This is a genomic window from Lacrimispora sp. 38-1, from assembly GCF_049890855.1.
Classification (GTDB): Bacteria; Bacillota; Clostridia; order Lachnospirales; family Lachnospiraceae; genus Lacrimispora.
In genome coordinates, this window is sequence record NZ_JBANEW010000043.1 from 57,672 (window position 1) to 115,342 (window position 57,671).

The window sequence follows — 57,671 nt, forward strand, 5'->3', positions numbered from 1 at the left end:
CCGGTTTGGGATTGTTTTCAGCTTTGTTAAATGGACAGAAAGTTGGACAAGAAGTTCTCACTCCTTATTACAGCAATTATCATGATGAAGTTCAGTATTTGACCTATGATATTACCGGGAATCTAAAAGAAGAAAACAAACTGGACGTTTCGCTTGGAAACGGCTGGTATAAAGGCCGTTTCGGGCTTAGAGAGCGAAAAGAAAATTTTGGAAGCAAATTCCTTATGATTGCCGAGGTCCGTGTGGTATATGAAGACGGAACGGTCGAAACAATCGGTACAGATGAAAGCTGGTTTTACAAAGGTTCTGATACACAGGCCAGTGATATTTATGATGGGGAAATTATCAACCATTTATTGTGGGAGGGGAAAGAAAACAGTAGTGAAACAGCAGTTTTTACTTCGGCAGAAGGAACGCTTGTTGCCAGATACTCTCTTCCGGTTTTAGAGATGGAAGAACTCGCAGTAAAAGAGGTCATTCATACACCAGCAGGGGAGACTGTGCTTGATTTCGGACAGAACTTTGCGGGTTATGTTGCGTTTATATGCAGACAGCCAAAAGGAACAGAAATTATACTTGATTTCGGAGAAATCCTGCAGCACGATAATTTCTACAATGAAAATTACCGTTCAGCAAAATCGCAGTTTACCTATATTTCAGATGGAAAAGAAAGAATTGTGAAACCTCAGTTTACGTTCTTTGGTTTCCGTTATGTAAGAGTAACCGGGTGGGAAGGCGAACTAAAAGCAGAGGCCTTTACAGGGAAAGTTCTTTATTCACAGATGGAGATAACCGGACATATTGAAACAGACCACAAGGGAGTCAATCAATTATTTTCCAACACAATGTGGGGACAGAAATCAAACTCCATTGACTTTCCGACAGACTGTCCGCAAAGAGATGAACGGCTTGGCTGGACGGGAGATGCGCAGGTGTTTTCCGGTACAGCAAGTTATAATATGGATACGGCTGCATTTTATAATAAGTTCATTCATGATCTTCGGACAGAACAGAAGAAATTAGATGGCATTCTGCCTGGGGTGATTCCGGTGTTTGAACCGAATGCTGCAATCTTTTCCAGTATCTGGGGAGATATCGCGACCTTTCTTCCAACCGTCCTCTATGAGCACTTTGGTGATAAGTCCGCGTTAAAAGTATACTATCCAATGATGAAAGACTGGGTTGATAAGATTACAAAGGAAGATAAAAAAAGAGGTCAGAAATATTTATTTGATTATGGCAATCAGCTTGGTGACTGGCTGGCACTTGACGGGCGGACAGAGCAGAGCATGAAAGGAGGAACCGATGACTATTATATTGCCTCCTGCTATTATGCAATGTCTGTTGCAAAGACTGCCGATGCGGCCAGGATATTGGGATATACAGAGGATGAGGCGATTTACCGTGATTTGCATGAAAATATCAGTAAGGCAGTCATCAAAGAATACTTTTCAGTGACAGGAAGACTTTGCATCGATACACAAACCGGTTATATTGTTGCTCTTTACAGTGGGATTTATAAAGATAAAAACAAAATTATTGAAGGTTTGAAAAGCAGATTATACAAAGACTGTTACAAGATTAAAGGTGGATTTGTTGGAGCGCCAATCATGTGCCGTGTGATGGCAGAAAATGGATTAGAAGAGGAAGCGTTTTATTTTCTGCTCCAGGAGGGCTATCCGGGCTGGATGCACTGCATCAATCTGGGAGCAACTACAATCTGGGAAAGATGGAATTCCGTACTTGACAATGGGCTCATAAGTGGTGTCTTGATGAATTCGTTAAACCACTATTCATTCGGGTCAATCGTAGAATACTTATACCGCGATGTTGCAGGTCTTAAGGCAATAGAACCGGGTTTTAAGAAGGTATTGATCACACCTCTTATGAACCAGAAGCTTAAGTTTATGAATACCAGCTATGAGTCTCCATATGGAACCTATCGCGTTGAGTGGGAAATTAAGAAAGAAGGAAATGTACATGTACACGTAGAAGTTCCATTTGGCTGTAGTGCCGTAATTGGCTTACCATTTTATGAAGGGGAGGTAGATGAAGTGACGGCTGGAACATATGAATATGATTATAAGCCTGCCACAGATCTACGCTTGCTATATACAAGAAAAACACTTTTTAAAGATATGATGCAGAATCCGAAAGCGCTGGAAGTGATTGACCGTATATCACCGCTCTTACAGCATTTCCTCGGAAGCGGAGATGAAGAATTTTTAAATGAAAGTCTTGCGACCTTAGAGGGAATGTCATTTCTTGGTTTCTCTCCTGACATGATTGAAAATCTGGCGATGGAATTAACAAAATTAGCTGAGGAGTAAAAATGACAGATTACTATAAAACAGAAAAAATAAATGAGAATATGACGGCTATTTTTAGCCGCAGCGGCGAGATTATGTATTTGATTGAAGGCACAGACCGTGCTGCGCTGGTTGATACCTGTCTTGGAGTTAAAGGTTTAAGAAAATTAGTAGAAGAACTTACCCAGAAACCGATTACTGTTCTTCTGACACATGGTCACTTAGATCATGCGCTTGGGGCACCGGAATTTGATGATGTGTATATGAATTCGAAAGACAACGAAGTATATAAACAACATAGTCCATTAGCAGAAAGAAAAGGTTATATCGCAGCAAATATCGGGGGCATGGAAGAATGGCTGCAAAATGATGATAATTTTGTGCCGGTAACAGATCCGGATTTTAAGGAGTTATGGGATGGCGCAATATTTGACCTTGGCGGTATTACAGTAGAAGTATATGAACTTGCCGGACACACAAAAGGTACCATGGTTCTTTTGATTGCGGAAAAAGAAATACTGATTACCGGTGATGCATGTAATACAGCAACTTTCCTTTTTGATGATAACTCTTTGACGGTAGATGAATACCGTAAAAATTTATTACGAGTAGAGAATTTAATTGCAGGACGTTATGAACGATGCTATTTCATGCATCATGAAATGGTGGCATCAAGAAATCTGCTTGAAAATGTGATTGCGGTATGTGATGATATCTTGATTGGAAATACAGACAATCAGGAATTTCCGTTCAGAGGAACGGTCAATTATGTTGCAAAAGCAGCGGACCGTCAGTTTAAACGGGCAGATGGCGGCGAAGGCAATGTTATATTTAATAAAAAGAAAATTTTCAGGGAAGGCTAGACTATGAATTATTTATCGATAGATGTGGGAGGCACATTTACAAAATATGCAATCATAACAGAGGAGTGCAGGATTGTTGAAAAGAATAAATCTCCGACTGTGACAGAGCCATTGGAAGATTTTATAGCCTCTCTGGTTAATATTTATAAAAAGTATGAAGGACATGTGGAGGGAATTGCCCTCAGCATGGCTGGAATCATTGACAGTGAGACGGGGTTTATGTATACTGGTGGAAATTTAACTTGTATAACGAACTTAAATATCGTTGAGGTTTTAGAAAAGCGTTGTGGTATTCATGTAACCGTAGAGAATGATGCCAAATGTGCAGCACTGGCAGAGGTTTGGAAAGGTTCACTGATGGATTGCAATGATGCGGTTGTCATCGTATGTGGAACTGGAGTTGGCGGCGCAATTATTCACGATCGAAAAGTTCTGAGAGGAATTCATAATATGACTGGGGAGTTCAGTTATATTATGACAGAAGCAGAGCCTGAGTATTCTTTGGACCACACACTTGCGGGAAATACCGGAATTAGAAGTTTGATTAAGTTTGTATCAAGTCATACAGGGGTCACAGAAGATGAATTAGATGGAGAAAAAGCATTTTCAATGGCGAACTGCGGAGATGAAAAGGCACTTGCCGGCATTCGTGAATATGTTAGGCATCTTGCGATACAGATTAATAATTATCAGTTTATTTTAGACCCTGAAAAGATTGTCATTGGTGGAGGAATCAGCGTACAGCCGTTATTCTTACAGATGATTAGAGAGGAAATAAAGAAAATTAATGCAGTTTATCCATGGGATCTTCCAATCCCAGATGTGGAAGTCTGTAAATTCTTTAACGATGCGAATTTAATTGGCTCTGTTTATGTACATATCAAATCGAAAGAACGTAAGATTGATGTGGATAAGCTGAATGAATTGCTGGATCTGGTGAAAGACAGAAGAGAAGGGCAGTATTTGATGGAATTGTTAGGACAATAAAAGGATTGTCCAGAGCATTACAGGGCTAATTTCATAAATGTTTTAAATATCATCACCACCCCCCACTGCCTTCCTGCAGAGGGGGGTGTTACTTTGTGAACAGTAAAAATACAAATTAATAAAACTCAAACAAAACAGAAACAATAAAGAAATAATGAATGATTATTATATGCACAACAAAGGAAAAAATCATAGCTCAATGGAGGAATATTCATATGAAAGCAGCAGGAAAAAATATTGTAGTAACCGGTGGTGGAAATGGTGTGGGAAGAGAGCTGGTTCTGCAGCTTCTTGAACAGGGAGCAACTGTTTTTGCAGCAGATATTAATCTGTCTGCATTGAATGAAACTTTAAGAATTTCAGGAAATAATAAAAAGCTATTTATCTATGCAGTTGATATATCTGATAAGGAAGCCGTCAATGCATTTGCAGAAAAGGTAATTGAACAGCATAAAAAAGTTGATGGAATCATTAATAATGCGGGAATCATACAGCCGTTTATTTGTCTGAATGAATTGGAGATGGATCGTATTGAAAGGGTAATGAATATTAATTACTATGGGACGCTATATATGGTAAAGGCATTTTTGCCTTATCTGCTGAAACGTCCGGAAGCACATATTGTAAATGTATCCAGTATGGGAGGTTTTTTACCTGTGCCGGGACAAAGTGTCTACGGAGCTTCGAAAGCAGCGGTTAAACTACTATCCGAGGGGCTTTCCTCAGAACTGGCTGATACAAATGTAAAGGTTTCAGTTGTGATTCCTGGTGGTATTGCTACAGATATAAAAAAGAATTCTGATATAGCATATAGCGTATCCACCGAAAGCAGTAAATCAAATATGGTACTGACGCCGAAAAAGGCAGCAGAACTCATTATTAAAGCCATGGAAAAAAAGAAACTGCGTTCCTACATCGGAAAAGATTGTATGACAATGAACCTGCTATATAAGCTGAATTCAACATTTGCCATGAAAATGATTATTAAAGTTATGAGTGCAAATAAGCATTGATTACAAATATAAAAGGCAGGAACACAGGAGGAAAAGACAATATGAAGAATATATGTGTAATTACAGGCGGTGGCAGTGGAATGGGACTTGCAACTGCCAAATGGATGGGGAAGGACCATTCCGTTATTATCTGTGGAAGAAGCGTAAATAAGCTGGAAAATGCAGTTTCAGAGTTGCAGGCAGAAGGAATTGAAGCAGAAGCCTATGCCTGTGATGTATCAGATTATAATAGTGTAGTACAATTAGCTAACCATGCAAAAGAAAAAGGAAAGGTTTCAGCAGTCATTCATGCAGCTGGTATGTCACCTCATATGGGAGATGCACAAAAAATAATGGAAGCAAATGCTTTAGGGACAATTAATGTTAATAATGCATTTTACGGGGTATTGGAGGAAGGTTCCTGCATTATCGATGTGTCTTCTATGTCTGCCTATTTAACTCCGAAGATTATTATGCCTGTAGGTTTGTATAAATATAGTGTTATCAATCCGGAGCTTTTTATGAAAAAAATGATGAAGCGCATAAACCTGTTTCCTGAGAAAGTAAGATCCGGTGTTTCCTATGGCGTTTCAAAGCATTTTGTGATTTGGTTTGCAAAGCAGGATGCAGCAAGATTTGGAGAAAAGGGAGTAAGAGTTCTTTCTGTCTCCCCTGGGAACTTTGAAACACCGATGGGAGAATTGGAAAAAGAAGAAGCAGATGCATATTCAAAGTATTGTGCAATTAAAAGATTTGGACATGTGGATGAAATTGCAAGTCTTTTTGCATACTGTGCAGGGAAAGATGCAGGTTATCTGACAGGAGTTGATATCCTGTGTGATGGTGGGCTTGTAGCTTCTGGTGTTAATCCGCTTAAAAGACATTAATTTTAGAAAATAGTGAAGTCTTAAGGGGAATAGGCATAGCCAATGACAGGGTGGATAGGAGAGAAAACAGTGATTCACATATTAATAGTAGAGGACGATGCAGATTTAAATAAGATAGTTTGTACGTATTTAAATGACAGTGGTTTTCAGACCAAAGGCTGTCTGAATGTAAACGATGCCTATGACGAAATGTATAATAACATATATGAATTGATAATTTCTGATATTATGATGCCGGTAATTGACGGATTTGAATTTGCTAGAACGGTACGTCAGATTAACCCGACAATCCCTATTCTGTTTATGTCAGCAAAGGATGATCTTCCCTCTAAGCAGAAGGGATTTCAACTTGGCATCGATGATTATATGGTAAAGCCGATCGAATTGGCTGAATTGCTGCTTCGTGTACGGGCACTCCTTCGCCGTGCAAATATGGAAAAGGATAGGAAACTAACAATAGGAAATCTTACTCTTGATGCAGATGCTGTGAGTGCTGCAATAAATGAGGAAGAAATACCAGTAACGACAAGAGAATTTAATATTATATATAAATTGCTTTCCCACCCAAAAAAAACATTTTCAAGGGTGCAGCTTATGGATGAATTCTGGGGAATTGACACTGATACGAGCCTGCGTGCGGTAGATGTTTATGTGACAAAGCTAAGAGATAAGTTTTCGGATTGTGATGGATTTGAAATTGTGACAGTAAGAGGAATTGGATACAAGGCGGTGTTGTTATGAAAAAGAATGAAAAGAAGGCATTTAAAAGAAGGCAGCTAATTAATAGGATATTTATATTTATTCCGGCCTTATTCTTTTTTGCTTTTATTACGACCGTTCAATTCTTTATTTTGGGTAATTATCTGGATTACAAAAATATAACAAAGGTTCATATTACTATGATTATTTTGTTCTGGCTACTATGCTCGTTTGTTTTTACCTATGTCACATACCGTCAGATTAACCAATGGTATGATAAACCAATGAAGGCTTTTGCAAAAGCGACAAATCGGGTAGCAAACGGAGATTTTTCCGTGTATGTGGAACCATTACATTCTGCGGATAAGATGGACTATCTGGACTATATGTTTCTTGATTTTAATAAGATGGTAGATGAGCTTGGCAGTATTGAAACATTGAAAACGGATTTTATCTCCAATGTATCCCATGAGATAAAAACGCCCATTGCAGTGATACAGAATTATGCGGAATACCTGCAAAAGGGGAATATTACAGAAAACCAGAGAATCGAATATGCGAAAACTATTGAAGATACTTCTAAACGTCTGGCTAATCTGATTACTAATATTTTGAAATTGAATAAGCTTGAGAACCAAAGGATAAAGCCGGAAGTACAGAGGTATGATATCTGCCGGCAGCTTAGCGAATGTGCCCTCCAATTTGAGAAAATATGGGAAAATAAGAATATAGAATTTGAGGCAGATCTGGAAGACCGGGCAATCATATATGCTGATAAAAGTCTTATGGAATTAGTCTGGAATAATCTGATATCCAATGCGTTAAAGTTTACGCAAAGCGGTGGGAAGGTCACATTAAAACAGACTTCCACAGAAGACTCTATTATTGTAGCTGTTTGTGATACAGGCTGTGGAATGAGTGAAAATACCATTAAACATATTTTTGATAAATTTTACCAGGGGGATTCCTCCCATTCGAAAGAAGGAAATGGATTGGGGCTTGCGCTGACCTTAAGGATATTGGAATTGCATGATAGCACAATAGATGTAATCAGTATGCCAGATCAAGGAACAACTTTTAAGGCTACGATACCAGTCATTATTTCGGAGTATATGAAAGAGGAAAGTGATGATGGAAGCTATATTTATGAATGAAAATAAAAAAGAAGGTCATAAATTTGGGGGGTACGAATATAAGCAGGTGGTTACAAATTCAAATAAGGTTTCGTTCCTTATAGACGGATATAAGAATTTTGGCTGGACAGTAGATGAAAATATAAGTTCTGATGTATCTGCTAATATATCCAATACTCGTGCAAATGTTATACTGCGGTTAAAGAGAAACCGGAAGATTATGAATAGGATGGAACTTACAAGGCTCCAGAAAAACTTTGAATTTTGTTTAAAGGATATAGATCATCTTGAAAGATCGAAAACATCAGAAGCCACCATGTATGCGCTTATTACAGGAATTGTCGGATCAGCATTCATGGCAGGTTCTGTTTTTGCGGTTACGGCGGAACCACCCAGAATTGCGCTTTGTATCATTATGGCGATTCCTGCCGCTGCAGGATGGATATTTCCATATTTTATATATAATTATATTTTAAGTAAAAGAACAGAAAAGGTCAATTTATTAATTGAAGAAAAGCAGGATGAGATTTTTGAAATTTGCGAGAGAGGCAATAAGCTATTACATTAACAAAGCGCAAATTTATTTCAGGTAAATAAATTAATATCAATATTTTATCATGGAATAATAGACCTTATTGAAACAGAGGGGAGGAATCATGGACTATAGATTGTGGGATGTTCTGGATATTTTATCAGAAACAGAATATAGGACTTCAAAGTATATTGGGGAAGTATTGGGGATTAGTGAAAAAACAGTCAGAACAAGAATAAAGGAATTAGAAGAAGAAATCTCTGCTTACGGAGCAATAATCATATCAAAACCCAGATACGGATATTGCCTGGAAATAACAGAACTGGATTTTTGGGAAGAGTATAAACGCAAAAGGTATGAAGATAACTCAGCAGTCCCTGTTGACTCGAATGAACGGATTGAATATATGCTGGCTTTATTGCTTAGCCGGACAGAATACATGAAAATAGAGGAATTGTGCGAATTTTTGTATGTGTCCGGCAAGACTTTATCAAATGAATTGAGGCACGTGGAATATATTCTGGAATGTTTCGAACTGAAACTATGGCGTAAGCCTTATTATGGTATTCGGGTGGAGGGAAAAGAATTTAATAAGCGATGCTGCATACTTCAAAATTTTTATCTTTCTCAAAGGACATTCTGGGGAATATTGGTAAAGCGGGAAGAAGAAACTGCTGCTATAGCAGGAATTCTGTTGGAATTAGCAGAAGAATACGAGATTCGATTTACAGAGACAGCATTTCAGAATACGGTACTTTACGTCTACTTAAGCATTTCAAGAATGAAGAAAGGCTTATTTATTACAGATGTAATTTTGCCGGAGTCAGCAGGTGATGTGGAGTATGAGGTGAAAATCTCAAAAAAAATATACGAGATGTTAAAACCTTCAGAACTGACCATCCCTGAAACCGAGATTTACTTTACCGGAGTATTTATTGCCGGGAAACGAATATTGGAGATAGAAAAAAATTATACAGCAAATGTGGTTGCCTCAGAGAAGATAGACTGCTTGATTTCCAAAATCCTGGAGGAAATATTTCTCACTTATAATATTGAACTAAGGGATGATTTGAATCTGAGGATTATGCTGATACAGCACCTGATTCCCATGGAGATTCGCCTGAAATATGGAATACCGATGGAAAATGTACAGGTAAAAGGAGTGAAGGAAAAATATATACTGGCTTATTCTATGGGGCAGCTTGCATCGATCCTGTTGTCTGAGTATTATCAAAAAGTGATTCAGGAGGATGAAATCTCTTGTATTGCCATGTATTTTGCTATGGCTCTGGAAGAAAAGAAAATGCAGCAAAAACGTAAAAACAATATTCTGCTTGTATGTATCAGTGGCAAAGCCAGTTCCCGGATGCTGATGTACCGATTCCAGAAAGAATTTGGCGATTATATTAATTCTCTGAAGATATGTGGGATGCATGAACTGGAACGAGTGGATTTCAAGCAAATAGATTTTATTTTTACTACTGTCCCCATCTATAAAAAAGTATCAGTGCCCATTATGGAAATCCATGATTTTCTGGAGAGCAGCGAAATCATGTCAATCAAGCGGTTTCTTCAGGTAGGGGATATGCAGTTTTTGAATAAATTTTACAGGAAAGAACTTTTTTTCTCCAACGTGCCGGGGAGCAGCCGGGAAGAAGTCATACATGAAATATGCGTCAGGATGTCCCGTGTAACAGAACTTCCTGAAGGATTTGAGGAATCCGTTCTGCAGAGAGAGGCATTTGGTCCTACGGATTTTGGAAATTTAACAGCCATCCCCCATCCGTGCAGAATTATGACAAAAGAAACTCTGGTTGCGGTGGCAGTACTGCAAGATGAAATTAAATGGTCCTCTCATATGGTGCGGGTTGTAGTTTTGACTTCCTTAAAAGAAGAAAAGGATGAGGATACTCAGAAGTTTTATGAAATTACAGCAAAATTTCTTTCTGACAGGGAAGCGGTGAGGAGTCTGATAGAGGCCCCGGATTTTGATGGTTTCGAGAAAAAAATTACCGCATTGAAACGGTAAATGGTGAGGTGGAGGTTATACGCTGTTTTATTTATTATTATGATGTAACAAGCAGGAACTGCATCATAATAGATTTGGAGGGAAGGTTCAATGAGGAATATTGTATTACTATGTAATATGGGAATGTCCACCAGCCTGATGGTAAATAAAATGAAAGCGGCAGCAAAAGAAGACGGGTATGAATGCGAGATATCAGCTTATGCGTTACAGCAGGCAGAGGAAATTGTTACAATTGCGGATATTCTGTTGATTGGCCCTCAGATTGCTTTTGAAATTCCACGTCTAAAGGAAATTTATCCGGACAAGAAAATCGAAGCAATTGAAATGATGGACTATGGGAGGATGGACGGAAAGAAGGTATTACATCATGTAAAGGAAGTTCTTGGTGATTGAGGGGAGGAAAAATCATGCCAGATAAAAAGAATGCGTTTACACAAACATTCCAGATGAAATTAAGCCGTTTTGCTTCTGCTATGGGCAATAATATTTATATAGTAGCTATTCGGGATGCCATGCTGGCTTATGTTCCGTTTACATTTATAGCATCCATTTTCCTGATTTTGGCGTTCTTTCCATTGGAAGGATTCAACCAGCTGGTATCGTCGGTTCTCCGCTGTGAAGCTGCTGTATGGCAGGGGAAGCTTTTATATGTATATAATTCAAGCATTGCAATTGGCGGTCTGTTGGTGGCTATTACCATTTCCCATTCCATTGCAGGTAAGATGAAGCTTAACCAGCTTCAGGTGACTCTTACTGCTTTAGTAAATTATCTGATTCTGACACCTAATGTCATGTCAGATGCAGGCAATGCAATTTCACTGACTTCTGTCAGTGCACAGGCAATGTTCTGTGCAATTTTAACCGGATTGTTCACAGCTAAAATTTATCAGATCATAGATAGAAAAGGTATTAAAATTAAGATGCCGGAATCTGTACCACCAGCGGTATCGGCGCCTTTTGAATCCCTGATTCCATCCCTGATCGCAATTATCATATTCTGGGCACTCAGACTGATTACGGATGCATTGGGGACAGATGCAGTATCCATGATTAATAATACACTTGGCCTGCCGCTTGTTATAGTTGGCGGTTCCGTATTTGGTGTGGCATTTGCTAAAATATTTGAACAGCTTCTGTGGTTTTTTGGTCTGCATGGCGGTTCCATTGTATCGGGGGTTATGACCCCTATCCTGCAGGTATTGGAGGATCAGAACAAAAATCTTTCCATGGCAGGAGATCTGCCGGTTAATATTATCAGTAATAGCTTTTTTACTCATTTTGCAGGGATCGGAGTGGTTGGCGGCGTAATTGCAGCTCTGATTATAGCCAGAAGCCGACAGTATCGGGAAATTTCAAAAATTGCTATTGTTCCTTATTTTTTTGGTGTGGGAGAACCGGCTCTGTTTGGGTTCCCAATGATGCTGAATTTTGATCTGGTTGTTCCATTCCTGCTCTCCAACGCGGTATCAGCTATTGTTGCGTACATAGCATTTGCAGTTGGATTAGTACCAATTACGACCGGTCTGGTCCAGCTTCCGTGGACGACACCAATCATTATAAGTGGTTTCCTGGTAACGGGAAGTATACGAGGCGCTATTTTACAATTAGTTCTATTAGTATTAGTAACTTTAATATGGATGCCATTCATTAAAATAGCGGATAAGAAAAATCTGGATTTGGAGAGGGAAGTTTAATTAGAATTGACATTTAAAAGACGTACAGAAGGAGCTTGATAAAATGAGTGAGGAAAATGTTACAAAGATATTGCAAATGATCAGCGCAGCGGGCACGTCAAGAACAAAATATGTGGAGGCTATCAGAGCTTCTAAGTTATCTGATTATGATAAAGCAGAGGCTTTAATGAGAGAAGGAGGAGAATGTTTTAAAATAGCACATGAGGTGCATTCCGAATTTCTTACCTCAGCTTCAGCAGATCTGGCTGCGACAGGTTGCAATGCGGATATCAATTTAATTCTTATTCATGGGGAAGATCAGATGATGTGTGCGGAGACATTCCGTCTGGTAGCTGAGGAACTGATTGATGTGTATAAAAACATGAGAAGTCAGGGATAACAGTATGATTGAATATGCAAATTGGATTTGGACTGGTGAATGGGGACTTGAATTTGACAGGGTCCCCACTGCAGTCCTTTTTCGTAAAAGAATTCACCTGGATACGAATGTTGAATCCGCAGTGATCAGGATATCCGCTGATTCAAGGTATAAACTTTACATTAATGGGAGGTTTGTGGAAGCGGGGCCAAGCAAAGGCGATGCTCAAATATGGTTTTATGATGAGATATCCATTGGCCAATATTTGAAAAAAGGGCAGAATGTATTGGCGGTAATTGTGCTGCGTTTTCCAATAAAACCAACAGAAGGTAATCAAAGCATTATCTGCACCAATTTACCAGGTCTGTTTCTGCAGGGGAGTATTAGAGACAGCAGGGGAAAAGAGTATGTTATTTCTGCTGATGGTGATTGGAAATGCCGGATTGACAAAAGGACACGTTTCATTTCTGAGGCGGCTGGATTTGCGCGGCTGCATTTTTACGAACAGGTAAATGAAACTGAAGAAATGTGGAAATGGAAAGAAATTCAATATGATGAGAGCAGTTGGCAATCTGCGTGCCCTTATCCTAAGTCTCAAATTCGTGATGCAGTAAGCCCGGGGAATTTAAATCCGAGGACGATTCCCTTTATGAGAAGAAAAAAAGGACGATTCCAGAGTCTGATTGCACTGCGTCAATCCCAGTCATTAGAAAATGTGTGGAACCGGATGCTATCCGGAATGGGAGAGGTATATATTCCCCCTCATTCGGAAGATGTAGTGGAAATTGATGCAGGAGAAGAAATGACAGGTTACCTCCATCTTATACTGGAGCAGGGAAAAGGGGCTTTTATACGGTTGCTGCAAGCGGAATCCTATATCCAGCCGGACGCACCAAGACAGGGAAACATTCCATTAAAAACTGACAGGGCGGATGCGGTCAGAGGCGTATTGGAAGGCTATGTGGATGACTATTATCCAGTGGGGAGCGGAGATAAAGAGAATCCGGAGGAATATGAACCATTCTGGTTCAGGACGTTCCGTTTCATTCGGCTTTGTATTACCACCGGCGACGAACCTTTGATAATCAGGGATTTCTATTTTGAGGAGACGGGATATCCTCTGGATGTCAAGTCATGGGTCCAGACCTCAGATTCTACTCTGACAGATATATGGGATATCAGTGCCCGCACATTGAAACGCTGTATGCATGAGACGTATATGGATTGTCCTTTCTATGAGCAATTGCAGTATGCAATGGATTCTCGTTCTCAGATACTGTTTACTTATGCTGTCTCCATGGATGATAAACTGGCCAGAAAGTGTATGGATGATTTTAAACGGTCTCAAAGATATGATGGCCTGATATGCAGTGCATATCCCAATACCAGGCCAAATGTAATTCCTGGTTTCTCAATTTTTTATATCTGTATGCTTTATGATCATATGATGTATTTTGGAGATAAGGAGTTGATCCGGTATCATATGCCTTCCGTGGAGCAGGTACTTTATTTTTATGAAGTAAACAGAACAATAAATGGCTGTGTTGGGAAAATCGGAGGTATTTACCATCAGGAAAAATTCTGGTCGTTCATTGATTGGGCACCCGAATGGAAGGCAGGTGTGCCAAATGCAGCAGAATCCGGTGCGCTTACCATGGAGAGTCTTTTATACTTGATGGGGCTTATGAAAGCGGCAGAGTTGGCTGAATATATTGGGAAAACAGAGCTGAGAGATGAGTATAAGCAGATTGCTGAGTCTGTGCGGCAGGCGATTCGGGATTTCTGTATGAGTCCGGAAGGGTGGATCCAGGATGGACCCGGTTATCCAGAATACAGCCAGCACTGCCAGGTGTTTGGAATCCTTACAGGGGTTCTGGATGCGGAAACAGGACGGAGTAATATCTTGGAGACATTAAAAAACCGTCAATCATATGCCCAGTGCACAGTTTCAATGGCATTTTATTTGTTCCGTGCTCTGGAGATAGTGGGGCTGTACGAGGAAACAGAAAAATGCTGGGATATATGGAGATATATGATTGCCAGCCACATGACCACGGTTGCCGAATCAGACGAGTATCCGCGAAGTGAATGCCATGCATGGGGAGCACTGGCACTTTATGAGTTACCTGCAATCGTGCTTGGTGTTCGTCCGGCAGCAGCTGGTTTCGAAAAGATCTTAATCCGCCCGGTTCCTGGAAATCTTATGTGGGCGAGAGGAGAGGTTGTCACTCCCAAAGGCACGATATATGTGGGGTGGGAGCGGGAGAAAACAAAAAAAATGCAGATTACAGTTACAGCAGAGGAAGCCGTAATGCCATTTATTGTGAAAGATAGTGGAATAAAATATATTTCAGGGAATGGCGCATGTAGAAATGGTGATATTGATGTCACGCAAAGATAAATAAATTATCCCATATGGCTTAAAATCAAAGGTTTTCAGATTGTCGGTAATAATAACCGACTTCTGGAAACCTTTGATTTTTAATCCGATTAAGAAACATAATTAATAAAACTGAAACAATTTATAAACAAATTTTAAATAAGGAAAATACATACTAGGTTGGTAAAACAGATTAAAATATATCAGTGAGAGGATATTAAACTTATGGTAAAACAAGAAAAGGTAAAATCAAAAAGGGTAAAGAAGAGTATTCGTAACCAGATTATCGCAACCGCTTTGTGTCCTCTGGTTATTATGTCGACGGCTGTTTCTATTTTATCATTAAAAGGATATGATCCAATGTTGGTTGCTAATACAATTGCTGCTATATTGTTTGTTGGTACCGCTCAGTTGCTTTATGTTGCACATGGTATTGTAAAGCCTATTCGAAAAGCAGAAGAGTACTTAATGCAGATAGCAGACGGAAATCTGGATATAATGATTGATAAAAAAATGGAGAACCGGCAGGATGAGATTGGATTTATGGCGCAAGCATTGAATGCTTTGAGCGTTAAACTGAAAAACTCCATATTTAACATTAAAGATGTTTCTGAAAAGCTGGTCAATTCAGAGAAGGTACTTGAACAGATGGTTGGGGATGTAAATGAAGTTACCGGACATATTAAATTATCTGCACAGAGCGTATCGCATGATGCAAAAAAACAGAATGGCGATATGAATGAGGCCTCTATACATATAAATGAGATAAGTGACCTGATTGGGAATATTGCAAGAAGTGTTCAGCATTTGGAAGAAACATCAGGCAGAATGAAAGAAGATGGGAATTGGTCGATTGGACTAATGGTAGATCTTGATGAATCAAACCAAAGAACAAATTATGCGATTGAGCGGATTAATAAACAGGTACATTTAACGTATGATGCTTCTGTCCAGATTAATACAGTAATTCAGATGATAACAACGATTGCAAAGCAGACCTTGATGCTTGCACTGAATGCCAGTATAGAGGCGGCAAGAGCAGGCGAACATGGCAGGGGCTTTTCCGTTGTTGCACAAGAAATTGGTAAGCTGGCAACCCAGTCCAGTGAATCAGCAAAGAAGATTGATGAAATCATTGGGAATCTTTCATCTGAATCTGGAAAAATGCTGCAAATCATGGATGAAGTATTGGCAGATGTAGAAAAACAAAAAGAAAAGCTGGTGGAAACGCAAATTCATTTTGGAAAAGTAAATGATGGAATTGAAGAGTCATTGAAGGAAATAGTGGAAATAGGAGAACAGACTCAAATCTGTGATGTTGCAAAAGATAAGATTACAAAGCATATCGAAGCATTAAAGAATATATCAGAAGAAAATGTATATGCCACAGAACAGGTGCAAAACTCTGTATACGGATTAAACCAAAATATCAGTGAAATTGAATCAACAGCAGAATTGTTAAAAGATTATGCTAATACGCTGGAAAATCAGGTACAGTATTTTTCCGTAAAATAAATAAAATTCCTATTACATATATGTAACTTCTAAACTGACTGCGAAAGAACTATGGCTGCTGCTTCAGAAAATGTGATATTCTGTAAATGAAAAGATTGGGAATATAAGCTGAGCAGCTTTAAAGAGAGGATTGCAAAGTATTAAAAGATATATTATATACAATTACATAGAAAAAAGCACGAGGGAAGGGATTCTGTAGTGGAATCCTTTCCTTTTTGTTTTTCCCAGATTGAGCCAGCTCTTACGAGTACGGAAAACAGGGAGAATTATTATAAAAAAATATTTTGCGAAGGAGAAAACAAAATGAAAGTAATGGTATTGTAGCCGGAAGACATAACGGTAATTCAGAAATCTTAGTGAAAGAGGCATTATCAGCATGTGAAGCAGAAGGTGCAGAATGTACACTGATCAATCTTATTGATTATAATATTCTTCCATGCACCGGCTGTGAATTCTGTACTATGAGAATGGGTGATGTAGGAATGGGGAAGGCCGATACGTATGAAGGCTGTGTATTAAAGAATAAAGATGATATGGGTTTGATTAAGTTTGTATCAAATCATACAGGCTCACAGAGGCTGAATTAGATGGAGAAAAGGCATTTTCGATGGCGAACTGCGGAGATGAAAAGGCACTTGCCGGAATTCGTGAATATGTCAGGCATCTTGCGATACAGATTAATAATTATAAGTTTATTCTAGATCCGGAAAAGATTGTCATTGGTGGCGGAATCAGCGTACAGCCGTTATTCTTACAGATGATTAAAGAGGAAATAAAGAAAATTAATACAGTTTATCCATGGGATCTTCCAATCGCAGATGTGGAAGTCTGTAAATTCTTTAACGATGCGAATTTAATCGGGGCTGTATATGTACATATCAAATTCAAAGAACGTAAGATTGATGTGGATAAGTTAAATGAATTTCTGGATCTGGTGAAAGACAGAAGAGAAGGGCAGTATTTGATGGAACTGTTACTCTGATGGACAGCAATTTCTGAAATTGACATAATATTAACATATTTACGTATACCTTTATAATTGATATAATATTTTATGTAAATGCTGTTTCCTACCATTAAATCTTTATTTATTATAACAAAATTATTTATTTGCATATTGAAACTTCAGGAGCAATCTGGTTTGACAGAACTTATCTCAGATTCTCATTATAAAGAGCCTATATAAAGCCTGAGATAAAATAGAGAAAAATTTAGGGAGGAATTATGAAAGAAAATTATTTTGCTGATTATCACGTACATTCCTATTATAGCGACGATTCAGACTGTCTGATGGAAAATATGATAAAGCGCGGGATTAACCTTGGTTTAAATGAGATCGCATTTACAGAGCATGTGGATTACGGGGTTAAAACAGACTTAAATTGCGATTATAAAGCATATTTTACAGAAATTGAAAAAATGAAAGAAAAGTATGGTAAAGATATTATCATAAAAGCAGGTATAGAATTTGGAGTACAAAAGCATACATTACTGCAGTTTGAGAGAGACTATGATACTTATCAATTTGATTTTATTATTTTAAGTAATCACCAGATCGACAATAAAGAATTCTGGAATTATGAATATCAGGAAGGAAAACCGCAGGAAGAATATCAGAAAAACTACTATCAGGCTATCCTGGATGTGGTGAAAAATTATAAAAAGTATTCAGTCCTTGGTCATTTGGATATGATTAAACGCTATGACAAATATGGTGATTTTCCAGATGAAAAAATAATGGAATATGTGGAACTGATTTTAAGACAGGTAATAGCTGATGGTAAAGGCATAGAATTAAATACTTCAAGTTTTAAGTACGGGTTAAAAGACTTAATGCCTTCTAAAAATATATTAAATAAGTACTTTGAATTAGGTGGAACTATTCTTACAATAGGATCAGATACACATGAGACGGAACATCTTGGTGATCATATTGAAGAAGTCAAAGATGTCTTAAAGGAAATTGGATTTAAACAATTCTGTACCTTTGAAAAAATGCAGCCAATTTTTCATCAATTGTAGAAGGAGAAGAAATCATGAACCAGAGAGAACGAATGTTAGCAGGATTACCATATAAAGCATGGCTGGATGGATTAGAGGAAGAAAGATTTGCGTGTAAGCAGAAAATTTATGATTTTAATCAACTTTCACCGAAATTGAATGAATCAGTACCTGAAATGTTAAAAAAGATTATAGGTAAGACTGGAGAAAACATATGGATTGAAGCGCCATTTCATTGTGATTATGGATGGAATATAGAAGTAGGGGAGAATTTCTTCGCGAATTATAATCTGACCATTCTGGATGTGGCCAAAGTTACAATAGGAAAAAATGCCCAGATTGCTCCTAATGTATCAATTTATACAGCAGGACACCCAATACATCCGGATACGAGGAATACAGGTTATGAGTATGGTATTCCAATTACTATTGGAGATAATGTCTGGATCGGAGGTAATGTTGTAATTCTTCCTGGTGTTACAATAGGGAATAATGTAGTTATCGGTGCAGGGAGCGTAGTGGCTAAGGATATACCAGACAATAAAATTGCAATGGGCAACCCATGTAAAATAGTGAGAGAAATTACAGAAGAAGACAGAACATATTATTTCAAAAAAAATGAATTTGATGTACCGATAGAATAGTTTCTGTAGATATTAACTATGGAAGAATTAAAATTCGAAACCTGTAGACATTTAAACATTTACACTTGTAGAAATTGAAAAGCTATAGTATAATAGAAAAAGAACATACGTTTGATTAAGGCGAAAGAGTTAATATGAGATAACATTCGTATAATGACATTTTAAAATATGATTGGAGTGAGATATGGAATTTAAACAAGTTATTGATAAAAGAAGAACTATTAGAGAATTTTCAAATGAAATAGTCCCTAATGGAATAATAATTGAATCTCTTGAAGCAGGACTTAAGGCACCGAGTTATAACCATTTAAAACAATGGGATTTTATTATGGTAAGGGACTCCAAGATAAGATTAGCCTTAACTCAGACCGAAGAAATGGTCGAAGAACTGTCTTCAGATTTATTACAGGCATTTGAAAACCATGATAGTTTAGCAAAAGCAATGTATCTGGATGCTATTCCAAAACAGAAGCGAATGATCTTAACTGCACCGGAACTATTGGTAGTAGTTTATAAGCCAAAGACACTTGTAAAAGACAGTAATAGAATCTATGACTTGAATTGTCTGGCGTCGGTATGGTGCTGTATTGAGAATATATTATTAAGCTTGGCTGAGCATGAAGTTCTAGGTGTTACATTCATTCCTAAGAATACTGATAAAGTAAAAGACATACTGGCTGTACCAGATGAATTAGAAGTGGCGGCAATAATTCCCTTTGGTTATAAAGCTGAAGATAGTAAAATTATAGAGCAAAAAGAAATAGATTTAAAAACAAGAATACATATTAATGTCTGGTAAGGCACGTAAATTTATAATTAGAGCATATGTAGAAAATTATGTTATATGGGAATGATTTATTAATGAGATTGTAGAACAGCATATCAGAATGTGGCAGAAAATGAATTGCCGCTGGCAGAAAGTCTGAAAGACACCATTGCACGGGTTATTCCCTAATTTGAGAAGCAGAAACCAGGGGAAGAAAATTGTTTGAAAATACGAGGTTTACAAGATGGAAAAGCTGCAGAAATAGATTCCAATAAACGGAAGACATTAAAATAATTACCGATGAAATATGGTCGGAACGGCTCTTAATTAACTTAATTTCTGCCGTTCTGGCCTTTTCTTTATCTATAAATATTGTTTTGATAAACATTTATCTGGGAAATGGGGTATATTAAAGTTTAAGATAAAATGAAGGGAGAATTTATCCATGAACAAATTTATTTTCACTGATTATTTTCATGATCCTCAGGGAAAAATCGCTAAGCGGATGCTTTTCAAAAGCGATAATGTAATTGCGTTTATTCTAAACATCGCAAAAGGGGAAATACTGCCAGGACATACACATCTGGAATCAACTCTTTTACTGCAGGTTATGGAGGGGGACGCCAAGGTTGTCACGAATGGCAATGAAACTCCGCTGCAGGCGGGGGAGCTGATGCAGGTTGACGGACAGGAAAGCTTGCAGGTTATAAACATCGGCGAAAACGTCTTGCGCCTTTACGTTACAATTTCCCCAATGGGTTCAGAGGCATTTGCAGCAGATGCAAATGTATAACCTATCTTATCTAAAACCCTCAGTACGCTGAGGGTTTTATTATAAGTTGTGCATGGATTTTATTTATGATACGACTAAATTGTGCACAGAATATCGGATATATAAATGTATCCTATGATATTATGGTTGATGAAAGGAGGTTGTTTTATGGATTCAATAAGCAGTATGAATGAAGCATTATTATACATTGAAAATCACTTGACGGAAGATATCGATTATGGTGAGACAGCAAAAATCGCTAATTGCTCCGAATATCATTTTAAACGAATGTTTTCTTTCTTATCAGGAATCAGTTTATCTGAATATGTCCGAAGAAGATTAACATTAGCAGCACTTGATTTGAGGGATAAAAATTTCAGAATAATTGATGTTGCTGTGAAATACGGTTATAATTCAGCTGATTCATTCGCCCGTGCTTTTCAAAGCATGCATGGTATTCTGCCCTCTGAGGCAAGAGGTGAACAGACAAAACGAAAGGCTTATCCAAGAATGACTTTTCAATTATCAATTAATGGAGGATGCGAAATGAATTATAGAATTGTGGAAAAAGAGTCGTTTAAAATAGTAGGATTTAAGAAAAGAGTTCCAATTATTTTTAATGGTGTAAATCCGGAGATTGCAAAAATGTATGAACTTCTGACACCTGCAATTATAGAAAGATTGAAAGCGCTGTCAAATATTGAACCGACAGGTATTGTCAGTGCTTCAACAAACTTTTCCGAAGAAAGAATGGAAGAAAATGGAGAACTGGATCATTATATCGGTGTAGCAACCACAAGCAAAGAAACAACAGGATTTGACGAGTTAGACATTACTGCTGGTACCTGGGCCGTTTTTGACTCGGTAGGACCATTTCCTGAAACGCTTCAAAACGTGTGGGGAAGGATTTACTCAGAATGGTTTCCTGCATCGGGATATGAGACAGTAGAGGGACCTGAAATTCTTTGGAATGAAAGTAAGGATACTGAGAATCCCAAATACAGAAGTGAGATTTGGATTCCGGTAAAGTAATCCAGAGGCATTGAGAAAGAAAAATCTCGATGCCTCTGCTTTTATATAAATTAAAACATTCTCTTAAAACAAGGGTCTGATTCTACTTACATTCCAAAAAAAGATTGCATAAAAAGTGCAGCGCAAACCCCTCCTAAAAGTGGTGCAATTCCTGGAACTAATATACCATATTTCCAATCGGCCTCTGTCTTATTTTTAATTGGCAAAATGGCATAGGCAATTCTTGGTCCCATATCACGGGCCAGATTCATGGCAAATCCTGTAAGACCGCCCAGTCCCATACCAATGGCCCATACCAGAAGACCAACTGCAATAGGCTCAACAACCGGATTATTAAGTCTGGTAATTCCAAGAATGCAGCTGATAAAGATAAATGTTGCAAAAAACTCTACAAAAAAGTTACGCGGCAGATTTTGAATACCTGGTGAGGTGCAAAAAATATTACGTATTTTTACCGAATCAATTTTATCTTCTGATACTTTAAAGTGATCTGCATAACAAATGTAGATCAGTATGGCACCCACAAATCCTCCTGCTATTTGGGCAATTATATAAGGTATTACTTTATTCCATGAAATGTTACCAAGAACAGCCTGAGCAAGTGTCATGGATGGATTGATAAAGGCACCGTTAAAAAGATAAAGGGTAACAGTAATGCCAAAGGCCCAGGCTGTGATGGCAAACATATGGCTGAAACCATGATGCTTTGTTTCGTTCAGTGTTTCATTACTATGTACGCCTATGCCAAATACAATCATTAATGCCGTACCTAAGAACTCTGCAATAACATGGTGGTACATGTTTTTTCCTCCTAATGTAAAGCTTCATTTAATTTTGTACATACCAAATCGAGAGCATCCCGGGCTTCCTCAACCGTTCTTTGCATATTGAAAAAGCCGTGAATAATTCCGTCATATCTCTTAAGGCATACGTCAGCACCAGCTTCTGATAAGTTCTTTGCATAATGCTCGCCTTCATCTCTTAGCGGATCATATTCACATGTAATGATGCATGCATCTGGAAGATCTTTGAAACTTTCTGCTAGTAACGGTGAGGCCAGAGGATTCTTGGCTTCGCTTAAATCATTTAAATATTTAGGAACATACCATCCTTCAATTGCATGTGTTTCCAGTCTGTATCCCTTTGCGTTTTCAATTCTGGATAAAGGCTTTGTTATTCCAAGCAAATCAAACATTGTATTAATCAATACCTGATAAGTAATTGAAAATTCTTTTCTTTCTCTTGCCATCTGAGTAACTGCTGCCGTAAGTGTTCCTCCAACACTGTCACCACCAACCGCAATTTTATCCGGCTGTATATTTAATTCTGCTGCATTGTCATACACCCATTTTATAACGGAATAACATTCTTCCCCTGGATCAGGGAATTTGTGTTCTGGAGACAGACCGTAATCGATGGATACTACAGTGCAGTTCACTTTGTTTGTTATTTTGCGGCATATAGAATCGTAAACTTCCATGCTTCCAAAAATAAATCCTCCTCCGTGTATCCAAATAAATGCAGGGTGAATACCCTTGGTTTTGGGGTTGTAAATTCTGATTGGAGTATCTCTTTTTGCAGTTTTAATGGTACGATTGATCACAGTTCCTACGTCAATTACATCTCCTTTAAAATCATCCCAGCTTTTTTCATAATACTCTCTAAACTGTTCAATACTAAGGGAATACATACTGTCAAAATCTGTTTCTAGTAATTTGTTAAATATTGGATTTAACGGCATAATAAAAACCTTCTTTCTTAAATAATAATTTTATATTAGTTAACTAATGACGAGATTATAACAAAATTAGTTGAATAAATCAACTAAAATCAACTATTTTTATCTTAAAAGAAAATAATATTTTTATAAAAATTCTATTTAGAGATTAACCTTTACATTGTAATACATATTATATTAACATGCGAAATGACGAAAAAACACTGTAATAATAAGTTGACAATATATAGTAAAATGTATATAATATAGTTGAATATTTCAAAAGTTATAACTGAGCATAAGACATTATCGTGTAAATAAGAATAAGAAAGGAAAAATATAATTCAATCAACTTAAAAAGGAATTATTGGATTATACGAGACAAAAATGAATATAAAACATGATACAAGATATTTTGGGATTCTAAACAGACAACTTCAAACTTATATTAATCTTGCTTTCAAAGAATTAGATTTGGATTACTGGGAATGTATATTTATGGTAAATTTGTATGATAACGAGGGAATTAATCAGGAGAAGCTTTCTTCCATTCTTCTGATAGATAAATCAATAACTACAAAAACTATAAATTCGCTGGTAAATAAAGGGTTTATAATAAGAAAAGTTTGTGAAAAAGACAAAAGAGCTAAAAACCTTTATATATCAGATAAAGGAAAGGAATATAAAGAGCAGATTATTTATTTAATAGAAAAATGGATCGATTATATTTCGGATGGAATAGATAAAGAAACCCAGGAATTCGTACTTAATAAGCTTCGTATTATGGCAGAAAAAGCCAGAGATGCAGATTTTGACTGGATTATGCAGATGAAAGCGGGTAACTGATAAATGATGCTTTATGGTTTAATATATCATATCGGAATGATACGCTCACACGGTGCGATGGTAAAGAGGTACGGGAAAGATTATACAATGCGCTTTACCGCAACGTCAGACAGATACTTTAAACAGGTCAGCAAAAAAACGCCCGATATCGGCAAATCCGTTTTTTCGTTTAATTATGCTTTTGCTCCCGCCTATATTGCGTGGTATAAAACCGCTGTCGAACTAGGTACAAACGATAACAATATACAAGATCTCCTGTGGCTGATGAATGAAAAGATAATTACTGCCATACCCTCATTCTTCCGCAAAGCCTGCGGAAGAATGTATCTTAATAGTTTTCGTAAAAAAGCACCAATGCACGAAAAAAGGGAAATGCAGGGAAAAGTCCACACATATGATTTTTTAATTCATTTTATTCCCAAAGGCAAAAGTCATTTTGGCATAGATATTACAAGATGCGGGCTGAGAACGATAGCCGCAGATTTTGACGCTCTTGGTATATTCCCCGCAGTATGCCGCGTGGATTATATGATCGGCGAATATCTTCATTTGGGATTTATACGGACAAAAACACTTGGGGATGGAGACGATTGTTGTAATTGCCGTTATGAAATAGGAGGCATGTGCAGGTGGGCTCCAGAAGAAGGTTTTGAAAACAGAAAATAAGTTCGCAACCTCTGGTCTGTCTCATTGGATCTGATCAATCCAGTTAAGCATAACATCTGCCGCCAGCCCCAGATTTCCAATCTGGCAATGGGTATCGGCTGTTTCCTCCGAAGTAAACATACGCGCAGTAAGAGAGCGGACTTTTGTCAATGTTAAAATCTGATCTGTAAACTGTTTTATCGGAACATAATGATCATTCTGCCCTGCAAGAAGAAGTACATCCTGTGTTATTAAAGGTGAAAAGGTCTTTGTATTATAAGAAAGCATTTTATGGAAAAATTCATAAGGAGATGTACTGCCGGTTATATGCATTCCCTGCATAATTCCCCATTCCAGCATTAAATTTTGTTCCGCCAGCTTTTTAAGTTGGGTGTTAACCTCTTCCATTTTTTCCTGGACCATCATGTCTTTAAAGGTATCTCTGAAAACAGGGTCAATTTGATGAGTCAATACATCAAAAAAGTCCGCTAAAATATCATATGCAATTACTCGTTTCACTCTTTTTTCAAATGCAGCAGCCCTTAAGGATAAATAACCGCCAAGTGACATACCGATCAATGTGACATCATTCAACCGGAAATAATCAAGAATTGATTTTACAGGTTTTTCCCATTCATGTGTCATTGGTATATTATAATCCTCCAATGCACTGCCCTGACCTGGCCCGTCAAAACTGATCACATCATATCCGGCATCTTTAAATATCATGGTCATCAGAAAAAGCTCTTCTACATAGCTGTCAAAACCGCCGAAAAAAACAACAGTGCTTTTCGGTTTTTCAGGTGATATACGGTAAGCTGAGAGATAACCATTCTGATATGGAATCATATAGTGCTGATTTTCTGAGATCCCATAATAATCACAGGTAAGAGAAATAAACCGTTTGCGTAACTTTTTTTTGTCCGGATTAGAATCAGGTATGTAAAACTCAGCACCACGGAAATAATAGGCCGCCTTTAATTTTTCATTTTTTTCGAGAGAATTTTCCCCAAGCTCAATAAACGATTTAATTAAGTCACTATATGAATGAATTGCATTACTGGCATTTTGCATTTCAGCCAGCATAGTTTTGTCGTTTGTCCAATTGTAAAATCGATTCATTTGAAAATTGACGCTTGGGTCTGGATGTAAATTATAAAGTCCTACCGGAAAATCGTTTGTTGTCCATTTTTTTGTCATATTGAAAACTCCTTTCTTGTTTTAACAAGTAGTAGTATAATGGAGCCAAATTTCATATTCAATGATGGATAAAATAGAATTTGCGGTTTATGCAACGAAGCTGCTGTAATTGTTGATTATGTACGAAATAATAGACAGGTGGGGTGAAAATGACTAATGAAAATGATTTGCGGATTATAAAGACTCGCAGGCTGATAAGGGATGCATTTGTAGAATTGCTGGATATAAAGGGTTTTAGCGGAATAACAATAAATAATATTGCGGACCAGGCAATGATTAACCGGTCAACCTTTTACCTTCATTATACCGATAAATATGATCTTTTGCAGCAAACAATGGAGGAAGCTATGCAAAATATATTACAGCTGGTGGCTCCTGAGACGCATATTACTGATGGGAAACTTGAATATGACAGCTTTGTACAAAATATAAGTTCCATTCTCAAGACAGTTGAACGTGATGCTATGCTTTATAAAATAATTTTAAATGATAAAGAAATGTCAGGAATAAGCAAAAAATTTGAGAAAGCATTAATTGAGAAGCTTGACATTTGTTTTCCGGATCATATTTTAATTTCAAGAGATTTATTTTTAGAGATGATCACCTCGCTGTATATGTCAGCCATAAAATGGTGGTTAAATAATGATATGAAATACTCACCAGATTTTATGGCAGAACAGTTAGTTAAATTATTGGTAGCAGGGCCAACTAAGTCTATCGGGATTTAAAGTGGGTCCAGGAAGTATTGGGATAAAAGTTTGGATTTTAGGGGGTATATATGAATACTGATTTTATAAACTTAACAACAGAAAACCTTGCAGGTGAGCATTTATGCTGCATTATCCGAAGTAAAAAAATGCATCCCGGGATTGAAGCAAAGCGGCAATGGCTCTCGGACCGGTTAAAGGAAGGGCATGTCTTTAGAAAGTTAAATGAGAAGGCGACAGTCTTTATTGAATATGCCCCTCTTGAAACCGCCTGGGTTCCCATAACCGGTGATAACTATTATTATGTGTATTGCCTGTGGGTGTCTGGCAGCTGCAAAGGGAAGGGGTATGGGAGAATGCTGATGGAGTATTGTCTTGCAGATGCCAAAGAAAATGGTAAGTCGGGTATTTGTATGCTTGGATCAAATAAGCAGAAAGCCTGGCTTTCTGATCAGACCTTCGCGAAAAAGTTCGGTTTTGATGTTGTTGATACTACCGAACAGGGATATGAATTACTCGCCCTTTCATTTGATGGAACAACTCCAAGGTTTGCTCAAAACGTTAAAAACCACGGAATCGAAAAAGAAGAGCTTACAATTTACTATGATATGCAATGTCCCTATATCTTTCAAAATCTGGAGACGGTAAAGCAGTATTGCGAAATAAATGAAGTTCCGGTAACTGTCATTCCGGTGGATACGCTGCAAAAAGCAAAAGAACTGCCTTGCGTTTTTAATAACTGGGGTGTGTTTTATAAAGGTAAATTTCAGACGGTCAATTTATTAGATGCCGCCAGTTTAAAACGAATATTAAAAAAAGAGTAATTAAGAGAGAATGAAAGGCAAAAACCGATGAAAATATGGTTTTTGCCTTATTATATATGTGGGTATATACAGATCTGGCAGGATGGACAGAATTTGATAAAAATAGTCGAGAAAAAATTAAGATAAATGCTATTATTATATGGGAGGTGACATTATGCCGAAGGAACAGTCTCTTCAAAGAGCCATGGAATATATTGAAAAAAATTTAACTAATGATATCAGCTATTTTGATATTGCACGGGAAGCCGGAATTTCAGTGCCGCATTTTTACCGGTTGTTTAAGAGATTGACGGGGGACACAGTTGGTGCTTACATATTAAGGCGCAGGATATCAATGGCTGCAAATGACTTGGCAGATAGTGATAAATCTATTGTAAATATAGCATTCGAATATGGTTTCGAATCACATGATGTATTTACAAGGGCATTTTCCAGAGTGTACGGAATGTCTCCAAGTAAGTACCGAAAGAGCAGCACATCTGCGCCATTAAAACGATTAACAGTAATAAGCGATCAACCCGTGATGGATGAACATCAGATGAAGTTCGGTTTGCTGCATACGGAAGGCTTTGCTGTTGCTGGGCTGGAATGTAGGGCTGTGCAATGGGATGGTGACGGAGCCATAGGTAAATTATGGAGTGAATTTTTAGCACGCCTGGAAAAAATTGAGCTGACGCCAGATGCGGTAACCATGTATGGTATGTGTGAACATGAAGGCTGCAAGGATGGAGTTTTTACATATATGGCTGCAATCGGTATTAACTCTTTCACGGAAATACCCCCTGGTATGACAAAGAAATTTATAACACCCCAGAACTTCTTTCAGGCAAGTGTTCCTGATCGTATCAGCACGCCGGATGCTTATGCTGGTGCAATTGGTTACGCAAGAAGCCTGGGGTATGTCATAAAAGATAATGATATGATTGAGGTCTATGATGGAACCTTTAAGAATCCGGATGTGAACAGATTCCGGTTATTGATTCCTGTCATGTGATATAAATAAGAGAAGGAGTGTGTTAATATGGCAAATATATTTAAGAATGTTGACTGTATTGAGCTTTATGTTTCTGACTTAGACGAAGGAATACAATATTATTGTGACAGTATGGAGTTAAAGCTTCTTTGGCGTAATGCGGAAATGGTCGGACTGGGAATGGAGAATGATATTACCGAAATAGTTTTACAATGCCAAAGAAAACAGGTTCTTATCGATATAAAGGTGGAATCTGTGGACGAATCCATTGAAAAAATCAAAGAAGCAGGCGGAACGGTAGAATATGGTCCGTTTGATGTGCCCATCGGACGCTGCGCGGTGATCCTTGATAAATGGGATAACAAATATGTGATACTGGATATGACAAAGGGCAGATATGTAACAGATGAATATGGAAATGTAACCGGCGTAAGGAAAGAGTAATAACAAATCAGTTGTATTGAAGGATATGGGGTGAAAAATATTGATGAATCAAGTCATTATAGAGGTAAATAAAAAGCTGAATGAGATTCCTTTGTCATTTCTAAAAAAACCAATCATAATAGGCGGAATGGCCATGGAATATTATGGAATACGTAAGGCGGGCAAAGATATCGATCTGATCATTTCAGAAGAAGATTATCATGTATTTTCAGAAAAGTATCCAGATAACAAAAAAGACCTGTATGGTGATTTGGGCTTTATCATAAATACATTTGAGATCTGGAGAAGCATTGCACTCATTGATTATAATTTTTTTCTGAAGGATGCCGTTGATGAGGGAAATGTTTTAGTTGTATCCATAGACAGGCTTCTGTGGATGAGAGTTTGTGCCATGGAGGTTGAGAAGTACAAAAGAGATTTGGACTTAATGAAAGAATATTATTATGAGCATTTTAGAAATCAATGTTACCTGCAGGAACGAAGAATCATGGAGGCATTGAGTTAATAATGTAGGAAGAGGGGCTGCTGCCTCTCTTTTTTACTTTTTGCATTCTTTATAAAATTCGATTAAAAAGGACGCCTTTGTAAAACTTCTGTTCTTAGGACGGTACCTGGAAAGAATTGCTGACCATTCCACCAATATATGTGAAAGAACCATATACATGATTTCAGGTGAGATAAAGGAAATAAATTAGAGGCGTATAAGATAACCATTAGTTTCCATGGGGAAAGATCATTTTTTTGGATCTTTCCCCTTTGCCTTTATCATTTTTCAATCATTCAATGGTGATAGCTTGTGAAACCATAATAAAAGGTTTACAATATCCTTGTCACAATGCACATAGCCGGTTTTTCCCATTGAAGGAAGGAGATTAAATGAAATTAATTGAACTATGCAGCATGCTGGAGATACAAAATGAGGTACAGGAGAAATTAATTGAGTTTGAGAAAGAGATCGATTTTAATGCTATAAAACAGGTAACAGAGCAGATGAAGCACAAGGAAACCTGGGAAAGTGGGCTTGAGGATTTAAAAAACATACTGTCTCCTGATGAGGATGGCTTAAAAATTTTAACCTGCCAGCTGCATTGTGTGTGTGATGTTTATGATGAATACTTAAAGCTTGGAATTTCAAAAAATATCTTTATTGATACTATGAAATTTTTCCCCAGATTTTTGCAGGATTATAAGGATAGAAACGGAAGCTATCGTTACGTTTGGTCATGGTGGGCAGTTCGTCAGATTTCAATGGTGGAATATCGGATTGGCGTGCTTGAATATGAGATGAGAGTGGAAAATGATAAACATTTAATTGATATACATATTCCGGCGGATGCTGATATGGAAATAAGCAATCTAAGGAAATCCTACAAGGAAGCTTTGAAATTTTTTGAAAAATATTATCCGGATTTTTCCGGAGCTGATATGGTCTGCAGTTCCTGGCTGCTTGCACCATCATTAAAAAACGTTTTGCCTGATAAATCCAGAATATTGGAATTCCAGAAAGCGTTTGATATCCAGGCAATGGATGAGGATAGTCTGGGATTTATGGATTGGGTATATGGAAGCAGAGAGATTCCTTTAGAAGAATTGCCGGAACATACTTCCTTACAGCGAAGGCTTAAGCCCTACTTACGAAATAATGGCAAGATTGAATGGACTACCGGAAGGCTGGTTTCTGATCCGTTTTGTGAGAGTTAAAAGAATGAGCAGATTGAACCTTATTCATGCAATAAGGTTTTACCTGCTCATTCTTTTGCATTTTTTCTTTTACACAAGTTTCAGGATAAAAACCATAAAAAATGTAACAATATAATATTGTGCTGTTTTTTATAAAAATAGGCAGACTGACTAAAAAGATGACATCATATTTGAAGGATTTCTTAAATAAGGAGGAGCTTCTATTGCAGATCTTGCTGGATAAAATTAATTTTAACATAAATTCACCGTTTCTGCCGGTCATTTTACTAATACTGAGTTTCATAATCTGCATGATTCTATTTATGTTATATTATGGGCTTTACCATTTTGATAAGAACGTGCGCTTTCCATCCTGCTTTCAGGAAGCGGGAAATAAGCCTGGACCGGGTGAATGGGAGAAACAGATGCTTGAGCTGGCAGAAGGTCACAGTCAGGTCAGGCTGACCGGGAACAGCTTTGTTCTTAATGATTATAATCAGGCTGCTTATAAAAAACTGAATAAAATCAGGGATACGATCTCTGCGCTGTCTCCAGGAATCATTTCCCTGATTCCGGCTGCACGCTGGCTCTATGATAATTTCCAGATGATGTACAGGGAAATGAAAAAAGTGCGGACTTCCGGAACGAGCTATGCTGTATTGCCAATTCTGAAGGTGAAAGAATACCATAACTTTCCGCGGATCTATGTAGTAGCGAAGAAGATGGTGGCTCTTACCGGCGGACATTTAAGTGAAGAAAACATCTCAGTGATGCTGACAGCCTATCAGCAAAAGATAGCACTTACAGACAAGGAAATCTGGGTTTTGCCGGAAATGCTGGGTTTTTGTATACTGGAAGAAATTATTGCAGTTGCAGATGAAATTCTTCATATGATCGAAGTGAAGTCCAGGGCGGAGAAGTTTTTAAGGGAAAAGCTGGAGCGCAGAGAGGGACCGGCCGATTTATCAGCGCTTCTTTGCAAAACAGAGGACAGCCTTAGGTTTAACTACTCATTTCACGCACATGTCATCTATCTGATGAAAAATATGTCTTTTGACGAGGCATCCATACAAAGATACCTGGAATATCATTTTGCCTCAAAGGACAGACAGGTGAGAAATTCTTCAGTATTCCAGGAAGAAGGAAAAATCCAGTCATTTCTCGAGACAAATATCAGGACGTTAATTGTCAGCTTAAGAGACATCAATGAAGTCGATGAAGAAAAGTTTTTTGAAAAATACTCCTGTCTGGAACAGATATTGTCCCAGGATCCGGCAGGTGTCTATTCAAATATGGATTTGGAGTCCAGAGGCATGTACCGCGGGATAATCGTGAAATTATCTCTCCGTTACCGGCTGATGGAAGAAAAGATAGCAAAAGACTGCCTGGAACTGGCAATTCAGGGACGGGATGGACTGCATTGTTCCCATCATGTTGGGGCCTATCTGTTAGGAAAGGGATATCCGATTTTAAAAGCAAAGGCATTAGGAAAGCCGATTCCCCGGAGGATTAAGAAAAAATGGAATGCAAAAGGTTTTCTTTATTTCTTATCCCTGTTTCTTATGCTTTTGGGTCTGGGGGCCGGCCTGCTGTATGCATTCCGCACGCTTGGACAACTGCAGGCTGTAAGCCGGTCTGTGATTACCCTGCTAGCGGTCATGCCGCTGTTGACCGGCATTTCCATGGAAATTATTAATTTCATTTACACCAGAAGGATAACCGTTAGAAAAATTCCTGCTCTTGACTATCTTAAGGAAATCCCGGAAGATGCAAGAACCTTTGTAGTCATGCCGGTCATCGTTTCCTCAAAGGAACAAGGTCTGGAATACATGGAGCGTCTGCAAAAGCATTATCTTGCAAATCGGCAGCCAAACCTTTTCTTTGCATTGCTGCTTGATTTTGAAGATTCAAAGGACCAGTTCATGCCAAAGGATGATGTGATCCGCAATGCCCTTGCTGCCCGCATGAAAGAGCTAAATGAGCTCTATCCTTCGGAGGATCAGCGCTTTTCCCTGTTTTTCCGCTGCCGTAAATGGAATGAGGCAGAGAACTGTTATATGGGCTGGGAGCGCAAGAGAGGAAAACTGGAAGAGTTTAATAATCTCTTAGACGGAACAGGAAAAGAAAATACCACTTTTTCCGCTGTTTATTGTGAGGAAAAGCTTCTTACCACCTTCCGGTATGTGATTACACTGGATGCAGATACAAATCTCATTCGTGACAATGCGGCAAAACTGGTGGGGTTAATTGATCATCCTTTAAACAAACCAGTTCTGGATTCTGCAGGTCATAAGGTTTTGGAAGGTTATGTCATCATTCAGCCTTCGGTCAGAAATCACATTCCGGATAGAAATGGCAGCAGATTTACAAAAATATTCGGAGGAGAATCCGGTCTTGCACATTACGGAACCGTAATATCAGATATTTATCAGGATATTTTCAACGAAGGGATCTATATCGGGAAGGGCATCTATGATAGAAAAGCCTTCAGTACGGTGCTTCATAATAAAGTACCGGAAAACCGGATACTCAGCCATGATCTTTTTGAGAGCTGTTATGCAAGGACGGCTTTCTCCAGTACGGCTAAGATTATGGACAATTTTCCCAACAGCGTTTTATCATTTACAAAAAGGGAGCACCGGTGGCTGCGCGGAGACTGGCAGCTTCTGCCATGGCTGTTCATGAAAAAGACCCGGGACGGAAAAAGCCTGAGCCCATTATCGAAATGGAAGATTTTTGATAACCTCAGACGCAGTCTGGTTCCTTTCAGCAAAGTCTTGTTTGTATTACTGAATCTGATATGGATGCCAGAAGCGTTTTATCTTTGGCTGCCGCTTGTTTTCTTTAATGATCTGTTTAATCTGGTTATTTTATTATTTGCCGTGAGTACCCAAAAGCTCTTCCGGCCAAAGCTTGCATTTGTGTATAAAGGCTTTTTAAAAGAATTGGCAGTGATGTTGATAAGAGCATTCCTGGAGTTTACGATTACACCCTATCGTGCTTATGTTGCACTGGATGCAATCTTTCGAACCCTGTACCGGATTTTGATCAGCAAAAAAAATCTGCTTCGCTGGAATACGGCAGAGGCAGTGGATGCCTCTGTCATCAATACCAGAAAAGGTTATTTTCTTACCATGTGGAGTTCACTCCTCCCGGTTTTTTGTCTTCTATTCATCTTGTTTTCGGGGAATCTGCCCCTGGTGGGAATGATTTTAGCAACGCTCCTCATGGCGGACTGGTTTCTTACTTTTGAAATTGCTTACTGGATCAGTCAGCCGGAAAAGAAACTGCATCAGAGGGATAATCCGGATGATAAGGAGCTGCTTATGGATACTGCCCGCAGGACCTGGCAGTTTTTCAAAGAATTTTCCACAAAGGAAAATAACTGGCTTTGTCCGGATAATTATAAGGTCACAAAGGTTGAAAAAATCAGCGATAAAACATCGCCCACCAATATCGGACTTCAGTTTCTGTCAATTCTTTCAGCCAGAGATCTGGGATTTGAGACTTTAAGCTCCACAGTGGAGGCAGCAGAAAACCTGATGGAGACGGTACAGAAAATGGAAAAATGGAAGGGACACCTCTATAACTGGTATCATATTCAAACGCTGGAGGTGCTTAATCCCGCCTATATATCAACGGTAGACAGCGGTAATTTCTGGGGACATATGATTGCCCTTAAAAACGGCCTTCTGGAGCAGATCGACAAGCCGGTCTGCCCCGATCATTTACTTTCAGAACTCAGGGCAGCAATCAGAAACAGCAATGAAGAGATAAAGCAAAGAACAGGGAGTCCGTCTGAAAACAGCATTAGGGCAGGATACCAGAAGATAGGGGAACTGATTGAAGACCTTGCAGATATATGGGAAAATTTAAACGGGAGAGAACTGAAGCCGTCTTCCGATTACCGCCTGACCAGACAATTAATGAACCACATCGACCGTATTGTGAATGAAGCTTCGGCTTTAAAACTAAAAGAAGAACCCGTTTCTTCTTATCCCACATTATCCAGCATCGCGGGAGAAGATAATAAATTTGCAGACAGTATGATTGACCGGATCAGAAAACTATGCAGTAAAATAGACAGCATGCTGGCAAACGTTGATTTCCGGTTTTTATTTAATGATAAGAGAATGCTGTTTCATATTGGATATCATGTATCCTCACATACCCTGGATGACGGCTGTTACGATCTGATGGCATCGGAATCGTCGCTTACAAGTCTTCTTGCTGTAGCAATGGGAGAAGTGCCTTTAAAACACTGGTATAAACTGGGAAGACCGCTGACCGTAGTAAAAGGTATTCCATGCTTTGTGTCCTGGAGCGGTACAATGTTTGAATTTCTGATGCCAGGCCTTGTATTAAAGGAATATGAAGGATCTGTCTATGAACAGACCTCCAGGGCAGCGGTACTCCAGCAGATGAAATATGCAAGAGAGGCAGAAATTCCCTGGGGGATATCTGAATCCCAATATTACCGGTTTGACTTAAACGGGAATTACCAATATAAGGCATTCGGTGTTCCAAAGATAAGGCTTCAGCCGGTCCGCAAAAATTCCCTGGTGGTTGCACCCTATGCAACAATACTGGCACTGGATACAGCAGAAAAGGACTGTATCAGTAATTTAAGGAGACTGAAAGAATTAGGAGCTTTCGGCGATTACGGTTTTTATGAATCCGTTGATTTTAATGTACCAAACTCTGTGGAACTGACACCTTACTGTATTGTAAAATCCTATATGGCACATCATCAGGGGATGAATCTGGCAGCAATTAATAATTACCTCAATGAAGGGATTCTCCGGGAACGGTTTCATGCGGAAATGATGATAAAGGCCACGGAAGTTCTTCTGGAAGAAAAGCGTCAGTCTTATTTGATTTCCATTGCAAGACAGGGGTATACCATTAAAATCGGAAAGTCCCTTTTTACAGAAGACCGTTACAATGACCGTTATATCAGTCATGCAGGTGAAAATCCGCCGGTTGTAAATTATCTGTCAAACGGAAAGTATTCCCTGATGATTACTTCGGATGGGGATGGTTTCAGTAAATATGAGGACCGTATGCTTTACCGCTGGAGATCAGATATTTATGAGAATACAGGTAATTATATCTATATCAAGGATATGAAGCAGGGAAAATACTGGAGTGCAGGCTATCATCCCACCAGTACAGAGCCGGATGATTACCAGGTGGTATTCAGCCCGCACCACGCGGAATTTAAACGCAGGGACGGGGATATCTTAACGGATATGGTTGTCAGTCTGGATGCGGATCATAATTATGAGATACGCAAGATCACATTAACCAATCATGGAAATGAGGAAAAACAGCTGGAAGTGACCAGTTATATGGAGGTGGCAGATGATACCCATATGGCAGAGATCAGCCATCCGGCGTTTAATAAGCTCTTTCTTGAAAGTGAGTATGTGAAGGAGCAGGATATTTTCCTGACTAAAAGGCGGCAAAGGAAAGAACCCGACAATCCTTATGTGATGCATATGGCGAAAACCAATGCAGAATTATGTAAAAAAATAGAATTTGAAAATGACAGAAAACGATTTATCGGCAGGAACAATACGCTGGAAAATCCAGATTCTGTAGTTAACAGCGCTACCTTTTTTAATGATTCGGGTTTTTGCAACGATCCGATTATGAGCCTGCGGGGACAGCTGTGTATCGGAGCAGGTGAATCAGCCTGCATATCTTTTATTACCGGTGTGTGCAGCAGTAAAAAAGAGGCAGTAAAAATTGCGGAGGAACTGAATGTAACTTACCGGATCGATGATGTCCTGGAAAAGTTCCGTCTTCAAAGCAACCTGGAGCTAAAGTATCTGGAGATTACCAGAACGCAGCTGAATTCGTTTCAGGATATGATCAGTCCCATTTTTTATCCTGCCGGCATTTACCGGGGACCGCATGAAAATATCAGACGTAATTTTAAGAATCAGAGTTTCTTATGGAAATTTGGCATATCCGGAGATAATCCGATTCTGCTGTTAATGGTAAAGTCTATGGAAGAGGAACGAACGATAAAGGATGTATTAAAAGCGTACGAATACCTGAGAGTCAATCTTGTTATGGTAGATCTGATTATCCTCATTGATTCCAAATATGGGTATCTTCAGGAGGTAGATCAATTAATCAACGATCTGACAAGTTCTATGCGTATTTATGATTCCGGAAGCGGGAAGCCAAGTTTCTTTACACTGCATACGTATGAGCTGCTCCCTGCAGAGATTGATTTGCTGTATACGGTAGCTCGGGTGGTATTTTCAGATAAGACAGGAATTTATTTTACCAATGTAAAAGAAAATCAATTGGAGCTGCTGGAGGAATATTAAGTCTTATGGAAAACTATGAATTTTTTAATGACTTCGGGGGATTTGTCTGTGAAGGCAGAGAATATGAAATTCTGCTGGACGGAAATAACAGGCCGCCGGCACCCTGGATTAATGTTATCTCAAACAAGAACTTCGGGTTCCAGATCTCGGAGTCGGGCGGGGGCTTTACCTGGAGTGTTAACAGCAGAGAGAACAAGCTTACGCCCTGGTCCAACGATCCAGTCAGTGACAGAGCCAGCGAGGCAGTCTATATTCTGGATGAAATAACCGGAGAGGTTATAACGCCTATGTCTCTGGGAAGATCTGACAGGGGCATATACCGGGTGAGGCATGGTTTTGGATATAGCAGATTTCTTCATGAGGAATCACAGGTTGATCAGGAGCTGACTGTTTTCTGCCCTCTGGATGAATCATTAAAGCTATGGAACTTAACGCTTAAGAATCAGTCAGATAAAGTGAAATATTTAAGCCTGACCTACTATGTGGAATGGGTTCTGGGTACGCAAAGAGAGCAGACCAATCCCTATGTTCTCACCTCCTATGATAATGAACATGAATATATGTATGCAAAGAACATTTATACCATGAACTTTCAAAATAACATTTCCTACCTGTTCTCCAGCGAGACGATTGTCGGTTATACCGGAGACAGACAGGAGTTTTTAGGACGCAGGGGAAGTATCCGGGAACCCAGGGGAGCAGAGGTAAAGCTCACCTGCAATACGGGTGTGTGCTATGATTCATGCGGTGCGATACAGGTATCGGTAGCAATACAGCCCCAGGAGAGTAAAACTGTGGTGTTTGGGCTTGGGCAGAGCAGCAGTCTGAATGAGATAAACAAAATCAGAAACAAGTACAGGGAGGCAGCTGCATCAGAACAGGAACTTGAAAGAGTCAGAGCCCACTGGGACAGGTTATTAGGGACCATTCAGGTAAAGACGAAGGACAGGGCAGTTGATATCCTTGTTAACGGCTGGCTGCTCTATCAGACATTATCCTGCCGTATTCAGGCGAGAGCGGGATTTTATCAATGCGGAGGAGCTTATGGATTCCGGGATCAGCTTCAGGATACTCTTTCTCTGCTTTTTACAGATCCGGGTATCCTGCGAAGTCAGATTCTGACTGCCTGCAGCAGACAGTTTGAAGAGGGGGATGTCCAGCATTGGTGGCATCCCCCCATGGGAATCGGCGTAAGGACACGAATATCCGATGACCTGCTCTGGCTGCCTTATTGTACCGCTGCTTATATTCGAAATACTGGAGATACAGGGATTCTAAAGGAACAGGTGCCTTATATTAAAGGTCCGGTATTAAAGGAGGAACAGCATGATGTAATGTTTATCCCAGAAGTGTCCCTGCTTTTTGAAAGTGTCTACGAGCATTGTAAAAAAACTATTGACCGGACTTTCTTCGGAGAGCATGGCCTTCCGCTTATGGGGGGAGGCGACTGGAATGATGGCATGAATGAAGTTGGAATATTGGGAAAAGGAGAAAGTGTCTGGCTCGCCTGGTTTTTGTATACCGTATTAAGTGATTTCATACCTTTATGCGGTCTGGAAGGTGACAAAGCTTACGGTGAGGAACTGGAGCAGAAGCGGGAAAACCTTCAAAAAAGCATCGAAGAACACGCATGGGATGGGGAGTGGTATCTGCGGGCATTTTATGACGATGGATCGAAGCTTGGTTCGAAGGAAAACGACGAATGCATGATAGATTCCATCAGCCAGTCCTGGAGCGTAATCTCAAAGGGCGCCCGGGCGGAGCGGGCAAAGACAGCAATGCAGTCGGCAAGGCGATATCTGGTAAGGGAAGAGGATGCTCTTTCCTTACTTCTGGCGCCTCCTTTTCATAAGACGAGCAAAAATCCGGGTTATATAAAAAATTATATCCCCGGGATTCGGGAAAATGGAGGTCAGTATACCCATGCAGCGGTCTGGCTGGCAATTGCAGCAGCGATGCAGCACGATTATGACCTGGCACAGACCCTGTTTACCATACTTAATCCCATTTACATTACACAGAAAAAGAAGGACGTACTCCGTTACGAAAAAGAACCTTATGTAATGACAGCTGATATATCCTTAAGCCCGCCTTACACAGGAAGGGGCGGATGGAGCTGGTATACAGGTTCCGCAGGCTGGATGTATCAGGGACTGTTAAGCTGGTTTCTGGGTATTCAAAAAGAAGGGAATGAGCTGGTAATTGATCCGGCCACGCCTGTGAGTTTCGGCGATTTTTCCATCGAATATAAGTACGGGAGTTCTCATTATGAGATCAGGGTTGAGAACAGAAGCAAGGGAAAGCTGACAACGGAAACGATTACAGTGGATGGAAGACTGATTCAGGGAAACAGGGTTTTACTGGAAGATGATGGAGAAAATCATCTCATTATAGTATGATTAAAACCAGGCATTTAATAAGCAGAAAGGCGGATTTAATGACAAACAGAAATAATATGGAACAACAGTTTAACCAAATAGACTTTCACCTGCTTCATGATGACTGTCCTTCCGAATATCTGGAACAGATCAGCCTGGAACCGTGGTTTTCTGATTATCCGTTTTCTATGCTTTTAAAACTGAAGGAAACGCCCCAGTCAAAACGCTACCATCCGGAAGGAAGTGTATGGAATCATACTATGATGGTGGTAAATGAGGCAGCAAAGCGGAAAATGGAAAGTAAGTCAGAACGGACTCTGATGTGGGCAGCGCTGCTTCATGACATCGGTAAACCGGGGACAACAAAAATTAAAAAAGAGAAAATCACTTCCTATGATCATGATTTTGAGGGAGAACAGCTGACAGTAGATTTTTTATCCTGTTTTACCAGTGATGGTTCCTGGATTCAGTCAGTCGCAAAATTGGTCCGGTATCATATGCACATTTTATATATTACGGAAAAACTGCCATTTGGCGATGCCGGGAAAATGAAACAGGAAACGGATATCAGTGAAGTTGCGCTGCTGGGGCTTTGTGACCGGATTGGCAGGGGTGGAAGTGATCCGGAATATGAAAAAAAGGTAATCAGGAAGTTTAAGAATATGATGTAATTATCTGCGATGAAGTGAATTTTTGATTAATAACTACTTGACGATTTTTAAATGCAAATGTAGTATATAAATATACTGCATTTGTAGCTCAAAAGGGGGAATTTTATGTTTACAATACAACTTGGTAGAAGGAAAAAAGTTCTTACAATGATCTCGTTTTGTCTGATTGTGGTATGCACCCTGATTCGTACGAATATGGTATCCTTTGCAGATGCTGGTTCCGGTGCATCACAGAAGCCATTGCCGGAAGCAGAGGAATTAATATGCCCGCAGAAAGGGGCTCCGGTTTTTAAAGTCAGCAACAATGGCGGCAGGGAAGTTGTGCAATCCGGGAGCTTCCAGGCAGCAGACGGCCAGAAACTGATCATAGAAGTTGCCGCGGACTTAACTGGCGGTAACGTAGATTTATTTTTATTCTCACCGTCTGGTAAGGAAGAGAGACTGACTTTTGGAAGTTCTGATATAACAAAAACCATTGAATTATCAGAAGGTACCTGGGCTTATAATGCCACCGGTTTTTTTGAAAGCGGAAATATAACGATCAATGGTACTACTGAGAGCAGCCAGTGATTGTCTGAGTCGCGTTGATCATAACAATCACATGTTCTTAGTCCGCGTTGGAAAATGAATGGCTTTTGATATTCTATGGATATCAGTTTATGGGTTCCTGTTTTTAAAGCAGGAATCTTTTTTATTTTGAGTGGTAATAAAATTTTATTAAGTCCGTAAACGGATAAAACGGTAATAAAAAAGCAGTTGCAGGAATTACAGTGGAGCATCTTGACAGCACTATTATGTTAATTTTCTGGCTTCCTCTATAAAACTTGCAATTGTTGGAGAAATCCATTTGTCTTTATGATAAGCAATTTGTGTAAAAACAGGGAGAGGTGCTTCTTTCCAGGGAATCTCAGCCAATAGTTTCTGATTAATTTCATATTCCACGGAAATACGGGGTAAAAGTGCAACACCAAGTCCACTCATTACAAGCTGTTTTATTGCATGAATATTATTAATTCCAATAATGGATTTTGGATGAACTTTATTCTCACTTATAAGTTCCTGAATCATTGCCCGGTAAGTACAGTCTTCTTGTGTAATGATTAAATCTTCATTTTCAAAGTCAAGTATATTCACAGAGTCTTTAATTGTAAGGGGGTGATCGGGTGGCGTAACCGCTACAATTGCCTCCTCAATTAAAGTTTCTACAATAAGATCAGAATAGCATACTTCGCGGGTTAAAAAGAGTGCAATGTCAACATCGTTATTCTGCAGTGATTCATGTATCTCTTTTATTGAGCCGAATTTTAATCGTACATCTGCATTTGGATATTTCTGAATAAAGATTTTTAGTATAGATGGTAAACGTACAACGCTAAAAGATTCATTTGCTCCGATTGTAATTTTACCAGTTTCTAATTCTTTTTCAGAAAAAGATAATAAAGCTTCAGAAGATAATTTTAAAATACTTTCAGCATAATAGAGTAAATGTTTGCCTTCTTCAGTAAGTCTGATCCTATGCCCAAGTCTCTCAAAAAGCTTTACTTTAAGTTCATCCTCTAATAGTTTGATATGGGTAGTAACGGTTGGCTGTGCATAGCCTAGTAAATTCGAAGCAGAGCTGAAGCTTCCTGATTTAGCTATTGCAGAAAAAGTTTTTAATTGTTTGATTTCCATTGATCATCCTCCTTTGGCGATATTATAATTTATAATAGTATATATTACAACTATCAAATTTAATAATACGGATGCGTGTGATATACTCAGAGTATTAAATGATCAAAATCAAAGGAGTGGTTAAAAATGATTAAATCAGTTCTGTTTGATGCATATGGTACTTTATACGATGTGCATTCGGTTACAAAAAAATGCAATGAATTGTATCATGGAAGAGGTATGGAGATTAGTCAGATTTGGAGACAAAAGCAACTGGATTATGTTTGGATTACATCCTTAATGGATAAATATAAAGATTTCTGGTCATTAACAAAGGAAGCGCTTTATTATTCTTTAGAAGAGCTTGGACTGCAATATAATGAAAAAATAGTAGAAGAAATATTAAATGAATATTTGCATTTAAGTCTCTATCCGGAAGTGATGGAAGCTTTAAATAACTTTCGCCCCCGTGAATTATTTATTCTTTCAAATGGCAATTTGAGAATGCTCAATGAATTAGTAAAAAACACTTACCTAGATAAACATCTGGATGGTATTATAAGTGTTGAAGATTATAAAGTTTATAAGCCGAAACCAGATGCATATGATTTGGCGGCCAAAAGATTAGGGCTTGATAAAGAGGAGATTCTTTTTATATCATCAAATGGCTGGGATGCGGCTGGTTCAAAATCCTTTGGATTTACAGTAGGCTGGCTGAACCGCTTTGGCAAGCCTGCTGACCGTTTGGGAATGACGCCTGATTTTATTGCTTCTGATTTAAAAGAATTAGCTCAGATAACAAAAAGTATATAGCTGCTGGAACGATTATAACTACATAAGGAGCATTGATTATGAAAGTAAAAGTGTATAAATTAAATTCATTTGCTAAAACCAGGGAAGGCGGTAATGCGGCAGGCGTTGTGATTGATGCAGATTCATTATCGGAAAAGGAAATGGGGAAGATTGCTGCAATTCTTGGATTCAGCGAAACTGCTTTTATTATGCAATCAGATGTAGCAGATTTTAAAGTGAGGTTCTTTACGCCAAAGGAAGAGGTCGATTTATGCGGTCATGCAACAATTGCTGCCTTTTATACCATGGCATATCTGGGAGTGTTAAAACCAGGTAAGTATAAACAGGAGACAAAAGCCGGAAAACTGGGAATTGAAATTAAAGAAGATAATTCCGTTATGATGAACCAGTCAGTTCCCGTGTTTTCGGAAATAATAGAGAAAGATGTACTTGCAGATTCATTAAATATCGATGCCTCTCAAATTCCGGCAGATTTGCCGGCCCAGATCGTATCTACAGGACTTCGGGATATTATGATACCTGTAAAAAGTATTGAGGTTTTAAATGCAATGAGACCGGATATGGAAAAGATCAAAATGATCAGCCAGAAATATAATGCAGTTGGTTATCATGTTTTCACCCTGGAATCCCTGCATGGTGCCAACGCCAATTGCAGAAATTTTGCTCCGTTATATGAAATTCCGGAAGAATCTGCAACAGGAACCTCAAACGGAGCACTGGGATGCTATCTTTACCTCTATGGCAAAATTAAAAGCGGGCAGGAATCGAATCTTGTATTTGAGCAGGGGTATTCTATGGAAAAACCATCTGAAATTCTGGTATCCTTATCGGTAAAGGAAAACGAAATTCAGGAAGTCAGGGTTGGGGGCAGTGCAATGAATCTGACTTTATCAGAAATCGAGCTAAATTAATTTACGTTCACGAAAGACTTTTTTTGCAGTATTAACTGCATTCAGGACTTTGGGGAAACCAGTATATGGGATACACTGGATGAATGTCTCTATAATTTTGTCTGGTGTAATCCCTACATTTAAAGCACCGTTAATATGTACCTCTAACTGCGGTTCACACCCTCCGGCCGTAAGAAGGCTGCTAATAGTGATCATTTCACGCTCTTTAACGGTAAGTCCATTTCTGGCATATATATCCCCAAAAGCAAATTCTACAATATATTTTCCCAAATCCGGTGCAATATTCTCAAGCGAATGAATTACCTGTTCCCCTCCTTTTCCATCAATTTCTGCTAAATTTTTTATTCCAGCTTCAAATCTTGAATTATTCATATCATTTTATCTCCTTCTGTTTTATAATAGTACTGTACTGCTTAGACTATAATCTAAGTCAAGCTTTTTTCAATTTGTTTTTGGGAGGGATATTCATGACGATTGGAAAGCTGTCGGAAAAGACAGGAATCAGCGCATATACATTACGTTATTATGAAAAGAAGGGATTAATAAAGGTGTCCCGCGACGCTGCCGGACGGCGTGTATTCGATGAGGCAGATGTGGAATGGATTCGGTTTATACAGCGTTTAAAAGATACCGGAATGCTGTTGAGGGACATTAATCGCTATTCAAAGCTGCGTTATCAGGGGGACAGTACCATAGAGGAACGCATGAAAATATTAGAAGAGCATAGGAAGTATGTATTGGCAGAGCAGGAAAAATGGGCAAATAATATGAAACATCTGAATGAAAAAATTAAAGTATACCGCAAAATGATTGATTTTAAATGAAAAGGAATATTATGTGTAAATTAAAATTAGTAGAAGCTTCAAAAGAATATGAAAAGCAGGCCATGGAATATAGGAACGATTTTATTTCCCATGGAGAAAAGCTGATAAATGGCAGCAGCGGATTTATTGATTATCAGGATTTTGACGAGTGGTTAAGGAGGATTGAGGCTGAAAAAATTAAGACAGCTTCTGAGGAAGAGACACCCTCCACGACGTATTTCACAATACGTAAAGAAGATAATAAAATCATAGGTTCGATTCAGCTGCGGCATCATTTAACGGAAGAACTTAAATTAGATGGGGGAAATATCGGTTATGGAATAAGTCCGTCAGAACGGGGAAAAGGCTACGGGACACAGCAGCTTGCGCTTTTACTGCCCCGGGCGCGGGAACTTAAGCTGCAGAGGGTCATGATTTCATGTGATAAAAGCAACAGGGCCTCTGCTAAAGTTGCTGTAAAGAACGGCGGCATTCTGTCAGGAGAAGGATATGATGAGGAGAGTGAATCCGTAACAGAAATTTACTGGATCGATCTGTTATGAGTTATAAAATTTTGTTCTTGAGGGAGGGATTAGTGTGAGTGTATTTTTTTATGGCTGTATAACTTTGGATGGTTATCTGGCTGATAAAAACCATAACCTGGACTGGCTTTATCAGACAGGAGATGTGGGAGAAACGGATTATGAGAGTTTCTATAATAGCATGGATATTACAATTATGGGTAAAAGAACATTTAATGTAATAGAAAAGATGGACAATATAAACAGCATTTATCCGAATACTAAAAATTATGTGATCACACATGCAGAAAGCTTATCAGCAGAGGCATTTATTCCTGTAAATTGTGATGTTGTTGAATTTGTTAAACAGTTAGAAAAAGATAAAAATATATGGATTGTTGGGGGCGGCACAATTATGGCTCCTTTGTTAGATAATGATATGATAGACAATATGATAATACAGATTGCGCCTGTGTTATTGGGGGCGGGGATACCGCTGTTTACTCAGAAGGAAGTATTAAAACGATTTTACTTGAAAGAAGTGAAACAATACGGCCAATTCGCAGAATTAATATATTCTAAATTGCAGACAACGATATGATTATTTAGTCAGACATGGTAAAGATACGGAAAGTAGTATAGTATTTACAATAATGAGGTTATCTGATACACAATGTTCTTAAATGGTGGAATAATGGAACTCCTTTTAAAGAGTTCCATTTACCTTAAGTGGGAAAATATTTGGCTGTGGTAACCAATCAGGAAAAACTACTCGTATTTTTTCTATCATTGTTTCTTAAGTACTTAACGATTTCTGTACCCGCCCTGGCCCCTTCATATACTGCTTTTGATATTTGCAGCAGCCCGCCGGTGCAGTCCCCGGCTGCATAAACTCCAGGAATATTCGTTGACATATTTTCATCAACAATGATTTTGTTATTCTGAGTTACGGCACCGATCTTTTTTGCCAGATCGGTACTCCCGGCAACACCAATGGCTACAAAAAGACCTGAAATATGAAGTGTTTCGCCATTCTGAAAATGGACTTCTTCAACGGCATCATTACCACGAATCGAATCAATGATGCTGGTATTAACTATAATATTTTGGGGAACCGGGAACTCAGGCTCTTTCCCATTGGTAAGAATTGTAACAGTGTTTGATGTAGGAAGTAACTCCAAAGCTTCATGCAGGGCATAACTGCCATCGCCTAAAACAGCTACGTCTTTTCCTCTGTAGAAGAAAGCATCACACACGGCGCAGTAACTAACGCCATGACCTTCGTATTCTCTTAACCCGTTAATTTTTGGAGCAGTTCTGGAAGTGCCTGTGGCAAGAACAACACTGTCAGCTTCGTATTCTCCGCTTTTTGTTATAACGGTTAATTTATCACCGTAAGATATCCCCAAAACCTCGTCTGTTACAATTTCTGCACCAAGTCTTCGTGCGCCTTCTATTCCTTCTGTGATCAGATCATTTCCTGATATCGGCTGACTGAATCCATAATAATTTTCGATCTCAGACGCTTTACCTAAAGCACCATGATCCTTACCTATAATTCTGGTGCTGATTCCGGCTCTTGTTGTATATAATGCAGTCGAAATACCTGCGGGACCACTTCCGATAATAATTACATTTGCCATGATAATACCTGCCTTTCTCTTTCGATGTGTAGATTATAGCAATAGTGTACCCAATAATTCTGTGACTGAATCACTCATCTCTTTCGCATTAGAATCCCTGCTGTTTGCAAGTAATAGTTACATAGTTGTAAATAACATATGCTTCGGAATTGAGGGCTGATCTGTTAAGATATCTATAATCAATTCTTATTTTTGAGACTATTATTAGATGGCGAAATTTATTTAAAAAAACAAGATGAAGGATAGAGATTATGAATTATTTGATTTATGGATTAGCAGATTATGTGGTAAATCTATCATATGGAGATCTGTCTGAAACAGCGGTCGAAGCAGGAAAGCAGGTGATATTAGATTCCTATGGAAATTTGCTTTTTGGCCGTTATTGTGAAACAAGTGAAAAAATACTTAAATACGCAGAATTATCTGATTTTGGCATGAAAAAGGAAAAATCAGCCTGTTTTATAGGAGAAGAGGAGATTTTTACGGATTGTGAGACTGCTGTTTTTGCGCATACAATGATGGCAAGGTGTGCGGATCTGGATGATGGATACAGACATGCAATGGGACATCCTGGTTCAGGCCTGGTGCCATTATTGCTTACAATGGCTCAGCAATATCAGAAAGATGGGAAAGAGATGATAACTTCGGTTGTGGCAGCTTACGATATCTACGCCCGTTTAGGTGAGGCTGTCAATCCATACATGTATAGAGAAAGAGGATTCGATGCGACCGGTGTATGTGGAGCGGTCGCAGCGGCGGCGTTAATATCTAAGATTATTGGTGCTGATGCTGAAAAAACAAAGAATGCGATGGGAATTGCATCTTTGTTTACAGGAGGTCTGATAGAATATCAGAATGACGGAACTTCTGGTAAGATCATGTGCGGCGGCTGGGCAGCACTAACTGGTATAAGAGCTGTGAGACTTGCATCCTGTGGATTTACCGGTCCCGACGCAGCGCTTGAAGGGAAATATGGATTTTTTCAGGCTTTTAAGGGAGTAAGCGGTCATTGCGAGACGGATTACGTGTTGAGTAACCTTGGCAAAGATTTTAAGATTACTGATATTTATTTTAAACGCCATGCATGCCAGAGAGGTCTGCATGCAGTGCTTGATGCCATATTAGAATTAAGAGAAAGTTATGCTCTGACTCCAGAACTTGTTAAAACAATTGATATCAGAACCTCATCTTTTGTACATCGTCTCTCCAATCCTTTCCCCCAGACAGCAGTTGGAGCGCAGGCAAGTGCTCAATTTACTTCAGCAGTGGCTTTAAAATATGGTCGCATGGATTCTGAAACGTTAATAGTTAACAGTTTCAATGATGACGAAATACAGAGCCTGGTTAAAAGAATCACGGTTACTAAGGATGACGAAGTTGAGGAGTATTTAGATAAGAATCCAACACATTTTTGTGCTGCTAAAGTGATTTTGGAGACTTACAGTGGCAGTTTATACCAAGAATGGGTTCCGGTTCCTCTGGGAGATGTAGAAACACCGTTTGGCTGGGATATGCTGAAGGTAAAATTTGATCAATTAGTTGCCGGAACTCCAGGTGAAAAAACTAAGAATGAAAAATACGGACTTTTGAGAAATCTGGAAAAAGTTTCAGATATCAGTGCCTTATTCCGGTTGTAAAAAGCATTGGAGTGAATCCAACATTCACTCCAATGCTTTTTTACAAGGAAGAGATTTTTATAAATTCTCTTTGGTGCCGGGAGAATATGGAATGCAGTATTTTTTTATAATTTTTTTAAAATCTTCCATATAAGACGGAAATTTTTTATTTTTATGATAAATCAGTGCAAGTGGATTTTCAGCCGTAAAGTTTGCAATAGGAAACACGTTTAAGTAAGAATCCGAAGAGCTGGATTCGTTTAACTGATTGATTCCTGAAAGATACATAGTTAAGCAAAAGCATGCAGCATAATCTTCTGCACATAATAGATAATGTATATCTGGCTGAGTCAATTCACTGATGCAATTTAGCGATATCCCAAGTTCGGCCAGATGACGGTCTAATAGTATACGGGAGTTGAAGTTCCTTTTGTTTAAGACAAATGGTATTTCCTGGAGCAGACGCAGATCCACTCCTTTTTTGAACCTGTTTTTATATTCCGTGTAGTTTTTAGGAAAATATTTCTTTAAAAGATTGTCTGATATAACAACATACATCTGCTCATTCAGAAGCACCTGATATTTTAGATCAACTGTTGTTATATTGCTTGTACCGGACAAGAACAGATCAAGGGAATTATCCAGGACCATTTCCTGCATTTTTGGTGAGGTTTCACGAAAAATATTTAATTCCACCTTTGGATAAAGGTCATGAAATTCTTTTAGCAATTTGGGAACCAGGATGGAGTACCTGCCTTCGGTAATACCAAAATTAATGGTGCCGGATTTTGATTCTTTGATATCTATGAGTTGATTTTCTAAATTTTGTTCTTCCAGTTCAATTCTCCGCAAAGTTTCCAGCATAATCTTACCGGCAGGAGTTAATGTAAATTTTGGTTTTCGTTCAAAAAAAGTAATGCCATATTTCTCTTCCAGACTCTTGATATATTTACTCAAACACTGATGGGAAATAAAAAGGCGTTTTGCAGCACTGGTTATATTCAGTTCTTCTGATAAAACAAGAAAATAATTGTAATTGCTTAACATGATTTCACCCCTATTCTCCTATAGTGATGTCAGTTTAGCACAGGACGTACATTTAATGCAACTAAAATTTACAGACATAAAAAAAATATGTGCTTTTCGGTTGCATATGATCATGCTAAACTAAGCTTAACAATGAAAGACCGATAACTGGTATTGAAAGACAGGAGGTAATAAAATGAGCAGAGTCGCTGTTATTTTAGCGGAAGGATTTGAAGAAAGTGAAGCATTAACAATTGTCGACATTATCAGAAGAGCCGGCATAGAGTGCTCCATGATTAGTACGGCAGGAGAAAAAGTGAAAGGCTGTCATGATATTGTTGTCAGAGCTGATGCGATGATTAGTGAAGATGTCCTGGATTACGATATGGTGGTACTGCCAGGAGGATTGCCAGGAGCCGTAAATTTAAGAGATGATGACAGAGTCATTAATATTATTGAAAAAATGAATCATGCCGGAAAGTTTGTCTGCGCCATGTGCGCGGCTCCCATAGCATTGGCAAAAGCAGGTGTTTTGGAAGGAAAAGAGTTCACCGCATATACAGGCTATGATGAGAAGATAAAAACAACTGGGATTTTTAAAGAGGATATCGTGGTGGTTGATGGAAATCTTATAACCAGCCGTGGTCCTGCAACCGCTTATGCTTTTGCTTATAAGCTTGTAGACGTACTGGGAGGCGACAGTCTCACTGTAAAGAATCGCATGGTTTATTTTAACTCATTTCATGCAATACAGGAGGAAAAATCATGAATAAAATAGCAGTATTTATGGCAGAAGGATTTGAAGAAGGCGAAACATTAACAATTGTGGATATTCTAAGAAGAGCCGGACTTGTCTGCGATATGATCTATTTTGGAGATAAGCTGGTAAAAGGAATGCATGGTATGTACGTGGAGGGTGATATAGCATTTGGTGAAACAGTCAAAGAATATGACATGATTGTTTTACCTGGCGGTCGTCCCGGCGGGCAGAATCTGAAAGAAAATCCGGAAGTTATAAAAATGGTGCAGTATTTCAATAATAGCAACAAATATATCGGAGCGATGTGTTCCGGTACCGTAGTATTATCTGATGCAAACGTAATCGAGGGGAAAAAAGTGACAGGATATACCGGGTATGAAGAAAAATTGATCGGGGGCATTTTTATCAATGAAGTTGTTGTTGCAGATCAGAATATTGTTACCAGCCAGGGACCTGCGACGCCATATCCGTTTGCCTATAAGATCGCAGAAATGTTTGGAAAGGATACGACCGTTTTACGGGAAAGAATGCTTTACAATTTTGCAGGTGGAAAATAACTAATATTAAGGGAGAAGAATTATGAATAATGGGGAGTTAGCAAAACAGATATTAGAAATTGTGGGTAAAGACAATATTACGTATATAACTCATTGCGCCACAAGACTGAGGCTTAATGTAAAAGACGAATCATCTGTTAATTTAAAAGCGCTTGATCAGCTGGAGGGAGTATTAAAATCACAGATCAAAAGCGGACAGCTGCAAATCATTATCGGAGCAAAAGTAAAAGGAGTGTTTGATGCTGTCAGCGGAATGATTGATTTGAATCAGAGTGATATTGAGATTAAGAGTACAGCGATCAGGAAAAATCCTGTATCAAGGGTGGTTGAAACGATATCTGGTGTATTCGGACCTGTTATTCCGGTTTTGATCGGCTGCGGTATGATAAAGTCCCTTCTTGCTATTATGAAAGCCACCAATCTGATTGCATCAACAAGCGGAACTTATCAGATATTTAACTTAATCAGCGACTTAATCTTTTATTTCTTTCCGTTTTTTCTTGCAGTCAGCGCAGCAAAGAAATTTAAAACCAGCGAGTTTTTAGCAGTGGCTCTGGCAGGGGCATATATGTATCCCACAATTATGAACGGAGCTGCGGCAGTGGCAGAAACGGGAGTCAGAAGTTTAAGTTTTTTTGGTCTGCCTGTACTGCTTGTGAACTATAAAACTACAATTATTCCGATTATCATATCTGTATGGGTGATGAGCTATGTATACAGGTACATAGATAAATTGATTCCTGATATGTTTAAAGTACTGTTTGTACCCATGCTGGTGCTGTTTATAATGGTTCCGCTTGAATTAATAGCCATTGGTCCGATTGGAACCTATATTGGTGTCACAGTGGCAAAAGTTGTAACTTATTTATATACTGCGAACGGTGTCTTAGGAGCATTCCTTTTTGGAACGTTTAGACCGGTATTAATTATCTTTGGAATGCATTATGCAATCACGCCGATTAATAGCCAGCTCATTGCGCAGTACGGTTATTCTGTAATATCACCTGCAAATTTAACCGGAAACTTAGCTCAGGCAGGGGCCTGTCTTGCCGTATTCTTTCTGCTAAAGAATAAAACTAACAAATCAGGTGCATTAACCAGCGGTGTTACAGCATTATTTGGTATCACGGAACCGTCTATATTCGGATACAATCTGAAGTATAAAAAACCGTTTATATGCGCTATGGTTGCCGGCGGTGTTGGAGCTGCTTATATTAACTTCTGGGGCGGTGGTGCGACTGCATTGATTTTACCGGGATTACTGGCACTTCCAACGTATATTGCCAAGAGCTATATTCATATTTTGATTGGAGTGGGTATCAGTATTGCTTTGGCCTTTATCGGAGTACTGTTCTTTGGAATTGAGGAAGAAGAACTTCTGGAAGACGGAAAGAAATTAGAAGTTCATGCAGCCTCCGGAATTTTAAAAAATGTTACTGTAAATTCTCCGCTAAAGGGAGTTGTAAGAGATTTATCTGAAGTAAACGATCCAATGTTCGCGCAAAAAATACTGGGCAACGGAGCTGCCATTGAATCAGCGGATGGAAACGTTTATGCGCCTTTTGACGGAACTGTTGTATCATTGTTTCACACAAATCATGCAATTGGTTTACGATCGGCAGAGGGAATCGAACTGTTAATACACATCGGACTGGATACTGTTAAGTTAGAGGGTAAATATTTCACTGCATATGTAAAGCAAGACCAGAAAGTAAAGCAGGGCGATTTACTGATCCGTTTTGATCAGGAGGAAATCAAGGCAGCAGGATTTGATACAATTGTCCCGGTCATTATATCCAACACAGCTGATTTTAAGCGGGTTGAGCCAATTCAGATCAACACAGCAGTGAATAAGGAACAGCCGCTGATTAATATTGAAATTTAGAAAGAGGAAGGCATGAGCAGATTACCAGATGATTTCTTATGGGGGGGTGCAGTTGCAGCAAACCAGATTGAGGGCGGATGGAATAAGGGAGGCAAAGGGATCAGTGTCAGTGATGTCCTGACAGCCGGATCTCATGGAGTGGAAAGACAGATTACGGATGGGATTATTGAAGGATTATTTTATCCCAATCATGAAGCAAGCGACTTTTATTCCAGATATAAAGAAGATATCGCTTTATTACACGAGATGGGATTTAAATGCTTTCGCACAAGTATTGCCTGGACAAGAATCTTTCCAAATGGAGATGAGGAAGAACCGAATGAAGAAGGACTTCTGTTTTATGATTCCATGTTTGATACCTGTCTGCAGTATGGAATTCAGCCCATCGTAACAATCTCTCATTTTGAGATGCCATATTATTTAGTCACAGAGTATGGCGGTTGGAGAAATCGTAAATTAATTGATTTTTATATGAATTACTGCAAAGCTCTGTTTATCAGATACAAAGATAAAGTTAAATATTGGCTCACCTTTAATGAGATTAATATGATTATCAGAAAGCCTTGGAAACCCGGTGGAATTAAGCTTTTGGAGGGAGAAAATAAGCTTCAGACCGAATACCAGGCTGCTCATTATATGCTTGTAGCAAGTGCAAAGGCGGTAAAGCTTGGAAAAGAAATTAATCCGGATTTCATGATTGGCGGAATGTTTCTCCATCCAACCTCTTATGCTGCAACCTGTGATCCCTCGGATGTTATGGCACATGTAAAAAAGCTTCAGCAGGCTTATATGTTTTTGGATGTACATGTGAGGGGAGCATATCCTCGTTCTCATTACAAATTTTTAGAGAACAATCAATTAGTCATTGAGACTTTGCCAGAGGATGCAGTCACACTTAAAAAAGGTGTTGTTGATTATATTGGATTTAGCTACTATTCCAGCTCTGTCGTAATGGCTGATCCTTCTAATCAGGATAAAAGTGAAGGAAATGAGATTAGCGGATATAAAAATCCTCTGCTAAAAGGCAGTGACTGGGGATGGCAGATTGATCCTGCAGGGCTTCGAATTACCCTAAACTGGTTATATGACAAATATCAAATTCCCTTGTTTATTGTAGAAAACGGGTTAGGAGCTGTGGATTCGCTTGAAGCAGATGGTAGCATCCACGATTACTACCGCATTGAATATTTAAAACGGCATGTAGAAGAGATGAAAAAGGCTGTTTTTGAGGATGGAGTAGAAGTAATGGGTTATACCCCGTGGGGGTGTATAGATTTAATCAGTGCCGGCACCGGTGAAATCAAAAAGAGATACGGCTTTATCTATGTAGATAAGGATGATGAGGGGAATGGAACATTAGATCGATATAAAAAAGATTCATTTTACTGGTACAGGGAGTGCATCAGGTCAAATGGTGAATTAATTTAGAAAAGGTAGAAACTAAATAATATGATAAGGTATTATGAAGTCAGTATCAGGTGGTGTATTGACGTCATAATGCCTTTTTTTAAACCTTCATAATCGAAAATTGAAAGGTTTCAATATGTATGTTATATTTTTCTTATACTATTTCTTCTTTAATATGAAAAAACGGAAAAAGGAATACCTCAAAATTACATGGTGCAAAATCGGATGATATGCTGAAAAAAACAGAGTAAACTGAATTATAAGAACAGAGGAGGTTTATTACATGAAAAACACAGCTATTTTTCAGACAATCCTTGGCCCGGTTGTAATATCAGAACAGGATGAAGCTGTCACGGAGGTTTTCTTTGCTAAGGGCAAACAGTACAGCGGCAATAAACAGACAACGCCATTGTTAAAAGAAGCAGAAAAGCAGCTTTTAGAATATCTGTCAGGAATCCGTAAAACCTTTGACTTAAAGCTTGCAGTCAAAGGTACAGAGTTCCAGAAATTGGTTTGGGAATCTTTGCACAGTATCCCATATGGAGAAACCCACAGTTACAAACAAGTTGCGGAGATGATCGGCCGGCCGGAAGCTTCCCGCGCCGTAGGTATGGCCAATAGCAAAAACCCGATTCTTATTTTAACACCCTGTCACCGTATACTCGGTTCAGATGGTAAATTAGTGGGATATGCTGGTGGTCTGGAATTAAAGAAAAAACTGTTAGAATTGGAAAAAAGTCATGTCACCTGTCACGTATAAGTCTTTTAATTATGGATTGAAAGAAATAACACATCTTAGCGCAGCAGATTCTGTACTTGGTGAAGCCATGGTAAGACTTGGGATGCCAATGGAAACGAAGGAGGTAATAAAATGTCCGAAGTGAATTTAACGGATGACGAAAAGTGGCAGGCTTCGCAGACCTGTAATCCCGCTTTTGACGGCAGATTTTTTTATGGTGTGAAAACAACAGGGATTTTCTGCCGACCCTCCTGCAGGTCAAAAAGTCCAAAGCGGGAAAATGTCCTCTTTTTTGACACAGCAGAGCAGGCTGCAGAGAGTGGACTGCGTCCCTGCAAGCGCTGCCGCCCGGATCTGCTGGTATTTCAGCCGCTAAAGGACTCCGCTGATAAGATCAAGGCAGTCTGTGACCAGTATTTTTTTGCGGATCGCAGCCGTTTGAAAGAAGAACTTGCGGGACTCGGTCTGAGCAGAAACCGTATGATACAGCTGTTTCAGGAGCAATATCAGAAAACGCCATCGGAGTATTTAAACCAGCTACGAATTGACAGTGCAAAAGATCTGCTAGTCCATACACAAAATAGTATTCTGCAAATTTCCCTGCAAAGCGGTTTCGATAGCCTTTCCACATTTTATGCACAGTTTAGGAAGGTGACAGGTGTTTCGCCAAAAGAATACCGTAATAAACATCGATAAATGAAAGGAGAATCAGTTATGTATGATTTTAGAATACGAGGGTTGGAAAAAAGTGAGTTTCAATATTTAAATGATTTGTCTGATGAAGAATTGGAAAATAAAGGGGTCGTAAAAATTGTCGCGGATACTAGTCCCGGATATCCTTGCCGTGTCAGCTTAGAGGATGCAAAAGTTGGTGAGACAGTTTATCTTCTTAACTATAATCATCACGTCGCCAATTCGCCATATCAAGGGAATGGAGCTATTTTTGTGCGGAAGAATGCAGAGACAGCAAAAATCGCAGTTAATGCTATTCCAGATCAGGTGCTGCAAAGGAAGCTCTCAATTAGAGGTTATGATAAAAGTGGGATGATGTTGAAATGCAAGTTGATTGATGGTATTGACATAAAAAGCTGCATAATTGATTTTTTTAGTAACGAAAAAATAGAGTATATCCATATTCATAATGCTGTACCAGGTTGTTATAGCTGTTTGGTAGAGAGGGTACGCTGATTTCCAAAAACCGTATCTGATCCGATGAAAGGAACGAACGAAAAAATGCTTGACTATATGGATAGGACTGGATATATTAAAACATAAAACAGGATATGGAAATTCTAATAGATTGGCGTTAGAGAACAGGAAAAATATGAAAATTATAGATGGACATGCCCATGCATGCGGGATGCTCCCTATGGTACAGATAATATAAATCTGGCAATCAATCAGATGCGTGAAGCTGGAATGAATAATGATGAAATTGAACTCGTATGCGGTAAAAACATACAGAAATTACTGGATATTAATTAATATGGGAATGATAATCAGATATTAACTAATACATATAAAAGGAAAGGAGTTAACGATATGTCTAAAATGCCCATGATATTTGCAGGCCATGGTTCACCGATGAACGCAATAGAAGATAACCGCTATACCAGGGGCTGGAGGGAAATGGCGAAGAAAATCCCCAGACCTGAATCAATCATATCAATCTCGGCTCATTGGTATACGGAAGGTACAAGGATCATGAATGAGGAAAATCCAAGGACAGTTTATGATATGTACGGTTTTCCCGAAGAATTATATAAGATTTCATATAATATCCCTGGCAATCCCAGGCTGGCAGGCAATGTGAAAGATTTAATCAGCAGACAAAGCGTATATGATAATACCTGGGGGATTGACCACGGTACATGGTCTGTTCTGACTCATATGTACCCCGAACGGGATATCCCTGTTTTTCAGATCAGTATCGATGCTTTTGCGCCTCCGCAGGTTCATTACCAGATAGGCAGGGAGTTGAAATCTTTAAGAAATCAGGGCGTTCTTTTATTTGGTACCGGAAATATTGTACACAACTTAAGAATGATTGACTGGGGGATGGAAGACCAGGGATTTGACTGGGCATATCAGTTCGATGATTTTGTTAAAGATAATATTGAAAATAGAAATTATGAGAAAGTCATTCACTATATGAGCCAGGGAGAAGCAGCAAAATCAGCGGTACCTGCGCCGGACCATTTTAATCCCATCTTATATTTACTCGGAGCAGCCGATGAAGAGGATAAAATAACGGTATATAACAATAGCTGCATGCTGGGTTCCTTATCCATGACAAGCTATTTATTTGCATAATGGTAAAGACAGGAGAAATACGATGTGGTTTATACTTTCGCTGACAGCAATATTATTTTGGAGTGGTTCTGACCTCTTTTCAAAGATAGGTTCAAAGCCGGATGATAAATACAGCCATTGGAAAATGGTTATGGCAGTTGGTACTGTCATGGGAATTCACGCAGTGATTGAACTTTGCAGAGGAGCTGAGTTTCAACTTTCAGATATCCTTACATATTTGCCGGTTTCATTTCTCTATATTCTGGCTATGATACTTGGTTATATCGGGCTGCGGTATGTAGTTCTATCCATTTCCACCCCCATCTGTAATTCGTCAGGCGCAGTTGCCGCTCTTTTGTGTTTCTTTATTCTGAAGGAGACAATGAGCGGGTTACAGTTTTTTGCAGTGGCACTGGTATGTATGGGTATTTTCCTTCTTTCTGTTTTTGAAAAGAGACAGGAGGATGCAGAACGTATGCAGTCCGGCATGGTTCCGGACAGGAAATATACTCACAGCTTTATTGCTATTTTCTTCCCGATTTTTTATTGTATCATTGACGGACTTGGTACTTTTGCAGATGCGCTGGTTCTTGACCGGTATATTGGAGAGGAATCCGCAAATATTGCATACGAATTTACATTTTTGCTGATGGCGGTTTTTGCCTTTATTTATGTGGTAATTGTAAAAAAACAGAAAATCAGACTGTCCGCAGAAAAACCAAAGGTACTGGCAGGTGTGTTTGAAACAGCAGGACAATTTGCTTATATTTACGCATTGGGGAATAATGCAATTGTTGCGGCTCCATTAATTTCGTCTTACTGCATTTTTTCCCTTGTCTGGGCAAGAATTATATTGAAGGAAAAGCTGTCGTGGAAACAGTATGTTGTCATTGCCATAGCAGCGATCGGTATTGTGATACTTGGTATGGAGGGTTAAGAACCGGGTAATCCGGGAAAGGACAAGGTACATCTAATATGTGGCAATGCCCAAAATGTGGACGGGAATTTAAAAATCAGGATCAA

At 38.8% G+C, this 57,671-nt stretch carries 57 protein-coding genes (2 of these 57 cut by a window edge); 50 read left to right on the forward strand and 7 right to left on the reverse strand.

Annotated elements, in window-relative coordinates; translation table 11 throughout:
* The 21 genes from V7D18_RS08590 to V7D18_RS08690 form a co-directional block, all read left to right on the forward strand.
* Nucleotides 1-2,330 carry the 3' portion of a family 78 glycoside hydrolase catalytic domain gene (locus tag V7D18_RS08590; protein WP_426153378.1) on the forward strand. Its footprint begins 433 nt before the window's first position, so 2,330 of the gene's 2,763 nt are visible here — the last part of the coding sequence; the start codon falls outside the window, past its left edge; its stop codon occupies nt 2,328-2,330.
* A gap of 2 nt (nt 2,331-2,332) precedes the next feature.
* Complete coding sequence (locus V7D18_RS08595) at nt 2,333-3,172, forward strand: MBL fold metallo-hydrolase (RefSeq protein ID WP_426153380.1); 840 nt, start codon at nt 2,333-2,335, stop codon at nt 3,170-3,172.
* A gap of 3 nt (nt 3,173-3,175) precedes the next feature.
* Entirely contained in the window at nt 3,176-4,159 is a 984-nt protein-coding gene (locus tag V7D18_RS08600) for an ROK family protein (protein WP_426153382.1), read from the forward strand.
* A 215-nt stretch (nt 4,160-4,374) separates the two neighbouring features.
* Entirely contained in the window at nt 4,375-5,172 is a 798-nt protein-coding gene (locus tag V7D18_RS08605) for an SDR family NAD(P)-dependent oxidoreductase (RefSeq protein ID WP_426153384.1), read from the forward strand.
* 41 nt (nt 5,173-5,213) lie between these two features.
* Nucleotides 5,214-6,038, forward strand: a complete 825-nt coding sequence (locus V7D18_RS08610; protein WP_426153386.1) for an SDR family NAD(P)-dependent oxidoreductase — start codon at nt 5,214-5,216, stop codon at nt 6,036-6,038.
* Nucleotides 6,039-6,107: 69 nt separating this feature from the next.
* The gene (locus V7D18_RS08615; RefSeq protein WP_426153388.1) at nt 6,108-6,779 is read left to right on the forward strand and encodes a response regulator transcription factor; all 672 of its coding nucleotides are present in this window, start codon (nt 6,108-6,110) and stop codon (nt 6,777-6,779) included.
* Nucleotides 6,776-7,891: a HAMP domain-containing sensor histidine kinase gene (locus V7D18_RS08620; RefSeq protein WP_426153390.1), complete on the forward strand. Its 1,116-nt coding sequence runs from the start codon at nt 6,776-6,778 to the stop codon at nt 7,889-7,891. The genes V7D18_RS08615 and V7D18_RS08620 overlap by 4 nt, the downstream gene beginning before the upstream one ends.
* Complete coding sequence (locus V7D18_RS08625) at nt 7,884-8,438, forward strand: hypothetical protein (RefSeq protein WP_426153392.1); 555 nt, start codon at nt 7,884-7,886, stop codon at nt 8,436-8,438. The genes V7D18_RS08620 and V7D18_RS08625 overlap by 8 nt, the downstream gene beginning before the upstream one ends.
* An 88-nt stretch (nt 8,439-8,526) precedes the next feature.
* The gene (locus V7D18_RS08630) at nt 8,527-10,431 is read left to right on the forward strand and encodes a BglG family transcription antiterminator (protein WP_426153394.1); all 1,905 of its coding nucleotides are present in this window, start codon (nt 8,527-8,529) and stop codon (nt 10,429-10,431) included.
* A gap of 90 nt (nt 10,432-10,521) precedes the next feature.
* Nucleotides 10,522-10,824, forward strand: coding sequence for a PTS sugar transporter subunit IIB (locus V7D18_RS08635; protein ID WP_426153396.1), 303 nt, complete (start codon nt 10,522-10,524; stop codon nt 10,822-10,824).
* A 14-nt stretch (nt 10,825-10,838) separates the two neighbouring features.
* The gene (locus tag V7D18_RS08640) at nt 10,839-12,125 is read left to right on the forward strand and encodes a PTS sugar transporter subunit IIC (RefSeq protein WP_426153398.1); all 1,287 of its coding nucleotides are present in this window, start codon (nt 10,839-10,841) and stop codon (nt 12,123-12,125) included.
* Nucleotides 12,126-12,168: 43 nt separating this feature from the next.
* Entirely contained in the window at nt 12,169-12,504 is a 336-nt protein-coding gene (locus V7D18_RS08645) for a PTS lactose/cellobiose transporter subunit IIA (RefSeq protein ID WP_426153400.1), read from the forward strand.
* A gap of 4 nt (nt 12,505-12,508) precedes the next feature.
* Nucleotides 12,509-14,884, forward strand: coding sequence for an alpha-L-rhamnosidase C-terminal domain-containing protein (locus V7D18_RS08650; RefSeq protein WP_426153402.1), 2,376 nt, complete (start codon nt 12,509-12,511; stop codon nt 14,882-14,884).
* A gap of 204 nt (nt 14,885-15,088) precedes the next feature.
* Nucleotides 15,089-16,378 (forward strand): methyl-accepting chemotaxis protein, encoded by a 1,290-nt coding sequence (locus V7D18_RS08655; RefSeq protein ID WP_426153404.1) that lies wholly within the window; start codon nt 15,089-15,091, stop codon nt 16,376-16,378.
* A gap of 284 nt (nt 16,379-16,662) precedes the next feature.
* A complete protein-coding gene (locus V7D18_RS08660; RefSeq protein ID WP_426153406.1) occupies nt 16,663-16,965 on the forward strand; it encodes a hypothetical protein in 303 nt (100 codons plus the stop codon).
* 20 nt (nt 16,966-16,985) lie between these two features.
* Nucleotides 16,986-17,360, forward strand: coding sequence for an ROK family protein (locus V7D18_RS08665; protein WP_426153408.1), 375 nt, complete (start codon nt 16,986-16,988; stop codon nt 17,358-17,360).
* Between the two features lie 242 nt (nt 17,361-17,602).
* Entirely contained in the window at nt 17,603-18,400 is a 798-nt protein-coding gene (locus tag V7D18_RS08670; RefSeq protein ID WP_426153410.1) for a histidinol-phosphatase HisJ family protein, read from the forward strand.
* A 14-nt stretch (nt 18,401-18,414) separates the two neighbouring features.
* On the forward strand, nt 18,415-19,023 hold the full coding sequence (locus V7D18_RS08675; RefSeq protein WP_426153412.1) for a sugar O-acetyltransferase: 609 nt from the start codon (nt 18,415-18,417) through the stop codon (nt 19,021-19,023).
* Between the two features lie 184 nt (nt 19,024-19,207).
* On the forward strand, nt 19,208-19,822 hold the full coding sequence (locus V7D18_RS08680) for a nitroreductase family protein (protein WP_426153414.1): 615 nt from the start codon (nt 19,208-19,210) through the stop codon (nt 19,820-19,822).
* A gap of 412 nt (nt 19,823-20,234) precedes the next feature.
* On the forward strand, nt 20,235-20,582 hold the full coding sequence (locus V7D18_RS08685) for a cupin domain-containing protein (protein WP_117416824.1): 348 nt from the start codon (nt 20,235-20,237) through the stop codon (nt 20,580-20,582).
* A 147-nt stretch (nt 20,583-20,729) separates the two neighbouring features.
* Entirely contained in the window at nt 20,730-21,593 is an 864-nt protein-coding gene (locus tag V7D18_RS08690; RefSeq protein WP_426153416.1) for an AraC family transcriptional regulator, read from the forward strand.
* A gap of 86 nt (nt 21,594-21,679) precedes the next feature.
* Here V7D18_RS08690 and larD read toward each other — a convergent pair whose 3' ends face one another.
* Both larD and V7D18_RS08700 read right to left on the reverse strand, forming a co-directional pair.
* Complete coding sequence (gene larD / locus V7D18_RS08695; RefSeq protein WP_426153418.1) at nt 21,680-22,393, reverse strand: D/L-lactic acid transporter LarD; 714 nt, start codon at nt 22,391-22,393, stop codon at nt 21,680-21,682.
* A gap of 11 nt (nt 22,394-22,404) precedes the next feature.
* Entirely contained in the window at nt 22,405-23,334 is a 930-nt protein-coding gene (locus V7D18_RS08700) for an alpha/beta hydrolase (protein ID WP_426153420.1), read from the reverse strand.
* Between the two features lie 363 nt (nt 23,335-23,697).
* On the opposite strand from V7D18_RS08700, the gene V7D18_RS08705 reads away from it, so the two are divergent.
* Both V7D18_RS08705 and V7D18_RS08710 read left to right on the forward strand, forming a co-directional pair.
* The gene (locus V7D18_RS08705) at nt 23,698-24,156 is read left to right on the forward strand and encodes a MarR family winged helix-turn-helix transcriptional regulator (RefSeq protein ID WP_426153422.1); all 459 of its coding nucleotides are present in this window, start codon (nt 23,698-23,700) and stop codon (nt 24,154-24,156) included.
* A 3-nt stretch (nt 24,157-24,159) separates the two neighbouring features.
* Nucleotides 24,160-24,822, forward strand: coding sequence for an L-2-amino-thiazoline-4-carboxylic acid hydrolase (locus tag V7D18_RS08710; RefSeq protein ID WP_426153424.1), 663 nt, complete (start codon nt 24,160-24,162; stop codon nt 24,820-24,822).
* 21 nt (nt 24,823-24,843) lie between these two features.
* On the opposite strand, the gene V7D18_RS08715 is transcribed toward V7D18_RS08710, so the two are convergent.
* Nucleotides 24,844-26,001, reverse strand: coding sequence for an alpha/beta hydrolase family protein (locus V7D18_RS08715; RefSeq protein WP_426153426.1), 1,158 nt, complete (start codon nt 25,999-26,001; stop codon nt 24,844-24,846).
* Between the two features lie 149 nt (nt 26,002-26,150).
* On the opposite strand from V7D18_RS08715, the gene V7D18_RS08720 reads away from it, so the two are divergent.
* The 11 genes from V7D18_RS08720 (at nt 26,151) to V7D18_RS08770 (ending at nt 40,592) form a co-directional block, all read left to right on the forward strand.
* Complete coding sequence (locus tag V7D18_RS08720) at nt 26,151-26,729, forward strand: TetR/AcrR family transcriptional regulator (protein WP_426153428.1); 579 nt, start codon at nt 26,151-26,153, stop codon at nt 26,727-26,729.
* Nucleotides 26,730-26,779: 50 nt separating this feature from the next.
* Nucleotides 26,780-27,532, forward strand: a complete 753-nt coding sequence (locus V7D18_RS08725; protein ID WP_426153430.1) for a GNAT family N-acetyltransferase — start codon at nt 26,780-26,782, stop codon at nt 27,530-27,532.
* A gap of 154 nt (nt 27,533-27,686) precedes the next feature.
* Entirely contained in the window at nt 27,687-28,526 is an 840-nt protein-coding gene (locus V7D18_RS08730) for an AraC family transcriptional regulator (protein WP_426153432.1), read from the forward strand.
* A gap of 27 nt (nt 28,527-28,553) precedes the next feature.
* The gene (locus V7D18_RS08735) at nt 28,554-28,949 is read left to right on the forward strand and encodes a VOC family protein (RefSeq protein WP_426153434.1); all 396 of its coding nucleotides are present in this window, start codon (nt 28,554-28,556) and stop codon (nt 28,947-28,949) included.
* Nucleotides 28,950-28,992: 43 nt separating this feature from the next.
* Nucleotides 28,993-29,454, forward strand: a complete 462-nt coding sequence (locus V7D18_RS08740; protein WP_426153436.1) for a hypothetical protein — start codon at nt 28,993-28,995, stop codon at nt 29,452-29,454.
* A gap of 61 nt (nt 29,455-29,515) precedes the next feature.
* A complete protein-coding gene (locus V7D18_RS08745) occupies nt 29,516-29,644 on the forward strand; it encodes a PhoU domain-containing protein (protein WP_426153914.1) in 129 nt (42 codons plus the stop codon).
* Between the two features lie 181 nt (nt 29,645-29,825).
* A complete protein-coding gene (locus V7D18_RS08750; RefSeq protein ID WP_426153438.1) occupies nt 29,826-30,650 on the forward strand; it encodes an acyltransferase domain-containing protein in 825 nt (274 codons plus the stop codon).
* A gap of 203 nt (nt 30,651-30,853) precedes the next feature.
* Entirely contained in the window at nt 30,854-36,973 is a 6,120-nt protein-coding gene (locus tag V7D18_RS08755; RefSeq protein WP_426153440.1) for a glucoamylase family protein, read from the forward strand.
* Between the two features lie 5 nt (nt 36,974-36,978).
* On the forward strand, nt 36,979-39,372 hold the full coding sequence (locus tag V7D18_RS08760) for a GH36-type glycosyl hydrolase domain-containing protein (RefSeq protein ID WP_426153442.1): 2,394 nt from the start codon (nt 36,979-36,981) through the stop codon (nt 39,370-39,372).
* Nucleotides 39,373-39,410: 38 nt separating this feature from the next.
* Nucleotides 39,411-40,022, forward strand: a complete 612-nt coding sequence (locus tag V7D18_RS08765; RefSeq protein ID WP_426153444.1) for an HD domain-containing protein — start codon at nt 39,411-39,413, stop codon at nt 40,020-40,022.
* A gap of 105 nt (nt 40,023-40,127) precedes the next feature.
* Nucleotides 40,128-40,592, forward strand: a complete 465-nt coding sequence (locus tag V7D18_RS08770) for a hypothetical protein (RefSeq protein WP_426153445.1) — start codon at nt 40,128-40,130, stop codon at nt 40,590-40,592.
* Between the two features lie 222 nt (nt 40,593-40,814).
* On the opposite strand, the gene V7D18_RS08775 is transcribed toward V7D18_RS08770, so the two are convergent.
* Nucleotides 40,815-41,696: a LysR family transcriptional regulator gene (locus V7D18_RS08775; RefSeq protein ID WP_426153447.1), complete on the reverse strand. Its 882-nt coding sequence runs from the start codon at nt 41,694-41,696 to the stop codon at nt 40,815-40,817.
* Between the two features lie 126 nt (nt 41,697-41,822).
* Between V7D18_RS08775 and V7D18_RS08780 the strand changes: the two genes are divergently transcribed.
* Complete coding sequence (locus V7D18_RS08780; protein ID WP_426153449.1) at nt 41,823-42,488, forward strand: haloacid dehalogenase type II; 666 nt, start codon at nt 41,823-41,825, stop codon at nt 42,486-42,488.
* Between the two features lie 38 nt (nt 42,489-42,526).
* Complete coding sequence (locus V7D18_RS08785; protein ID WP_426153451.1) at nt 42,527-43,399, forward strand: PhzF family phenazine biosynthesis protein; 873 nt, start codon at nt 42,527-42,529, stop codon at nt 43,397-43,399.
* On the opposite strand, the gene V7D18_RS08790 is transcribed toward V7D18_RS08785, so the two are convergent.
* Entirely contained in the window at nt 43,391-43,771 is a 381-nt protein-coding gene (locus V7D18_RS08790) for a carboxymuconolactone decarboxylase family protein (RefSeq protein ID WP_426153453.1), read from the reverse strand. The genes V7D18_RS08785 and V7D18_RS08790 overlap by 9 nt on opposite strands.
* A gap of 95 nt (nt 43,772-43,866) precedes the next feature.
* Between V7D18_RS08790 and V7D18_RS08795 the strand changes: the two genes are divergently transcribed.
* The 3 genes from V7D18_RS08795 to V7D18_RS08805 are packed head-to-tail and all read left to right on the forward strand — an operon-like array spanning nt 43,867 to nt 45,324.
* A complete protein-coding gene (locus V7D18_RS08795; protein WP_426153455.1) occupies nt 43,867-44,223 on the forward strand; it encodes a MerR family transcriptional regulator in 357 nt (118 codons plus the stop codon).
* Nucleotides 44,224-44,234: 11 nt separating this feature from the next.
* On the forward strand, nt 44,235-44,765 hold the full coding sequence (locus V7D18_RS08800) for a GNAT family N-acetyltransferase (RefSeq protein WP_426153457.1): 531 nt from the start codon (nt 44,235-44,237) through the stop codon (nt 44,763-44,765).
* Nucleotides 44,766-44,799: 34 nt separating this feature from the next.
* Nucleotides 44,800-45,324, forward strand: a complete 525-nt coding sequence (locus tag V7D18_RS08805; protein ID WP_426153459.1) for a dihydrofolate reductase family protein — start codon at nt 44,800-44,802, stop codon at nt 45,322-45,324.
* Between the two features lie 157 nt (nt 45,325-45,481).
* On the opposite strand, the gene V7D18_RS08810 is transcribed toward V7D18_RS08805, so the two are convergent.
* Nucleotides 45,482-46,366 (reverse strand): NAD(P)/FAD-dependent oxidoreductase, encoded by an 885-nt coding sequence (locus tag V7D18_RS08810; protein WP_426153461.1) that lies wholly within the window; start codon nt 46,364-46,366, stop codon nt 45,482-45,484.
* A gap of 251 nt (nt 46,367-46,617) precedes the next feature.
* Between V7D18_RS08810 and V7D18_RS08815 the strand changes: the two genes are divergently transcribed.
* Nucleotides 46,618-48,003 carry an MmgE/PrpD family protein gene (locus V7D18_RS08815; RefSeq protein ID WP_426153463.1) on the forward strand — a complete coding sequence of 462 codons (1,386 nt, stop codon included), beginning with the start codon at nt 46,618-46,620 and terminating at the stop codon, nt 48,001-48,003.
* A gap of 57 nt (nt 48,004-48,060) precedes the next feature.
* On the opposite strand, the gene V7D18_RS08820 is transcribed toward V7D18_RS08815, so the two are convergent.
* Nucleotides 48,061-49,029, reverse strand: a complete 969-nt coding sequence (locus tag V7D18_RS08820; RefSeq protein WP_426153465.1) for a LysR family transcriptional regulator — start codon at nt 49,027-49,029, stop codon at nt 48,061-48,063.
* Between the two features lie 175 nt (nt 49,030-49,204).
* Here V7D18_RS08820 and V7D18_RS08825 point away from each other — a divergent pair, with 175 nt between their 5' ends.
* The 10 genes from V7D18_RS08825 to V7D18_RS08870 form a co-directional block, all read left to right on the forward strand.
* A complete protein-coding gene (locus V7D18_RS08825; RefSeq protein WP_426153467.1) occupies nt 49,205-49,777 on the forward strand; it encodes a DJ-1 family glyoxalase III in 573 nt (190 codons plus the stop codon).
* Nucleotides 49,774-50,325 carry a DJ-1 family glyoxalase III gene (locus tag V7D18_RS08830; RefSeq protein ID WP_426153469.1) on the forward strand — a complete coding sequence of 184 codons (552 nt, stop codon included), beginning with the start codon at nt 49,774-49,776 and terminating at the stop codon, nt 50,323-50,325. The genes V7D18_RS08825 and V7D18_RS08830 overlap by 4 nt, the downstream gene beginning before the upstream one ends.
* Before the next feature lie 22 nt (nt 50,326-50,347).
* Complete coding sequence (locus V7D18_RS08835) at nt 50,348-52,210, forward strand: beta-glucoside-specific PTS transporter subunit IIABC (protein ID WP_426153471.1); 1,863 nt, start codon at nt 50,348-50,350, stop codon at nt 52,208-52,210.
* A 12-nt stretch (nt 52,211-52,222) separates the two neighbouring features.
* Nucleotides 52,223-53,638, forward strand: coding sequence for a 6-phospho-beta-glucosidase (locus V7D18_RS08840; protein WP_426153473.1), 1,416 nt, complete (start codon nt 52,223-52,225; stop codon nt 53,636-53,638).
* A gap of 262 nt (nt 53,639-53,900) precedes the next feature.
* The gene (locus V7D18_RS08845; RefSeq protein ID WP_426153475.1) at nt 53,901-54,377 is read left to right on the forward strand and encodes a methylated-DNA--[protein]-cysteine S-methyltransferase; all 477 of its coding nucleotides are present in this window, start codon (nt 53,901-53,903) and stop codon (nt 54,375-54,377) included.
* 111 nt (nt 54,378-54,488) lie between these two features.
* Nucleotides 54,489-55,052: a bifunctional transcriptional activator/DNA repair enzyme AdaA gene (locus V7D18_RS08850; protein ID WP_426153477.1), complete on the forward strand. Its 564-nt coding sequence runs from the start codon at nt 54,489-54,491 to the stop codon at nt 55,050-55,052.
* Between the two features lie 18 nt (nt 55,053-55,070).
* The gene (locus V7D18_RS08855) at nt 55,071-55,544 is read left to right on the forward strand and encodes a DUF1203 domain-containing protein (protein WP_426153479.1); all 474 of its coding nucleotides are present in this window, start codon (nt 55,071-55,073) and stop codon (nt 55,542-55,544) included.
* A gap of 354 nt (nt 55,545-55,898) precedes the next feature.
* Nucleotides 55,899-56,669 (forward strand): 4,5-DOPA dioxygenase extradiol, encoded by a 771-nt coding sequence (gene ygiD / locus V7D18_RS08860; RefSeq protein WP_426153481.1) that lies wholly within the window; start codon nt 55,899-55,901, stop codon nt 56,667-56,669.
* 22 nt (nt 56,670-56,691) lie between these two features.
* Nucleotides 56,692-57,585, forward strand: a complete 894-nt coding sequence (locus V7D18_RS08865; protein WP_426153483.1) for an EamA family transporter — start codon at nt 56,692-56,694, stop codon at nt 57,583-57,585.
* Nucleotides 57,586-57,623: 38 nt separating this feature from the next.
* Nucleotides 57,624-57,671 carry the 5' portion of an iron chaperone gene (locus V7D18_RS08870; protein ID WP_426153485.1) on the forward strand. 357 nt of this gene lie beyond the right edge of the window, so the window shows 48 of its 405 coding nt (coding positions 1-48); its start codon is at nt 57,624-57,626; its stop codon lies off the right edge, out of view.

Coding starts and splice junctions, on each gene's coding strand:
- V7D18_RS08595 (WP_426153380.1), top strand. CDS start 2,333: ATGACAGATTACTATAAAACAGAAAAAATAAATGAGAATATGACGGCT.
- V7D18_RS08600 (WP_426153382.1), top strand. CDS start 3,176: ATGAATTATTTATCGATAGATGTGGGAGGCACATTTACAAAATATGCA.
- V7D18_RS08605 (WP_426153384.1), top strand. CDS start 4,375: ATGAAAGCAGCAGGAAAAAATATTGTAGTAACCGGTGGTGGAAATGGT.
- V7D18_RS08610 (WP_426153386.1), top strand. CDS start 5,214: ATGAAGAATATATGTGTAATTACAGGCGGTGGCAGTGGAATGGGACTT.
- V7D18_RS08620 (WP_426153390.1), top strand. CDS start 6,776: ATGAAAAAGAATGAAAAGAAGGCATTTAAAAGAAGGCAGCTAATTAAT.
- V7D18_RS08625 (WP_426153392.1), top strand. CDS start 7,884: ATGAATGAAAATAAAAAAGAAGGTCATAAATTTGGGGGGTACGAATAT.
- V7D18_RS08630 (WP_426153394.1), top strand. CDS start 8,527: ATGGACTATAGATTGTGGGATGTTCTGGATATTTTATCAGAAACAGAA.
- V7D18_RS08635 (WP_426153396.1), top strand. CDS start 10,522: ATGAGGAATATTGTATTACTATGTAATATGGGAATGTCCACCAGCCTG.
- V7D18_RS08640 (WP_426153398.1), top strand. CDS start 10,839: ATGCCAGATAAAAAGAATGCGTTTACACAAACATTCCAGATGAAATTA.
- V7D18_RS08645 (WP_426153400.1), top strand. CDS start 12,169: ATGAGTGAGGAAAATGTTACAAAGATATTGCAAATGATCAGCGCAGCG.
- V7D18_RS08650 (WP_426153402.1), top strand. CDS start 12,509: ATGATTGAATATGCAAATTGGATTTGGACTGGTGAATGGGGACTTGAA.
- V7D18_RS08655 (WP_426153404.1), top strand. CDS start 15,089: ATGGTAAAACAAGAAAAGGTAAAATCAAAAAGGGTAAAGAAGAGTATT.
- V7D18_RS08665 (WP_426153408.1), top strand. CDS start 16,986: ATGGCGAACTGCGGAGATGAAAAGGCACTTGCCGGAATTCGTGAATAT.
- V7D18_RS08670 (WP_426153410.1), top strand. CDS start 17,603: ATGAAAGAAAATTATTTTGCTGATTATCACGTACATTCCTATTATAGC.
- V7D18_RS08675 (WP_426153412.1), top strand. CDS start 18,415: ATGAACCAGAGAGAACGAATGTTAGCAGGATTACCATATAAAGCATGG.
- V7D18_RS08680 (WP_426153414.1), top strand. CDS start 19,208: ATGGAATTTAAACAAGTTATTGATAAAAGAAGAACTATTAGAGAATTT.
- V7D18_RS08685 (WP_117416824.1), top strand. CDS start 20,235: ATGAACAAATTTATTTTCACTGATTATTTTCATGATCCTCAGGGAAAA.
- V7D18_RS08690 (WP_426153416.1), top strand. CDS start 20,730: ATGGATTCAATAAGCAGTATGAATGAAGCATTATTATACATTGAAAAT.
- larD (WP_426153418.1), bottom strand. CDS start 22,393: ATGTACCACCATGTTATTGCAGAGTTCTTAGGTACGGCATTAATGATT.
- V7D18_RS08700 (WP_426153420.1), bottom strand. CDS start 23,334: ATGCCGTTAAATCCAATATTTAACAAATTACTAGAAACAGATTTTGAC.
- V7D18_RS08705 (WP_426153422.1), top strand. CDS start 23,698: ATGAATATAAAACATGATACAAGATATTTTGGGATTCTAAACAGACAA.
- V7D18_RS08710 (WP_426153424.1), top strand. CDS start 24,160: ATGATGCTTTATGGTTTAATATATCATATCGGAATGATACGCTCACAC.
- V7D18_RS08715 (WP_426153426.1), bottom strand. CDS start 26,001: ATGACAAAAAAATGGACAACAAACGATTTTCCGGTAGGACTTTATAAT.
- V7D18_RS08720 (WP_426153428.1), top strand. CDS start 26,151: ATGACTAATGAAAATGATTTGCGGATTATAAAGACTCGCAGGCTGATA.
- V7D18_RS08725 (WP_426153430.1), top strand. CDS start 26,780: ATGAATACTGATTTTATAAACTTAACAACAGAAAACCTTGCAGGTGAG.
- V7D18_RS08730 (WP_426153432.1), top strand. CDS start 27,687: ATGCCGAAGGAACAGTCTCTTCAAAGAGCCATGGAATATATTGAAAAA.
- V7D18_RS08735 (WP_426153434.1), top strand. CDS start 28,554: ATGGCAAATATATTTAAGAATGTTGACTGTATTGAGCTTTATGTTTCT.
- V7D18_RS08740 (WP_426153436.1), top strand. CDS start 28,993: ATGAATCAAGTCATTATAGAGGTAAATAAAAAGCTGAATGAGATTCCT.
- V7D18_RS08750 (WP_426153438.1), top strand. CDS start 29,826: ATGAAATTAATTGAACTATGCAGCATGCTGGAGATACAAAATGAGGTA.
- V7D18_RS08760 (WP_426153442.1), top strand. CDS start 36,979: ATGGAAAACTATGAATTTTTTAATGACTTCGGGGGATTTGTCTGTGAA.
- V7D18_RS08765 (WP_426153444.1), top strand. CDS start 39,411: ATGACAAACAGAAATAATATGGAACAACAGTTTAACCAAATAGACTTT.
- V7D18_RS08770 (WP_426153445.1), top strand. CDS start 40,128: ATGTTTACAATACAACTTGGTAGAAGGAAAAAAGTTCTTACAATGATC.
- V7D18_RS08775 (WP_426153447.1), bottom strand. CDS start 41,696: ATGGAAATCAAACAATTAAAAACTTTTTCTGCAATAGCTAAATCAGGA.
- V7D18_RS08780 (WP_426153449.1), top strand. CDS start 41,823: ATGATTAAATCAGTTCTGTTTGATGCATATGGTACTTTATACGATGTG.
- V7D18_RS08785 (WP_426153451.1), top strand. CDS start 42,527: ATGAAAGTAAAAGTGTATAAATTAAATTCATTTGCTAAAACCAGGGAA.
- V7D18_RS08790 (WP_426153453.1), bottom strand. CDS start 43,771: ATGAATAATTCAAGATTTGAAGCTGGAATAAAAAATTTAGCAGAAATT.
- V7D18_RS08795 (WP_426153455.1), top strand. CDS start 43,867: ATGACGATTGGAAAGCTGTCGGAAAAGACAGGAATCAGCGCATATACA.
- V7D18_RS08800 (WP_426153457.1), top strand. CDS start 44,235: ATGTGTAAATTAAAATTAGTAGAAGCTTCAAAAGAATATGAAAAGCAG.
- V7D18_RS08810 (WP_426153461.1), bottom strand. CDS start 46,366: ATGGCAAATGTAATTATTATCGGAAGTGGTCCCGCAGGTATTTCGACT.
- V7D18_RS08815 (WP_426153463.1), top strand. CDS start 46,618: ATGAATTATTTGATTTATGGATTAGCAGATTATGTGGTAAATCTATCA.
- V7D18_RS08820 (WP_426153465.1), bottom strand. CDS start 49,029: ATGTTAAGCAATTACAATTATTTTCTTGTTTTATCAGAAGAACTGAAT.
- V7D18_RS08825 (WP_426153467.1), top strand. CDS start 49,205: ATGAGCAGAGTCGCTGTTATTTTAGCGGAAGGATTTGAAGAAAGTGAA.
- V7D18_RS08830 (WP_426153469.1), top strand. CDS start 49,774: ATGAATAAAATAGCAGTATTTATGGCAGAAGGATTTGAAGAAGGCGAA.
- V7D18_RS08835 (WP_426153471.1), top strand. CDS start 50,348: ATGAATAATGGGGAGTTAGCAAAACAGATATTAGAAATTGTGGGTAAA.
- V7D18_RS08840 (WP_426153473.1), top strand. CDS start 52,223: ATGAGCAGATTACCAGATGATTTCTTATGGGGGGGTGCAGTTGCAGCA.
- V7D18_RS08845 (WP_426153475.1), top strand. CDS start 53,901: ATGAAAAACACAGCTATTTTTCAGACAATCCTTGGCCCGGTTGTAATA.
- V7D18_RS08850 (WP_426153477.1), top strand. CDS start 54,489: ATGTCCGAAGTGAATTTAACGGATGACGAAAAGTGGCAGGCTTCGCAG.
- V7D18_RS08855 (WP_426153479.1), top strand. CDS start 55,071: ATGTATGATTTTAGAATACGAGGGTTGGAAAAAAGTGAGTTTCAATAT.
- ygiD (WP_426153481.1), top strand. CDS start 55,899: ATGTCTAAAATGCCCATGATATTTGCAGGCCATGGTTCACCGATGAAC.
- V7D18_RS08865 (WP_426153483.1), top strand. CDS start 56,692: ATGTGGTTTATACTTTCGCTGACAGCAATATTATTTTGGAGTGGTTCT.